Genomic DNA, 57,671 nt, shown 5'->3' on the forward strand with positions numbered 1-57,671 from the left:
TTCTGCCCTCCTGAGAGCGTAACGCCTTTTTGCCCGATCACCGTATGGTATCCGTCCGGCAATGAAACGATCGTTTCATGAATTTGCGCTTTTTGAGCGGCTTCCATTACTTCTTCATCGGTCGCATTTTTTTTGCCCCAGCGAATATTATCGATAATCGATCCGGTAAACAAATGAGATTCCTGCGGGACAAAGCCAATATGACGCCGAAGCAGGCCGACATCCATCCGGCTTATATCACGGCCGCCGATGGCGACACGCCCTTTCTCCGGCTTATACAAGCGCGGAATCAAAGAAAGCAGTGCCGACTTGCCAGAGCCGGTTTCCCCCAGAACAGCCGCCATGCTGCCGCTCTTAATATTCATGGAGAGCGAATGAAGCACGGGCGTTTTACCGCCCGGGTATGTAAAGGTAATCTCTTCTAACGAGAGATCTCCTTCTGCTGGATAAGTCTCTGTTACAGCCGGCTGCTGCTCCTCTTCCATTATCAATACTTCATTGATCCGGGCAGCAGAGGCTCTGCCGCGGGCAAACGCAAGTGTAATAAACGTAAGGATTGACAGTGAAATAATAATCCGTGCCGCATAGTTGATCACGGCTACAATTTCACCCGTGGTCGCTGTGCCGCTTTGCAGCTCGACAAAGCCGAACCATAGGATAAATAAAAGACCGCCATTCATCACAAGCATCAAAATCGGCACAATACTTTCGAATGTGCGGATGACGCCGATCGTGTTTTCCATAAGTGCTTTGCCGGCCCGTTCAAATCGCGCTGTTTCATGTCCGCTGCGGACAAATGCCCGGATCAGCCGGATGCCCGTCAAGTTTTCACGCATTACGCTGTTTACACGGTCGAGCTTGAGCTGCACACGCTGGAACATCCCCGCTCCCTTTCGCATCATAAACAACATAAAGATGGTCATGACCGGCACCGTTATAAGCAGCACCGACGCTAGCTTAAAATGAACGAACAGCGCCATCACTGTACCAAAGAGAATCATCAGTGGTGCACGCAGCATAATGCGCAGACTCATAAAAACAGCGTTTTGCAGCTGGGTCACATCGTTTGTCATCCTTGTAATTAATGTCGACGTATCAAAGTGGCCGTACTGCCCGAACGAAAAAAACTGCACTTTCTCGATCAGTTTCTTTCGAATATCGAACCCGTAGTTTTGGCCAATCCGCGCAGCAATAAATGAATTGGTAATTCCAGCAGCGAATGAAAACAGCGACAGCCCGACCATGATACTGCCCCAAAATAAAATCGCGTTCATCTCTCCAGCCGCGATGCCGTCATCGATCATCTTCGCCATTAAAACCGGCAGCACAAGTTCCACCGCGAGCTCAAGCAGCATCAGTCCCCAGGCAGCAGCCATCCGCAGACGGTACGGCTTTAATAACGCCCAAACATGATTCATCCCCATTCCTTCTTCCACTTCTTTGTTATCTTTAGTGTAGCAAACATAAAAAAAAATCGCTTCTTTCAAGAAGCGTCCGGTATGCTTGTCCGCTCAAAGAGCAGAAGGCATTCTCCAGCCTGTTTCATTTACCAGCTGCAGAATTGCCTTACCATTTTGGTTCGATAAACGTTCTTTTCACCATCAGCTCCATATCCAGGCATTGAATGGCACTGATTCCTTCTATGCAGACGGTTACGCACACATTTGTCCGCTCCAAAAATAGAAAGCTCATGAAAGCAGACTGCTGTACCGCAGCACACATCTAACGGCTGAAGCAGTGATAGAGTCACTGTTTTTTCTTTTCATTGAGATGTTCGATGCGGAAGTACCTGGGCAATGGACTTCGGATATTGGACCATAACAGGGTAAGTAAAGCGGACGGGAATGACAATATCCTGGACAGGTATTCCGCTCTTTACAAGAAAAAACGCCAGGGTGTACGGCTGATGCGCAAAATGTTTACACGTTTTTTCTTTGGTATGACCTATTTTCAATTTGAAATAGTCATTCGCCATACATTGAACAAAAAGGCACGGCTTTTCATGCAGATGATCTGGAAAATTTAAAAAAGCCTGCCGGCATCGAACGAGGCGATGCCGGCAGGCGGGCAGTTTATAGCTGAGGAAACTGTTCTGTCTCCCTTTTACTTTTTTGTACAAAATAATAAACAATCACACCAGCGAGCACGTATACCGCACACGCAGCGTAAAGCATTTTAAAGCCGAGGCCGGATGCCACAACCCCCATCACAAAAGACCCAAAGCCGATGCCGAGATCAAAAAGAGACAAAAATGTCGCTGTCGCCAGCGCTTTTTTCTCAGGCCGCGCTTTCGATATGGCAATCGTTTGAAAGCCAGGGAATAAAGTGCCCCAGCCAAGCCCGATCACCCCTGCCGCAATCAGAAAAAGACCGGCGCCGCCAGCCTGGCTCAGCAAAAGCAGCCCTGCGGCGAATACAACAATCGACGGATAGACGATAGCATTGGCACCATAACGGTCAAACCAGCGGCCGGTAAACGGACGTGACAGTACAATAACAACCGCATACACAACAAAAAAGAAGCCAGACACGGCACCAATATGCAGCTCTTCAGCGTAAACCGAAACGAAGGATAAAATAGCTGAATAAACAATGGCGAAGAAAGTACCAGTCAGCGCGATCGGCAGGGCAGACTTTTCAATTAAATTACCCGGGGACAGATCCAGCTTAAACTGTGCAGCAGGCTTGCGGCTGCCCGCTTTCTCATTTTTCAATGATAAGCCGATCACCAACGCAATCAAGGCAACTGCTGCGCACACGATAAAGCCCGCTTGAATGCTCCATTTGTTCATAATAGCAAGTCCCGCAAACGGGCCGATCGCCATAGCCAGGTTCATGGACATCACATAGTAGCCCATTCCCTCACCCCGGCGTGAATTCGGGATAATATCCGCTACGACAGCTCCGGCTGCGGTAGTCGCCATCCCAAAGCCAATGCCGTGGAAGAACCGAAGCACAAGAAGCGCTGTAAGTCCATTTGTGAACGGGTATAAAACCGATGCTGCAAAAAAGATCACAAGTGACGCAATCAATACTTTTTTCTTGCCGAAATGCTCGACCCATTGTCCAGAAACGAACCGGATCAAAATCGCTGAAATTAAAAAGACGGTTGTGGCCAAGCCTGCTTCACTTTCCGTGCTGTTCAATTCGTTTAATACATAAACGGGCAGCGTGACAAGCAGAAAATAAAACGTCATAAATAAGAAAAAGTTCGTTAATGAGATGCTGATAAAATCTTTTGTCCATAGAGCTGGTTTATTCATGCAAATCCCCTTTCATTTTTCCAAGCCAATCATGAAGTGCCAGCTGCACAAGCATACGCTGTTCCCGCGGCACCTGCTCAAGCAGACGGTCATTCATCGTTAAAATGGCCTTCTCCCATTCCGGATACGCCTCGTGCGCTTTGTCCGTTAAGTGAATCACTTTTACCCGCTTGTCTTCGCCCGGCACCTGCTGTACATATCCCTGCCTGGCAAGACGCTGAATCGTCCGGGTCATCGGTGGTGCTTCAACTGCCAGGTATTCGCATAGCGCCGACTGCGGCATGGCCCCTTTTGTTTTCAGCACAAATAAAACCGCCCATTGTGCACTGTACAGACCGAACGGATGCAGCGTTTCATTCACTTGTTTAGTCAGCGTGCGAGACAGCTGATGAATCGTATGAAATAGCTCATGTGTTTCCATTCTATCCTCCAATTGATTACTTAGGTAACTAAATTATAACATGATTATTCGTCACACGAAATACTTTCTATAAAAAAAGCTGCTTCGGTATCACCGAAGCAGCCCATATTAATAAATGCGGTCCTGTGGACGAAGCTTTTCGATTGGTGCAAAAACATCAAGATGGCGGTATAAATTTTCAAAATCAGCCGGAATCTCGCCGCCAAGCTCCCCGTCAAGATTAATCAGCAACGGTTCCGATGATTGAACATGAATCCGGCTTGCTTTTGTATAAACAACATGAGGGTCATTTAAATGATCTCCCCGCAGGGCAAGGCTCGCAATTCGGATAAATTCAGCCAGGTTGGTTTTCTTTAATATAATCAGCGTAAATAAACCATCGTTAACAGATGAATCCGGCGCCAGCTTTTCAAAACCGCCGACTGAATTCGTCAGCCCGATTAAAAAAAGAAGGGATTCTCCTTCAAACACTTCACCATCATATTCAATTCTAATATCTGTCGGCTTGATCGAAGGCAGCATCTCGATACCTTTTAAATAATAAGCAAGCTGGCCGAGCATCGTCTTCAGCTTGCTTGGCACTTCATACGTAAGCTCTGTTAAACGGCCGCCCCCTGCAATATTAATGAAATAGCGCTCATTCATGCGCCCGACGTCTACCGGAATGGTTTCACCGGCTGTGATCACATCGATGGCTCCTTGAATATCACGCGGAATATGCAATGCCCGGGCGAAGTCATTGGTCGTGCCCATTGGAATCACGCCGAATTTCGGACGATGCTCCTGGCCGGCCAGGCCATTCACTACTTCATTTAACGTTCCATCGCCGCCCGCTGCAATGACAACATCGAATTTCCGTTCCGTGGCGATTCGTGCTGCTTCGGTCGCATCTCCTTCTCCCGTTGTTGCATGCGCGGAAGTTTCATATCCGGCTCTTTCAAGCTTTTCGAGCGCTTCCGGCAAATGCTTGCGGAACAATTCGCGCCCAGAGGTTGGATTGTAAATAATTCGTGCTCGTTTCGTCATCTTTATCCCAGTCTTTCTGCTATTAATATAATCGTTCCGCAAGCGTTGTTTTTATGCTGCGGTATATTTCCTGCCAGATCGATTCGTCCGTGCGGTAGGTTTCTGTCAATGCCTGGATCATGTCACGGCTCTTTTTCTCGAAATCTTCATGGTCACGCGGCGGCAGCGATGAACGGTACTGTGTGACCATTTCCTGCACGGCTGGAGCACGCGGTCCCCATACGGCCTGCTCCGCTCCTTCTTCGTTTATAAAAATAAAAATAGGAATTGCCCGTGATGTTCCATTTGTTAAATACTGGTCCATCAGCTCCAGATTTTCATCGCGGTGCAGCATACGGACTTCCATCTTTGCTGCTTTTGCCATGGCAAGCAGAATCGGAATGTTCACCATAGCGTCCCCGCACCAGTCTTCTGTGAGGACAATGACACGCCAATTGGCTTCGCTTACTTTATCAATAAGAGAAGCTTCTTCGCTCGATAAGTGAAAATTTTTTAATACATAAAGAAGATTTTCTTTATGCTCCGACATATTGTTTATATAGTCCTCAGGTGTCAGTCCTTTTTCAAACCATTCCTGCAGATTCATTTTTCGTTCCTCCGTTACGGATTTTCAAAACATCCTATCCTCCATTATGCACAAAAACGGCCGATTTGACAAAATCGGTTGATTTCAAGGAGGCACAATTCTATAATGAAGAAGAATAAATTAATAAATATTAATAATTATAAATAAAAATACAAAGGAGTTTTTCCATGAAAGCATCAGTCATCGGCGCTTCCGGCTACGGAGGAATTGAACTTATACGCCTTTTATCCAATCATCCACATTTTGAGCTGCACGCTGTTTATTCATCCAGCAAAGACGGCGTTCCTGTTACAGAAGAGTATCCTCATCTTGCCGAGATTTGCCCGCTTCCCTTAACGAAAATTGATACAGAAGCGATCAAACAGGAGTCAGACGTTGTATTTTTAGCGGTTCCTTCCGGCGCAGCTGCTGCCCTTGCCCCCCAGCTTGCCGGCGGACGGGCCAAAGTCGTCGATTTATCCGGAGACCTTCGCTTAAAAGAAACAGAAGATTATAAAAAGTGGTATAAAAAAGACCCGGCTCCAAAAGAATTTGTCGCTGATGCCGTGTACGGGCTGACAGAATGGAACCGCGAAAACATTAAGTCGGCATCCGTTCTATCCAATCCGGGCTGTTATCCGACAGCAGCGCTTTTAGGGCTTGCTCCCGCTGTACAAAACGGTGTAATTGATATGAAAAATATTATTATTGATGCCAAATCCGGTGTATCGGGTGCTGGACGCGGCTTGTCTCCGATCGTTCATTTCGCGGAGATGAATGATAACTTCCGCATTTATAAAGTAAATGAGCATCAGCACATTCCGGAAATTGAGCAGCAGCTTTCCTGGTGGAGCGAATCAGCCGCCCCCATTACGTTTTCTACCCACCTTCTGCCGGTATCCCGTGGAATTATGACAACGATGTATGCACCGCTCACACGCGATATGACAACAGAAGAAGCACATGCTCTTTATGCTGATACCTACAAAAACGATCCATTTGTCCGTGTCCGCCCAGTGAAACAGTTCCCTGGCATTAAAGAAGTAGCCGGTTCAAACTTCTGTGATATTTCTGTTGATGTGGATACACGCACGAACCGTCTTGTAATCGTGTCCGTTATCGATAACCTTGTAAAAGGTGCAGCGGGACAAGCCGTTCAAAATGCAAATATTATGTTTGGATTCGAAGAAACATCGGGGCTTAAAGGCTTTCCGATGTACCCATAAGAGGAGGAGACCAATGAAAACAGTAGTCGTAAAATGCGGCGGCAGTGTGTTAAAAGAATTGTCACAAAGCTTTTTTGACAGCATGAACGCGCTGATCGCCGATGGATACAAAATTGTGTTTGTTCACGGCGGCGGCCCGGAAATTAACGCTATGCTCGAGAAAATGAACGTAAAAAGCGAGTTTAAAAACGGCCTGCGCGTTACGTCAGAGGAAGTGCTTCAGGCAGCGGAGCTTGTTCTTTCCGGAAGCATGAACCGGAAACTGGTCCGTATGCTTGAAGCACAAGGTATTCCGGCTATCGGTGTACAGTCAAGCGACCAGGGTATCCTTCAGGCTGACTTTATTAACCAGGAAGAACTCGGGTTTGTCGGCGACGTAACAGCTGTTAACAAAGAAGCGCTCCAGCTGTTCCTTGAAGCCGGCCTCCTTCCCGTTCTGACACCGATTGCGAAAGGTCCAGACGGAACGGTGCTGAATGTGAATGCAGACCATGCAGCAGGCGCGGCTGCTTACGCTCTTGAGGCAGACCACCTTCTTATGGTGACAGACGTGCCCGGTGTTTTAAAAAATGGTGAACTGATTCCATCTCTCACTGCTTCCCAAACAAACGAACTTATTGATTCCGGTGTAATCAGCGGCGGGATGATCCCAAAAGTTCATACTGCCCTGAAAGCACTCGAAAGCTGCGGACATGTTCATATTGTCTCTGGCAAAAAACCGTTCTACGAAAATGAAACGTGGCATGGCACTTTATTTCAAAAGGAGGAAACAGTATGAGTCATTTATTTCCTACATATGCAAGATGGGATGTTACACCCGTCAAAGCAAAAGGCTCTTATTTAACAGCAAAAGACGGCAAGGAATATTTAGACTTTACATCTGGCATCAGCGTATGCAACCTTGGCCACGCACCGGACAACGTCAAAACAGCAGTTGAAGAGCAGCTGAACCAGTTTTGGCATACGTCAAATTTGTTTCAAATTGAGCTGCAGGAAGAAGTAGCGAAGCAGCTGACAGATGCGTCAGGGCTCGATCTTGTGTTTTTCGGAAACAGCGGCGCTGAAGCAAATGAAGCAGCCATTAAGCTTGCCCGCAAATCAACTGGCCGTACAAAAGTCATTACATTCGTTGATTCATTCCATGGCCGCACTTTTGCCACGATGGCGGCGACCGGCCAGGACAAAATTAAAACAGGCTTCGGTCCCATGCTCGAATCATTTGAGTATGTCAACATGAATGATCTTGATTCCTTGACAGCTGCCCTTGATGACAATACCGCAGCCATTATGTTTGAAGTGATTCAAGGTGAAGGCGGTATTAATGAAGGAAATGCAGAATTTCTAAAGAAAGCCGAAGAACTGGCTCATCAAAATGGCTCTCTTGTTATTATTGATGAAATCCAGACAGGCATCGGCCGTACCGGAAAGCCATTTGCTTTTCAGCATATCGGCTTGAATCCGGATATTGTTTCGGTTGCAAAAGGAATTGCGAGCGGCTTCCCTCTCGGTGCGATTATCGGTAAAGCGGCCCTTGCCGAAGCGTTTTCTGCCGGTTCACACGGCTCGACATTCGGCGGCAACCCAGTGGCTCTTGCAGCGGCCAAAGCAACATTGAACACTATTTTCGACGAATCCTTTTTGGCCGATGTAACCCAAAAAGGCGAACTGATTCACTCGCTGCTCGAAGAAGCACTAAAAGAGCAGCCTATCTTTAAAAAGCTGAAAGGGCGCGGCTTAATGGTGGGCATTGAGCTGAACGAAGAAGCGGGGCCGTTTTTAGCCAAAGCGCGTGAACAAAACCTGCTTATTTTAACAGCCGGTACTCATGTAATCCGCCTTCTTCCGCCTCTTACCGCAACAGAGGATGAAATTAAAGCAGCTGTGAACGTGATCACCCATATTTTAACCAATTAAAAAAAGCGGTCTCCATTCGGAGACCGCTTTTTACAATACTTTTCGAAATGCCGACTGTTTTTGGATGGCTTCTTCAATAAATGCAGCAGCTTCTTCCACTATGCGGCCGGCATCATAATCCATGGTGGCTACATGATAAGAATTTCGCAGTGTGACGATTTTCTTTTGTTTGGATGAAATCGCCTGGTAAATAAACGATGTGTTTTCCGGCGGCACAACGTGATCTACTGCTGATTTGATGCAAAGCGCCGGCACGCGGACACGGTGCAGTACGCTCGGCACCTCCTTCATGAGCTTTTGCAGCTCGCGCACAGAAGCAACAGGCGCTTCTTCGTACGTGATTTCATGGACGCCGTCTTTTTTAATATCCGGCGCTCCTTCCGGAATAAAACGAGGAGCCGGATCATACTGCAAGTAATCGAGTGACGGCAGTGTAAGAGCTGCATTAATCGTAATAATGCCTTCAATGTCCTGATGAGCGGCTGCAAATTTAAGCGTCAGTGTGCCGCCCATGGACTGCCCCATTAAGAAAATACGCTTGCCGCGCTTTTTCAAAAAGCGATAGGCGTTTGAATAGCTGTTATACCAATCGTCATGTGTGCATGTTTCCATTTCTTCCTGGTGCGTGCCGTGGCCTTTCAGTCTTGGAGCAACAACCGAAAATCCTTTTTGGTTTAATGCTTCGGCTACCTCCCGGACACTTTGCGGCGTACCAATAAATCCATGGGAAAGAACAATACCAATTTCATTTCCTTCTAAATAAAATGACTCAGCACCTGGGATTACAGTATATTCTCTGCTCATTATCCGGCCCTCCGTTTTAATTCCGATTATTTTTATAAGATATATACACTTTAACGGATTTTATCCGACAAGTCAAGTTGGAATTAACATAAAAAGAAAACCGTTCGATTGAAAAGACGGTGCTATTACATACAAAAATGGCGCGATTGGAGTTCAATCGCGCCATCCTGTCTGATCATTTATTATCTTTTTTGAATTTCTTCTATAAGCAGCTTATTGATCGCCTGCGGATTCGCCTGCCCTTTGGACGCTTTCATAATTTGTCCAACAAGGAAGCCGATCGCTTTTTTCTTGCCTTCTTTAAAGTCGGCAATAGACTGTGGGTTCGCATCTAAAGCGTCGTTTACGAATTTTAAAAGCGCTGATTCGTCAGAAATTTGCACAAGGCCTTTTTCTTTTACGATCGCTTCGGCATCGCCGCCGTTTTCAATAATTTCTTTAAACACGGTTTTAGCGATTTTAGAAGAGATGGTTCCTTCTTCAAGCAATTTGATCATACCCGCAAGGTTCTCTGGTGTCAGCTTTGTTTGAGCCAGTTCTTTGTTCTCTGCGTTCAAGTACGCCGGCACTTCACCCATCATCCAGTTAGAAGCAAGCTTTGCTGCAGCACCGGCTGCTACCGTTGCTTCAAAGAAATCGGCAATGTCTTTTGACATCGTCAAAATTTTCGCGTCATGCGCCGGCAGTCCAAGCTCTTCCATGTAACGCTTTTTGCGTGCATCCGGAAGCTCTGGAATTGACGCGCGAACACGCTCTTTCCATTCGTCATCAATGTAAACAGGAAGCAGATCCGGTTCCGGGAAATAACGGTAATCATCTGATCCTTCTTTTACACGCATCAAAACGGTTTTGCCTGTTGATTCATCAAAACGGCGTGTTTCCTGCTCCACTTTTCCGCCTGAAGATACAACTTCCGCCTGGCGTTTTTCTTCATATTCAAGCCCTTTACGCACGAAGTTAAAGGAGTTTAAGTTTTTTAATTCTGTTCTTGTCCCGAATTCTTCCTGTCCAAATGGACGGATCGAAATGTTTGCGTCACAGCGAAGCGATCCTTCCTCCATTTTACAGTCGGATACTTCTGTATATTGAATAATCGCTTTTAATTTTTCTAAAAATGCATAGGCTTCTTCGGGCGTGCGAATATCTGGTTCGGATACAATTTCTACAAGCGGTGTTCCCTGGCGATTATAATCGCAAAGAGAATGCTTGCCGGCATGCGTCAGCTTGCCCGCATCTTCTTCTAAATGAAGACGAGTGATGCCGATGCGTTTTGTTTCACCGTTCACTTCGATTTCTACCCATCCGTGTTCGCCGATCGGTTTATCATTTTGTGATATTTGGTATGCTTTCGGGTTGTCTGGATAGAAATAATTTTTCCGGTCCCAAATGGATTCCTCGGCGATTTCGCAATTGATGGCCATGGCTGCTTTCATTGCGAATTCCACCGCTTTGTCATTCATCACCGGCAACACGCCTGGATATCCAAGGTCAATCACCGTTGTATTCGTATTTGGCTCCGCGCCGAAATGGGCCGGGGCCGACGAAAAGATTTTTGAGTTTGTTTTTAATTCAACGTGGACTTCAAGTCCAATCACCGTTTCAAATTGCACAGGTGGTCCCCTCCTTTACAGCTTCGGCTTTTCTTTATGGAAATCAGTTGCCTGCTCGTACGCATGCGCAACACGGTATACGTTCTTTTCATCGAAATGGCGTCCAATAATCTGCAGGCCAAGCGGCAGCCCGTTTTCTGCGAATCCGCATGGAACGGAAATACCCGGTACGCCAGCAAGGTTTACTGGAATCGTTAAAATGTCATTTGCGTACATTGTTAACGGATCGTCGATAATTTCGCCGATTTTAAACGCCGGTGTTGGTGTTGTAGGGCCGATGATCACGTCATAGCTTGCGAACACATCTTCAAAGTCTTTTTTAATCAGTGTGCGCACTTGCTGCGCTTTTTTATAATACGCGTCGTAGTAGCCTGAGCTTAGCGCAAACGTACCAAGCATAATCCGGCGTTTTACTTCGTCGCCGAAGCCTTCTGCACGTGTTTTTTTGTATAAATCGATTAAGTTTTCTGCGCCTTCTGCACGGTAGCCGTAGCGGATACCGTCAAAACGGGCCAGGTTGGATGACGCTTCAGATGACGCGAGCAGGTAGTACGTAGCCACGCCGTATTTTGAATGCGGAAGAGATACTTCTTCCCACGTAGCACCAAGCCCTTCCAATACTTTCAGCGCCGCAAGAACAGACTGTCTTACTTCTTCTGAAACACCTTCTCCAAGGTATTCTTTCGGTACAGCAATGCGCAAGCCTTTAATGTCGCCTGTCAATCCGGCAGCAAAGCTTTCAGCCGGCACATTCGCCGAAGTAGAATCGTACGGATCAACCCCGACAATCGCTTCTAAAAGATGCGCATTGTCTTCTACGTTGCGTGTAATAGGCCCAATCTGGTCAAGAGACGATGCAAAAGCAATCAAGCCAAAGCGGGATACGCGTCCGTATGTAGGTTTCATGCCGACTACGCCGCAGAAAGAAGCCGGCTGGCGAATCGATCCGCCTGTATCTGAGCCAAGTGAAAACGGTACTTCGCCTGCTGCAACAGCCGCAGCAGAGCCGCCTGATGAACCGCCTGGCACGTGAGCTAAATTCCATGGGTTACGTGTTTTTTGGAAGCTTGAGTTTTCCGTTGATGAGCCCATCGCAAATTCGTCCATGTTTAACTTGCCGACTGTAATTGTTCCGGCTTCACGAAGCTTATTTACCACGGTTGCATCATAAATCGGGTCAAAGTTGTGAAGGATTTGGCTGGCAGCAGTCGTGCGGAGTCCTTTTGTAACGATATTATCTTTTATGCCAATCGGAATCCCTGATAAAATACCGGTTTTCCCTGCACCTTGTGCTTCTTCCGCCTGCTTGCGGGCACGCTCTTCATCTAATGCAAGAAATGCTTTTACATCTCCGTCTACAGCGGCGATGCGTTTGAATGATTCATCCACAAGATCCGGAATCGATACTTCTTTTTTGTCGATCATCGATTGAATCTCGGTTAATTTGTGATCAAATAATGACACGGTCTCTCCTCCTTACTCGATAATGGACGGAACTCGAATTTGGCCGTCCTGCTGATCCGGTGCATTTTTCAATACTTCTTCCCGGTCTAGTCCTGGTGCCGATTCGTCTTTCCGCAATACATTCTTCATATTTAAAACGTGTGATGTCGGCTGCACGTTTGATGTATCCAGTTCATTCAGCTGCTCGGCAAATGTAATGATCGCATCGAGCTGTTCTGTAAATGTATGCACTTCTTCGTCCGTAACCGCAAGGCGCGCCAAATGGGCCACGTGCCGGACTTGTTCTTCTGAAATTCGCGTCAATGGAATCCACCTCCGTAAAAAATTTGTACGCTAATAATTGCACAAAGTCTATTTTACCATGATTTCAGCCCGCGTGAACAAAAAGAAGAACCGCCCTCCAAAATGAAGGCGGTTCTTATCTATTTTGCATCCCCCAATGCAAGACAAATCCCTTTGTTCGTGGCTGATCAGTTTGTTTGAAATTGTTCTTCTTCTGTTGACCCTTTCAATGCTGTTGTAGAAGACTGGCCTCCCGTTACCGTCATCGACACGGCATCAAAATAGCCAGTCCCTACTTCACGCTGGTGCCGGGTCGCTGTGTATCCATCTTTTTCCGCTGCAAACTCCGCCTGCTGAAGTTCCGAGTAAGCACTCATTCCTCGGTCTTTATATCCGCTTGCAAGCTGGAACATGCTGTAATTCAACGTATGGAAGCCGGCAAGTGTAACAAACTGGAATTTGTAGCCCATCTTTCCAAGTTCCACTTGGTATTTCTCAATGGTTTCATCATCGAGTTTCGCTTTCCAGTTAAAGGAAGGCGAGCAGTTGTACGCAAGCAATTTGTCCGGGAATTTTTCATGAATGGCATCCGCAAAGCGCTGTGCATCCTCCAGATTCGGTTCGGATGTTTCGCACCAGATCATATCTGCATATGGCGCATAGGCAAGACCGCGTGCAATGGCTTGATCAAGGCCCGCTTTCGTCCGGAAAAAGCCTTCAGATGTGCGTTCACCTGTAATAAACGGAGCATCAGCCGGATCGATGTCACTGGTGATCAGGTCCGCTGCATCTGCATCTGTACGTGCGATTAAAACCGTTGGCGTCCCCATTACATCTGCTGCAAGGCGTGCCGCAATTAAGTTTCGTACAGCCGTTTGTGTCGGCAGGAGTACTTTCCCCCCCAGATGCCCGCATTTTTTCTCTGAAGAAAGCTGATCCTCAAAGTGGACACCTGCTGCACCCGCTTCAATCATCCCTTTCATCAATTCAAATACATTAAGCTGTCCCCCAAAGCCAGCTTCAGCATCGGCTACAACCGGAGCGAAATAATCAGTGGAATGATCACCTTCCATATGCGCGATCTGGTCAGCACGCTGAAGCGCCTGGTTGATTCGCTTTACAACATTTGGCACGCTGTTTGCCGGATACAAGCTTTGATCGGGATACATATGGCCTGAAAGATTGGCATCGGCAGCGACTTGCCAGCCGCTTAAATAAATCGCTTTCAAACCTGCTTTTACCTGCTGTACAGCCTGGTTTCCCGTCAGGGCACCGAGTGCATTCACGAAGCCTTCTCCTGTTACCAGACTCCATAGTTTGTCAGCGCCGCGCTGAGCCAATGTATGCTCGATATCGATGGAGCCGCGAAGCTTGATCACTTCTTCTGCCGAATAAGGCCGTTTAATCCCTTTCCATCTAGCATCGTTTTCCCATGATTGTTGAAGCTGATTCACCCGTGCTTGATCCGTATTCCCCATTTTAAAACATCCCCTTTGTTATAAAACAGATTGTTTATTACAATTTGTATTATATAACAGTATATTTTGCTTGCCAACCCATTTTTTAAAAAATTCAAAAAAATAAAGCCGGAAGAATAAATTCTTCCGGCTTTTCATTTTATAAAAGAAGCAATAAACTGAGCGCCATAACAGCCATCCCGGAGACAATCCCGTAAATGGCGAGATGTGTCTGGTCGTACTTTTGGGCAGCCGGGAGCAGTTCATCAAGTGAAATAAACACCATAATGCCGGCAACACCAGCGAAAATCATGCCAAACATCGTATCTGTTAAATAAGGCATTAAAACGATCCAGGCTACAAGCGCTCCTACCGGCTCTGAAAGGCCCGACAAAAAGGACCATTTAAACGCTTTTTTACGGCTGCCTGTCGCAAAGTAAAGAGGTACAGCCACTGCAATGCCTTCTGGAATATTATGAATGGCAACTGCCACTGCAATCGCAATACCGAGAGCTGGATCCTGAATGGCCGATGCAAAAGTTGCAATGCCCTCCGGAAAATTGTGAATGGCAATAGCGATCGCAGTAAAAATCCCCATTTTTTTAAGCTTGGCGTATTCATCCCGCTCCGGCTCTTTATGAAATTCTTCTACTGTTTTCGTCTCGTGCGGATTTCCGGTTGACGGAATAAACTTGTCGATCAAAGCGATGACAGCAATGCCGGCAAAAAAGCCGATGACGGTCAGCCAATAGCCCGTTTTCTCCCCATGCTCTAAAACAAGCGCATCTTTCGCTTTTACAAAAATTTCGATCATCGAGACGTAAATCATCACACCCGCTGAAAACCCAAGCGCCCAGGCGAGAAACTTTGTGTTTGTACGCGATGTGAAAAATGCCAGCGCACTGCCAATACCTGTTGCAAGACCAGCGAATAATGTTAAACCGAGGGCCAGCATCACATTCTCATCCATCTGCGCTCTCCTCCATCTTTTTTTTTATTAGTGTATGCCATATGTTGCTCATGTGCAACTTTTTTTGTTGAGGCAAATAAAAAAACCTGATTTCACCCAGCTGGATGAAATCAGGTTCTTCCTTATTCGTAAATATGAACATATGGTTCTTTCGCATTCGCTTCCTTCACAATAAGCGCTTCCGGGCCGCCTGTTGACGTAATACTTACTTCAACCGGAATGTATGCCGGAAAATGCTCCATCACAAGGCCGGTTACATACTGCGTAAAGCCAATCGCTTCCGCTTTTCCGTAAAACTGAATTGGAATCTCAATTTTCAAGCTTGTCAGCTCTTCCCCGCTATAAAGTCCGCGTCCAATTACACCATTTGTGCCATCGAAATAAGATTCAATATCCTGCTTAAAGTTAGCGAAATACGTAGAGTCTTCCCGATGGTCTTCTTCCGCAGAGCTGGATGGGAACAATACGTATTTTTCATTGATCGCTTTCCAGTCGGATGTATCCGCATCACCTGCATCAAGGTGGGTATAAGCAATGAAATTTCCCGCTGTTACCGAGTTTTGCGGCGCCTGCTTAAATAAAGCAATCGTGATCGGAATGTTTTTTGTTTTGTCCATCGAACGAAGGCGCGAAGCTACTTCCGCAGCGATTTTCTTGCCTTCTCTTTCAACCGTTTCGTCATCCATTTTAAATTCGTACTGTGCGCCGTATTCTTCCTTTTGATAATAATGAACGGAATTAAGCGCAAGCCCGATCACCATGCCGTCGAGCTGCAAAGAGTTATCCTCTTTTTTCGTTAAATAGTCCTGCTCCATAATATGAGCCAAATAAATCGGTGCTCTTTCGTTTCTTTCGTCAACGGACCCTTCCCCTGTATCTATTGGGTTCAGCCCAAGATTCTCTTTTGCTGTCAGCTCGTTTTCTTTTAACTGTGCATCTGTATACTTTCTGCTCAGCCAGGACCGGATCACATCTCCATCCAGCACCTGTCCTTCCTGAAAGAAAAATTGCTCTGGGGAAAAATTCTCCTGTGCAATCCGCATTAAGCCCGTTTCAAATTCAGCAATATCATAGCGTGTGTTTAAATTGGAAACGACAAGGCCACGCGCTTTGCCTGGTTCAAACGGTACGATCGTGCGGTAATAACTGTCCGAGATTTGATAGGTTGGAATAACAGATGTTTTTTCCTCTCCATCTCCCTGTGTTACTTCATCATTGTTTTGCAGCGCCGGCGCGCATCCACCCATAAGCAGCATGGCGGATACTGCCGCCAGGACCCATTTCTTTTTCAAAAAAGCCACCTCTTATTTTGTAAGTTCATCCATAAACCGTTGTTCATCCCAAACTTCAATGCTAAGCTTTTCCGCTTTTTCAAGCTTCGAACCCGCTTCCTCTCCCGCAATCACAAGATCTGTTTTTTTACTGACACTGCCGGTGACGTTCCCGCCGAGCGCTTCAATTCGTTCCTTGGCTTCATTACGCGTAAGCTGGATCAGCTTTCCTGTCAGCACAACCGTCTTGCCGGCAAAAGGAGATTCTCCTTCTGCAACTGCCGGGCGAATCGGTCCTTCATAGGACATATTGACGCCTGCTGCTTTCAGCTTTTCAATCAGCTCGGCTACTTCCGGCTGCTGGAAATACGTCACAACTGCATCCGCCATCTTGCCGCCAATTTCATGAATAGCCGTCAATTCTTCTTCTGTCACTTCTCTTAAGCGGTCCATTGTGCCAAACTCCATCGCCAGTATTCTTGCTGCTTTTGCGCCGACATGACGGATGCCAAGGCCGAATAAAAGCCGTTCCAGCGAGTTGTTTTTGGACGATTCAATAGCGGATAACAAATTGTCTACCGATTTTTCTCCCATTCGTTCAAGCTTCAGCAAATCCTCCCGTTGAAGCGTATATAAATCCGCTACATCTTTAATCAGTTCTTCACGGTACAGCTGCGCAATCACTTTTTCGCCGAGCCCTTCAATATTCATCGCATTACGCGACACAAAGTGCGTCAGACCCTCGCGGATTTGAGCCGGGCACTGCGGGTTTATACAGCGAAGCGCCACTTCTTCTTCCAGGCGGACCAGTTCACTGCCGCAATCCGGACACACTTCCGGCATGCGGAATTCTTTTTCTTCACCGGTGCGGCGGTCAGCCAGTACACTGACCACTTCCGGAATAATATCACCGGCTTTTTTCACTACAACCATATCACCGATCCGAATGTCTTTTTCACGGATTAAATCTTCATTATGAAGTGAAGCACGACTGACGGTTGTGCCTGCAACACGAACCGGCTGTAAAATGGCCGTTGGCGTAACCACTCCTGTGCGTCCTACACTCAGCTCAATGTCTACAAGCTTTGTGACAACCTCTTCTGCCGGAAATTTAAAAGCAGTGGCCCAGCGCGGGCTTTTCGCCGTAAATCCAAGCTCGTCCTGCTGATCAAGCGAATTTACCTTAATGACGATTCCATCAATTTCATACGGCAGCTTCGCCCGCTTTTCGGACTGCTCCTCGACATAGGTAATTACGTTTTCAATCGTTTGGCATACGCGCCGCTCTTTGTTCGTTTTAAAACCAAGCGTATCAAGCAGATCCAGCCCTTCGCTATGCGTGCTGATTCCAAGCGGTCCCGGGTTCGCAATGCCGTACAAGAAGATATCAAGGTTCCGCGAAGCGGCAATGCGGGGGTCCAGCTGGCGAAGGGACCCTGCTGCTGCATTCCGCGGATTGGCAAACGGCTCTTCTCCTTTTTCGTCGCGAATCGCATTTAAGGCGATAAATGACTGCTTTGGCATAAAAGCTTCGCCGCGCACTTCCATTGTAAGCGGCTCGGACAGCCGAAGTGGAATGGAGTGAATCGTTTTTAAATTTGCCGTAATGTCTTCTCCCGTTGTTCCATCACCGCGTGTAGCGCCCTGCACAAACATTCCATTCTCGTATTTAAGCGCAACAGCAAGCCCGTCAATCTTCAGTTCGCATACGTAAGAGTAATTGGCGTGGCCGACAAGCTGATGGACGCGGCGGTCAAAATCCCGCAGGTCTTCTTCGTTAAAGGCATTGCCAAGACTAAGCATTGGCGTATCGTGGCGCACTTTTTGAAAAGCATCCAGAACCGCTCCGCCGACACGCTGCGTCGGTGAGTCCGGTGTTTGCAGCTGTGGAAATTGCGCTTCAATGTCATTCAGCTCTTTTAACAGCCGGTCGTATTCTGAATCTGGCACCGAAGGCTGATCCATTACATAATATTCATAGCTGTATTTATTCAGCGTGTCATGCAGTTCCTTCACACGCTGTTCGGCTGTTTTTATATCCATATACAATCTCCTTCTCCGGTGTTCACATCACGTGGGTTACAAAGGCGCTGCCGCAGGACGCGGCGTGTGCGGGCCTTCGATTCTTTAAACCGGCTTTTATATCTTTTCAATCGGTGCGAATTGTGCAAGAAGCCGCTTAATGCCGGTTGGACTCGGGAACGCAATGTCCAGCTCTGTGCTGTCGCCGCTTCCTTTTACCGCCACAACGGTTCCTGTTCCCCATTTTTTATGCGCCGCTTTATCGCCAACACGCCACTCCAGCCCTGCCGCCACACTCGTTTGCGGGCGTGTTACAGCCGGACGTGTTTTTTGGCCAAACGGCATCGCTTTTCGCGGCTGCCGTTTCGGATTCTCTGATTCAAGCAGATCCTCTGGAATTTCGCTGATAAAGCGCGACACAGGATTCATGTTTGTTTTTCCGTATAGTGTCCGCATTTCCGCATTGGTCATATATAGCTCTTCTTCCGCACGGGTAATCCCGACATACGCAAGACGGCGTTCTTCTTCCATTTCCTCATCATCCATAAGCGAGCGGCTGTGAGGAAAGACGCCTTCTTCCAGTCCAATCAGGAATACAACGGGGAATTCAAGCCCTTTAGCGGAATGAAGCGTCATAAGGACGACGGATTCTGCCGGCCCTTCTTCTTTGCCTAGCTGGTCGATATCCGCAACAAGCGCCAGATCTGTTAAAAAAGCAATAAGCGTTTTGTCTTCGTTTGATTCTTCAAAAGACTTTGTGACGGATAAAAACTCTTCGATATTTTCAATCCGCGTCTGCGCTTCAATTGTTTTTTCCGCTGCAAGCATGTCCACGTACCCGGTCCGGTCAATCACTTCTTCTACAAGCTCGGAGACAGATAAGTATTCCTGCTGCTGCGTATAAGCATGAATCAGATCACGAAAATCAGCTGCTGCATTCGCCGCTTTACCGCTTAAACCAATAAAATCGACTTCTGCAAGAGCCCTAAACATGGAAATGTCGTTCTCCTGCGCGTAGCGGGCAATTTTATCAAGTGACGTGGAACCGAGGCCCCTCTTCGGCACATTAATGACACGCGACAAGCTGATATCATCATCCGGATTTGCAATCAAGCGCAAATACGCGAGCAGGTCTTTAATTTCCTTCCGATCATAGAATTTAATACCGCCGACGATCGTATAGTCAATGTTTGACTTCATCAGTGTTTCCTCAATCAAACGCGACTGGGCATTTGTGCGGTACAAAACAGCAAAATCAGACGGCTTTCTTCCCGTGGCGGAAAGCTCTTTTATTTTACCGGCCACAAATTCAGCTTCTGTCCGTTCGCTGTCAGCCCGGAAATAAGCGATTTTTTTCCCGTCCACATTTTCAGTCCACAGCTTTTTCGGCTTCCGGTTGGAATTGTTTTCAATCACTTCATTCGCTGCCTGTAGAATCCGTCCTGTTGACCGGTAGTTTTGTTCAAGAATAATCGCTTTTGCATGCGGATAATCTTTTTCGAAAGATAAAATATTCGCAATATCCGCACCGCGCCAGCGATAAATGCTCTGATCACTGTCGCCGACTACGCACAAATTTTGAAACCGGCTCGCCAGCTGCTTTACAAGGGTGTACTGCGACTTATTCGTATCCTGATACTCATCCACGTGAATATACTGAAATTTGCGCTGATAAAACTCCAATACTTCCGGCACCCGCTCAAACAGGCGGATCGTCAGCATAATCAAATCGTCAAAATCAAGCGCATTGTTTTTCTTTAAGCGCTTTTCATATTCCGTGTACACATCAGACGTAACTTTATCCATATAGCCGCCCTGCTGGCGCGCAAACGCTGCCGCATCCACCAAAATGTTTTTAGACGAGCTGATCGCGCCAAGCAGCGCCCGCGGATCAAACTTTTTCGGATCAATATTTAAATCTTTTAAAATGCTTTTAATGACCGAAAGCTGATCTGCTGTATCTAAAATCGTAAAGTTCCGGCTGTAGCCAATCCGGTCAATATCCCGGCGCAAAATGCGCACACACATGGAGTGGAATGTCGACATCCAGATTTCTTCAGCTGCACCGCCGAGCAGCGCACCAATTCGGTCTTTCATTTCACGCGCCGCTTTATTGGTAAACGTAAGCGCCAAAATGTTATAGGGATTGATTTCTTTTTCAACAATTAAATAGGCAATCCGGTGTGTCAGCACCCGGGTTTTGCCTGAGCCCGCTCCAGCCATAATTAGGAGCGGCCCTTCTGTTGTTTTAACGGCCTCCTGCTGCTGCGGGTTCAAGCCGTTTAATAATCGATCTGTTAAAAATTGCATCCTGCCACCACCATTTAGAACGTTTGTTCTTTATTATACACTATTTTTGAACCGCCGCGACGGTTTTTAATGCTTCTTCCGGCTTTTCATAAACCGCATTTCCGACAACGACTACATCTGCATACTGCCCAATTTCTTTTGCCTGCTGGGCTGTTTGAATACCGCCTCCGTAGAAAAACACGGTTTCGGTTTCTTTTAACACTTCGCCCGCTTGCTGCGCGGCTTCAAGGTCACCATACGTGCCGCTGTATTCCAAATAAAAAACAGGCAGCTTCCATAAGTGGCCGGCCAGACGTGCATACGCAATGACATCCTCCGTATCCGGCTTTTCGGAAACACCAGTCAGTTTCGCTGCCTTGCAATCAGGGTTCGCAATACAATAGCCCTCTACAATCAATTCACCCGGGTCCATTAAATCGCCGTATTCTTTCATCGCTTCCACGTGCAGGCCGGTAATCCATTCGGCCCGGTTCGTATTTAAAACGGTTGGAATCAAATACAAATCAAAGCCCGGCGTTACGATTTCAAGTGACGATACTTCCAGCACGCATGGAAGCGGGAAGCGGCGCACCCGTACCATTAAGTCCAGTACATTATCCAGCGTAACGCCATCTGAACCGCCTACTACAATAGCATTCGTTCCAGATTCGCATACACGTTCGAGCAATTCATCATCTATCGGTTTATTCGGATCTAATTTAAACACATGCCGCCATTCGCGAACATCATACATGTGCACTGCCTCCATTCATTCAACTACAACTTCGTATTATATCATGAAACAGCGCCCGCTTCATTCGTTCAACGAAACGGTTTCGTTCCACTTCCTTATTTATACTCTTTTAAGAACGCCTTCTCTGTATACAGAAAAAAGCAGCTCTTAAAAGAGCTGCTTTTTTGTTTTATTCTTTATCGTATACGCGCTTCAACACGAATTCATAGCCGTCATTTCCATAGTTTAAGCATCGTTTCACACGGGAAATAGTAGCGGTTGATGCACCGGTTTCCGTTTCAATTTTATGATAGGTTTTGCCTTCTTGAAGCATCCTTGCTACTTCAAGACGCTGGGCCAGTGACTGAATTTCATTTACTGTGCACAGATCATCGAAAAATCGATAGCATTCTTCCAGATCCTTCAGCGAGAGGACAGCTTGAAACAGCTGGTCCAGCTCCCTCCCCCGCAACTTATCTATCTGCATAATCAACTTCCATTCCCTTCACCATCTATTTCTACCTTTACTGCTTTATTTAATCCTCTTGAGGCCGGCACTACATGAATCCACGTTTTTCCTGTTACAAAAGCAGGACCGCTTTCTGTATTAGGCACGATCCGTCCATCCTGATTGCGCCATTTCACCAGGTTCATGACACCTTCTTGAAAAAGAAACGCATCTCCACCAGAGGTTAAATCAATATCCAGACGCCCTTTTGCATCGACAACACGATGGTCCGCTTCGATGACGAAAACATTATCTGCTTCGATCTCTGCCCTGTCTATCGTCCGGCGGTATTGATCGCCATCATACTCATATCTTGATTCGAACGAATCATTTGATGACGGCCGAATAGAAAATGCTTCTGCTGGGTCACCGGTCAACGACGCTGCTTCCTTCTTCGATAAAAAAGCCAGCCGCGACGGCGCGTCATTTAAGCTGTAGCCTTTTTCTTCCGCAACATGGAACGCTTCCTTCATATCTACGTATGAATTATGCGGTGCTTTCCGGGACGGGTCCCGCTTAAACACATCGCCATCATGCTGGATACCATTAACCTGATCTACTTCACCGGACAGCAGCATCTCCTGCGCTTCTGGACTATAGCCGTGGGCTAAAAACAGTGCATCGTACCCTTTAGAAAGCTCGACAAGATAATCGCGTGCGCTCCGTACAGGTCCCGCTTTATCTGGATATTCGCTTTGATAGATGGCTAAAAAACGAGTGATGCCGCCTTCTGTCAAAATTTCATATACAATATCCGCTTTCTCAAGAGCCGTCTGTGGACGGGCTGACGGATGATTGCTAATCACGACCGCTACAGCCCGGTGTGCATTATCTGATGATTGAATGCCTGTTAAAGGATTGAGCTCACTTTTTTCATTTTTGCTGGCAGGCTCGGCACTTGAACATCCGCTGATTAAAACGGCTGCTGCAGCCATTGCCATCCATTTTTTTCTCATATCGACACTCCGAAAATAGTTTTACTTTACTATTTTAACGCATTATCGTTGGAAAGAGTATCGTTTTCTTCATAACGTCATATATCCCCTGCGAGGTAAGACGGATATAAGGCAGGTGAGTGGACGTTAAAAACAACAGTGAATAGATGGGATCTTCATATGGATAGCCACGTGCTGACAGCAGTTCCCGCAGCTTGGCTTCTTGTTCCATTACCGTTTCAAACGGCTGATCTGACATGATGCCGGACAGTGTAAGCGGGATTTCATGAATGATTTTTCCGTTCTCTGCGAGCACAATGCCTCCGCCCAGTTCTTTCACCCGGTTAAATGCCCGCTTCATTTCCTCTTTGGATGAACCAATCAAAACAATATCCTCCGTGCTGGAAAACGAGGAGGCAAATCCCTGCACGTTTGTAGCAAATCCTTTGATAGTTGTGTTTACCCGCCACTTTCCTTCGTAATCGAGGAGAACGAGGTAATTTTGGTCATGCTCCATATAAAAATGCTCTCCAGCCACATCTTTCACGACACTGCATGGCTTGGTGATGACATTGTTGACCATTTCTATACCAAACGGCATCGAAAATTGCAAATCATCCTCCCGTAGTTCCCAGTCGAGCCGCATTTTCGTATGCCCGAACCGCTGCCAGGCAACAGGCGGGAATGGACTCGCTTCCTGGCCGCTTTTTTTCACCCACATGCCTCTTGACAGCACTGCTTCCGGTGTTGGGTCAAATTCACTTGTTAAAATGTTTACACTTGCCAGGCGTCCAGGTGCAATCATGCCATGTATATGTTCCATGCGATAATAACGAGCAGCGTTATATGACGCCATATGATATGCATCGATAGGCGGCACCCCATTTTCGATGGCGATGCGGATTAATTTATCGGTCAGCCCGTCCTTACAAAAAACAGGCGATGGACCGTCTGTTGTCAGCATCATCATGTCGTACTGATCGAGGTCAAGCTCTTTCATCTCTGTCAGCAGGTTTTCAAGATCCGGACGGATGGATGAATGACGGAGTGTGACCATCATGCCATTCATCAGGCGTTTTCTTACGTCTTCTCCGGTCATCGATTCATGATCGCCGTCCGCTCCAAACAAGGTCATCTTCGTCAATGTTTTTTCCGAGGCACCAGGGAAATGCCCTTCGATCCGCTTATTAGCTGCTTTTGTTTCCTGCATCCAATACAGCATCATATCGTCTCCATCTAAAAGCTTGGGCCAGCCGGTCAATTCACCGCCTTGAATGACACATTCATTTTTCAGCCAGGCACTTACCGTGCCGTTTGCAAAAACATCATCTTCATTTTCAATTTCGGTTTGGGCATCATACCGGCACCACCAGTACATCGAAACCGGCTGCTTATTCAGCTCTTCAATTAAAGAAAACGCTTTCTTTTTTGTAAGGGCCAGCATCATCATCAAGTTGTCATTGATAAGAGTGGTCGTTCCGCGCTTTGCCGCATATTCGGAAAAGGTTTTTGGATTGTAAATTAAAAAGGGGTGAACGTGCGGTTCAATATAGCCGGGCACGATCGTTTTTCCGGTGCAGTCAACGATCTCATCCGCATGGTCTGGAAGGTCGTCTCCGATGTAGACAATACGGTTTTCATAGATCCAGATGTTTCCCTGCAGCCAGCGCTTCATAGCTGAATGAAGATAACGCGCATTCTTCAAAACAAGCGTCGGCGCTTTTTTACGGTCTACTACGGCAACCTGTTCACGTATTTTTTTGTTTCTCCATCTATGTGTTAAATCAGACATACCAATCGTTCCTTTCAAAATGAGATCGCTTTCAACTGTGCGATTGACCTCCATCGTAACATAGATCACACAGTAAAGCATTAAAGAATCATCGATTTTGTGAAAAAAGTTCGAACTTTTGGCAAGAAACTTGCATTAGTCTGATTTTCGGGACAAATCGGGTAAATCCCCTTCTTTTTTTGTCCCGATTTAACGCGAAAAAGCAGGGGGAAACTCCCCCTGCTTTTAGTGTGTAGACAAAATCTTTCGCTTTTAAAAAAGAGCCGGTAAGTGAAGCCGGCCGGACTTCACTAAGTGGTGTCAAAGATCCATAAGCAAGGACTGACTAGACATTTTCTCTTTTTTAAACAGAAAGATATGACCTTATTAGCTCCATACAATCTTGTCGCAAGCCACTTGGCGGCGGGAGGGCAGCGCAGACTCCTATGGGACGAGCGGGCAGCTGAGACCAGTGAAGCCGTCAGGCGAAGCCGGGCTCAGCGCCTGCCCCATGGAAAGCGGAGCTGCCTGGACGCCGCCGATCCATCCCCTTCATTGTGCACGGTCATCCATATCATTTGTCTATAGGCTAAAAAGCAGGGGGAAACTCCCCCTGCTTTCTTTTTATAAACGGGCTTTCGCAATAGCGCGGCTGCCGATATCCTTACGGAAAAAGAAATGTTCCGTATCGATATGCTGCATTTTTTCATACGCGTTTTGCTGAGCTTCAACCGGGTTTGCTCCACTTCCTGCAACAAGAAGCACACGGCCGCCATTCGCGCGGATAACATCTCCATCTGCATACGTGCCAGCGTGGATAACAGATCCTGCATCAATAGCCTGGAGCCCTTTGAGCTCATTGCCTTTCTCGTATGCTTCCGGGTAGCCTTTCGCTGCCAGAACAATACCGAGAACGGATTCTTCTTTCCAAGCGAGTTCAGGGTCTCTGCCATCAAGCACATCAAGCATCACCTGAACAAGATCATTTTCAAGACGCGGCAGTACAACCTGCGTTTCCGGATCACCAAAACGGGCATTAAATTCAATCGTTTTCGGTCCTTCTTCTGTAAGCATTAAACCTGCAAAAATAATGCCCGTAAACGAACGGCCTTCCGCAACCATGCCTTTTGCGATCGGACGGAGAATCTCTTCTACCGACTGGTCGTGAATGGCCTGTGAAATGTGCGGAACCGGTGAATAAGCACCCATGCCGCCTGTGTTTGGACCTTCGTCGTTATCAAATGCACGCTTATGATCCTGTGCTGCTTCCATCGGATATACATTTTCGCCATGTACAAATGCCATAAGAGAATATTCTTCTCCCTGCAAAAATTGCTCTACGACAACGCGTGCAGAAGCATCACCGAATTTTTTATCGAGCATCATATCATCCAGCGCCTCAAGCGCTTCATTCATCGTCATCGCAACGGTAACGCCTTTTCCGGCAGCCAGGCCGTCCGCTTTCAGCACGATCGGTGCACCCTCTTGCTGGATATATGCTTTTGCTGCTTCGTAATCCTCAAATGACTGATAGCGTGCGGTTGGAATATTGTACTTTTCCATCATCATTTTCGAGAAGGATTTACTGCCTTCTAAAATAGCTGCATTTTGTTGTGGACCGAATACTTTCAGTCCCTCGCCTTCTAAATAATCCGTAATTCCGGCAGAAAGCGGGTTTTCTGGACCCACAATTACAAGGTCAACGCCCTGCTCTTTTGCAAAAGCAGCCAGGTCGGCAAAGTTCATTTCATCGATATCAACAATGCTTGCATCCTGCGCGATTCCGGCATTCCCCGGTGCGCAAAAAACGGTTTGAACAAGCGGGCTTTCCGCCACTTTTTTACAAATGGCGTGCTCGCGTCCGCCGCGTCCTACAACGAGTACGTTCATGAGAAAAGCCCCCTCTTAATGTTTGAAATGGCGAATACCTGTCATTACCATTGTAATGCCGTATTCATCCGCTTTTTTAATGGAATCTTCATCCCGGATTGATCCACCCGGCTGAATAATAGCTGTAATACCCGCTTTGGCAGCCGCTTCAACAGTGTCATCCATTGGGAAGAATGCATCTGAGGCAAGAGCGGCTCCTTTTGCTTTTTCACCAGCCTGCTCAAGCGCAATTTTCGCTGCACCAACACGGTTCATTTGTCCCGCACCAACACCAAGTGTCATTTTGTCGTCGGACACAACAATTGCGTTTGACTTAACATGCTTCACAACTTTCCAGCCCAGTTTCATGGCTTTCCATTCTTCTTCTGTCGGCTGGCGTTTCGTCGCAACTTTCACGTCTGCATCCGCAAGAGACAGTTCATCCAAATCTTGCGAAAGCAAGCCGCCTTCAACAGATGTGAGTACTTTTTCGCCTTTTTTGCCGTTTGCGAAATCAAGCGTTAGGAGGCGGATGTTTTTCTTTTGAGACAGTACGTCAATCGCTTCTGCATCAAAAGACGGCGCCACAATGATCTCAAGGAAAATCTCATGCAGCTTTTGGGCAAGCTCTTTTGATACAGGGCGGTTCAATGCCACAATACCGCCGAAAATAGAAGTTGGATCTGCTTCATATGCACGGGCATATGCTTCTTCAATCGTTTCTCCTGCTCCAACACCGCAAGGATTCATGTGCTTCACGGCTACCGCAGCCGGCTCGTCGAATTCTTTTACGATTTGAAGGGCGGCGTCTGTATCACGGATGTTGTTATATGAAAGCTCTTTTCCATGCAGCTGATCAGCTTGTGCCACAGAGAAAGAAGAGCCAAGCGGCTGTGAATAAAACGCCGCTTTTTGATGCGGGTTCTCGCCGTAGCGGAGCGATTGCTTTAATTCATACGTAACAGTCAGCTTTTCAGGGTTTTCTTCCCCGGCAAGATCCGTCATAAAGCCGGCAATCATCGCATCATACGCAGCTGTATGGCGGAACACTTTTGCAGCAAGCTTGCGGCGCGTTTCAAGCGTTGTTTTACCTTCGCCTTTCAGTTCAGACAGCACTTGATCGTAATCACTTGAATCCACAATTACAGTCACATATTCGTGGTTTTTCGCAGACGCACGAAGCATGGCCGGGCCGCCGATGTCGATGTTTTCAATCGCATCTTCTGTTGTGACATCCGGCTTTGCGATCGTTTGCTGGAATGGGTACAAGTTCACGCAGACGATATCGATTGGCTGAATATTGTGCTCTTCAAGCTGCTTTTGATGATCCGGCTCGCCGTGTTTCGCAAGCAGGCCGCCGTGAATGAACGGGTTCAGCGTTTTAACGCGGCCTTCTAGAATTTCCGGAAACCCGGTTACATCTGTTACGCCTTTTACCGGTACACCTGCTTCTGCAAGCATTTTTTTCGTGCCGCCTGTTGAAACAATTTCATAGCCAAGCGCCGCAATTTCTCTCGCAAATTCAGTTACGCCGCTTTTATCTGATACGCTGATTAATGCGCGTTTCGTCATTGTGTTTGTTCCTCCCTATGTTGGTTCAAAAGTTTGGTGATTACATTCGGATAAAGGCTGTGTTCAATCCGTTGAATGGCAGCCTGTACATCGCTGCGCGTCATGCCGGAATCAATTCGTACACATTCCTGATCAATGATCGGGCCGGTGTCCATCCCTTCATCAACAAAGTGAACGGTAACGCCGGATATTTTTACCCCTGCGTCAAACGCCTGGCCGATCGCATCTTTTCCTGGAAAAGCCGGCAGAAGAGACGGGTGAATGTTTACGATCCGGTTCCGGTATGCATTCAGTAAAACAGGGCCGATCAAACGCATATAGCCGGCTAGAAAAATAAATTCAACCCCTGCCTCCTGCAAGCGGTCCACAATTTCACTCTCAAACGCTGCTTTTGATTCGTATTGTTTCGGCTGAAATGAAAACGCCGGGATGTCGAGTGCTTTTGCGCGTTCAAGTACATACGCATCCGGTTTATCGCAGACGAGCAAGGCGATTTCAGCAGGAACCTTTCCTGCTGCCACCGCCTCGGCAATTGCCTGCACGTTGCTTCCGCTGCCGGATGCAAACAAGGCAATTTTCGTCATTGAACGGTAACTCCTTCGCCGCTCACAACACGTCCGATTGTATAAGCTGTTTCACCAGCTGCTTCGAGTGCTGCTTTTACGTTTGCTTCTTCTTCTTTCGATACAATCAATACAAAGCCAATACCCATATTGAAAATATTGTACATTTCCTGGCGGTCAAGCTCTCCATACGTCTCAAGTACATTAAAAATGTCCGGTACCGGCCACGAACCAGCTTCAATTGAAGCGCCAAGGCCTTTTGGCAGAGCACGCGGAATGTTTTCCACAAATCCGCCTCCTGTAATGTGCGCCATCCCGTTTACAGCCACTTGCTTTAGTACGGATAGAACCGGCTTCACATAAATACGTGTTGGTTCAAGAAGCGCTTCTCCAAGCGGAACTGAAAGACCTTCTACCTGCGCGTTTACATCAAGGTTATGTGTTTCAAAGAAAATTTTGCGAACGAGTGAATAACCGTTGCTGTGAATCCCGCTCGATGCGAGACCGATCAGCACGTCGCCTTCTTTTACGTTTTCACCTGTTACAACGCTGCTCTTTTCAACAGCGCCAACCGTAAATCCGGCCATATCGTATTCTTCCTCATCGTAAAGTCCCGGCATTTCTGCTGTTTCTCCGCCAATAAGGGCACAGCCCGCCTGCTCGCAGCCGTCCGCTACTCCTTTAACGATTTGTTCGATTTTTTCCGGCACTGCTTTGCCGCATGCAATATAATCAAGGAAAAACAGGGGCTCTGCTCCCTGTACGACAACATCGTTGACACACATGGCTACACAGTCGATGCCAATCGTATCATGCTTGTCCATCATAAACGCAAGCTTTAGTTTTGTGCCGACGCCATCTGTTCCGGAAACAAGAACCGGCTCCTTTAACTGCAGTGATGACAGATCAAACATGCCCCCGAAACTGCCGAGCGCTCCCATTACACCGGCGCGCTTCGTCCGCTCTACATGTTTTTTCATCCGTTCTACCGCTTCGTACCCTGCCTCGATGTTTACACCGGCTGCTTCATACGATTTTGCCATTTTTGTTCCTCCTGTTAGCACATGACTTCTTTATCATGCGGATGCTGTGTATCTGGGAAAATCTCCGTCGGGTATTCCCCTGTAAAGCAGGCCATGCACTGGCCGCATTCGCCAAGCTCGCTTTTGCGATGGCCGATTGCTTCAATCGTGCCCTCTACGCTTAAATACGTAAGAGAATCTGCTCCGATCAATTCACGTAATTCTTCATTTGTATAGTGTGCAGCGATCAATTCGCCTTTTTCAGATGTATCAATTCCATAAAAGCATGGATGCTTAATGGCTGGCGAGCTGATCACCACGTGTACTTCTTTTGCGCCGGCTTCTTTGAGCATTGTAACGATCCGTCTGCTCGTTGTGCCGCGGACAATCGAGTCATCCACCATAACCACTTTTTTGCCTTCTACAACCCCGCGTACAGGAGAAAGCTTCATTTTAACCCCCTGCTCACGAAGAGACTGGGACGGCTGAATAAATGTCCGGCCAACGTAACGATTTTTAATTAAACCAAGCTCATATGGAATACCTGTTGCTTCTGCAAAACCGATAGCAGCAGAAATACTCGAATCCGGTACACCCGTGACAACATCGGCTTCCAGTACCGCTGGATCTACTTCTTGTGCCAGCATCTTACCGAGGCGTTTACGGGCACTGTGAACATTCACGCCATGAATATTACTGTCCGGACGGGAGAAATAAACATATTCCATCGTGCACATTGCGTCACTGATCGCTGCGGCAAACTGTTCAGAATGAAGACCGTCTTCATTAATGGTAATCAATTCACCCGGCTCCACATCACGTAAAAACTCAGCACCAATAATATCAAAGGCGCACGTTTCAGAGGCAACCACATAAGCATCGCCAAGTTTGCCGATTGAAAGCGGGCGCAGCCCTTGTGGATCAAGTGCTACATGCATTTCATTTTCCGTCATGATAAGAAACGCATAAGCTCCTTTTACCATGGAAAGAGCCGTTTTCAAACGGTCTTTGATCGTGCCATATGTGCTGCGGCGGATTAAGTGTGCCAGTACTTCAGTGTCAGACGTTGTCTGGAAAATGCTTCCCTGAGCTTCCAGTTCACGCTTCAGCGATGTAGCATTGACAAGGTTTCCGTTATGCGCAAGCGCCAGGCTGCCTGTTTGAAAGTGGAACAGGAGCGGCTGTACATTTTGGTAGCCGCCGCCTCCTGCTGTTTGGTAACGAACATGCCCAATGGCTGCTGTTCCTGTTAAACCGTTGATAATATCCTGGTTGAAAATTTCTGTAACAAGCCCTTCACCTTTATGGCCGCGAAGGCGTTCTCCGTCGCTCATCACGACGCCGGCGCCTTCTTGTCCGCGGTGCTGTAAGCTTTGCAGGCCATAATATGTGATTTGTGATGCATTTTCGTGTCCAAAAACCCCGAAGACGCCACACTCTTCATTTAAGCCTCTGAGTTCAGCAAGCATGGAATAGCTCCTTTCCAGGCATCCTCCAGTTCACTAACCGGTGCCTGTACCACTTCTTCTCCGTTAATTGAAATTGATGCCACTGGCTGAGCTGTTACTTCACCAATTTGTTTTGCATCCTGTACGGCTGCTTCAAACGCTTCTTTGTTTTCTGGCTTCACTGTAATGACAAAGCGTGACTGTGTTTCTGCAAATAGGGCAGCCGTTGCTTCACCTTGAAGAGAAACGCGGGCGCCAAGACCTGTGCCGAATAATTTTTCAACAAGTGCTACGGCAAATCCACCTTCTGAAATATCATGAGCTGATTGAACAAGACCCGACTGAATAGCCGCAAGAAGTGCATCCTGGCGTGCTTTTTCCACTGTCAAATCAATAGCTGGTGATTGGCCGAAAATATCGCCATCATTCATCAATTTTTGCAGTTCGCTGCCGCCAAAGTCGTTTGCAGCGTCTCCAATTACGTATACGAGGTCACCAGCCTGCTTCGCTGCTTGTGTCGTAATATGGTTCACGTCTTCAATCAATCCGACCATGCCGATAATTGGTGTCGGGTAAATAGCTGTACCGTTTGTTTCATTATAAAGAGATACGTTTCCGCCGATAACCGGTGATTGAAGCGCAAGGCATGCTTCACTAATTCCGTCTGCTGACTGCTCAAGCTGCCAGAATACGCCTGGATTCTCAGGGCTTCCGTAGTTTAAGCCGTCTGTAATCGCGAGTGGACGGGCACCAGAAGCTACGATATTACGGGCCGCTTCTGCCACGGCAATTTTACCGCCTGTTTTCGGATCAAGGTAAATGTAACGTGCGTTACAGTCTGTTGTCATCGCAAGTGCTTTGTTTGTGCCGCGCAGACGGATTACCGCTGCGTCTGATCCTGGCGCTACCACTGTATTTGTACGAACTTGGTAATCGTATTGGTCATACACCCACTCTTTGCTTGCAATCGTCGGCTGCTGAAGCAATTTCACAAGTGTTTCTTTGTGATCTGTAACGTCCGGTGTTACGTTTTCCATTGCCTGGAACGTACGGAAGTATTCCGGCTCTGCAGATGGCTTGTGGTACACTGGTGCATCTTCTGCCAGCGCATCAACCGGTACTTCTGCTGCTACTTCGCCTTTATGAATCAAACGAAGCATTTTGTCGTCTGTTACGACACCAACTGATGCCGCTTCAAGACCGTATTTCGCAAAAAGATCTTCGATTTCTTTTTCGTGTCCTTTTTTCACAACGATCAGCATGCGCTCCTGTGATTCAGACAGCATCATTTCATATGGTGTCATGCCTGTTTCGCGCTGCGGAATCAAATCAAGGTTCATTTCAATTCCTGATCCGGATTTTGACGCCATTTCTGCTGACGAGCTTGTTAAGCCGGCAGCACCCATATCTTGAATGCCGACAAGAACGTCCTGATGGTTGTAAATAAGCTCAAGGCATGCTTCTAAAAGCAATTTTTCCATGAATGGGTCGCCAACCTGTACCGCTGGGCGTTTTTCATCTGAGCTTTCGCTTAATTCTTCTGAAGCGAATGTTGCACCGTGAATACCATCGCGGCCTGTTTTCGCTCCTACATACATTACGGTGTTGCCAACGCCTTTTGCCTGGCCTTTTTGAATATCTTTATGATCAATCAGTCCCACACACATTGCATTCACAAGCGGATTGCCGTCATAAGACGGATCAAAGCCGATTTCACCGCCGACTGTTGGGATCCCGATGCAGTTTCCGTAACCAGCAATACCGGCAACAACTTCTTCAAACAAATACTTTACACGTGCTGTTTCAAGTTCACCGAAACGAAGTGAGTTTAAAATCGCAACCGGACGGGCACCCATTGAGAATACATCACGGATGATACCGCCGACACCTGTTGCTGCGCCCTGGTATGGCTCAATAGCAGATGGGTGGTTATGACTTTCAATTTTAAACGCAACGGCCTGACCGTCACCGATATCAACGATACCAGCGCCTTCACCCGGTCCCTGCAAAACGTGCTCGCCTTTTGTTGGGAAACGGCTTAAAACAGGTTTGGAATTTTTATAGCTGCAATGCTCTGACCACATAACCGAGAAAAGACCTGTTTCTGCGTAGTTTGGCAGACGGCCAAGAATTTTTTCTACTTTCGCAAATTCTTCATCCGTTAAGCCCATTGTGCTGTATAGTTTTTCGTCTTTAATTTGCTGTGGATTTGGTTCAAGCATTAACGACATGAGAATTCCTCCAGTGCTTTACAATTGATTGGAAAAGTTTAAGGCCATCCGCGCTGCCAAGAAGCTCATCAACAGCCCGCTCCGGATGCGGCATCATGCCAAGTACGTTGCCTTTTTCGTTTGTAATACCTGCAATATCAGAAAGGCTTCCGTTTACATCGCTCGCATATGTGAAGGCAATTTGATTGTTTTCCTTCAGTTTTGCAAGTGTTGCTTCGTCACAGTAGTAGTTTCCTTCACCGTGTGCAACTGGAATGCTGATTTTTTCGCCTTTTTCGTATAAAGAAGTAAACATCGTTTCATTATTTTCAACAGACAGCTCTACCGTCCGGCAAATAAACTTTAAATTTTTGTTACGAAGCATAGCTCCTGGAAGAAGGCCTGATTCAAGCAAAATTTGAAACCCGTTGCAGACACCAAGAACCGGCTTGCCCGCTTCCGCAGCACGTTTAACTGCGGCCATTACGTTTGACATGTGAGCGATCGCGCCCGAACGCAGGTAGTCTCCGTATGAAAAGCCTCCTGGAAGCAAAATACCGTCATATTCATCAAGGTTGTCCGCATCATGCCAGACAAGATCAACCTGCTCGCCTAATTCGTCTTTTACTGCATGGTACATGTCCACGTCACAGTTAGATCCTGGAAATACGATGACTGCAAATTTCACTGTTTCGCACTCTCCTCGATTTCATATCGGTAATCTTCAATAACCGGGTTTGACAAAAGTTTTTCACATACTTCTTTGACTGTGCCCTCTACGTCACGAACAGAATCATCGAATTGAAGCTCCATGTATTTGCCGATGCGCACTTCTTCTACTCCCTGGTAGCCAAGGTTTGACAGAGATTGCTGTACTGCTTTTCCTTGCGGGTCTAATACACTTTCACGAAGTGTTACGTAAACTTTCACTTTATACATTATAGAGTTCCTCCAAGTCGATTGTAGATTTCGGTATATGCTTCTGTCAGTCCGCCAAGATCCCGGCGGAACAAGTCTTTATCGAGTTTGCGATTTGTGCCTTTTTCCCATAGACGGCATGTATCCGGCGAAATTTCATCGGCCAGCAGAATGCTTCCATCCTTTTGACGGCCAAATTCGATTTTAAAGTCAATGAGGTCAACACCCATTTCGCTAAACAATGGAATGAGTACGTCGTTTACACGAAGAGCTTCTTTTTTCAAAATTTGCACTTCTTCAGGTGCTGCCACGTCAAGCAGACGGATATGATCTTCTGTTAAGAGCGGATCACCGAGGTCATCGTTTTTGTAATAAAACTCAACGATTGGCTCCTTAAACCGCACGCCTTCTTCAAAGCCGAGGCGCTTGGCAATGCTGCCAGCGGCAACATTGCGCACCACAACTTCAAGCGGAATAATGTCAACATGCTTCACAAGCTGCTCGTTTTCAGACAGCTGCTCAACAAAGTGAGACTGAATACCCTGCTCGGCGAGCTTCTCAAACAACAGCCCTGTGATTAAATTATTTAAGCGGCCTTTACCTTCGATTTCTGCTTTTTTCTCACCGTTAAAAGCAGTCGCTGAGTTTTTATATTCGATCCAGACGATATCTTCCTGGTCTGTTGCATAAATGCGTTTTGCTTTTCCTTCGTAGAGCTGCTTGCCTTTTTGCATGATGTGATCCTCCCAGGTTCCGGTTTAATTAAAGACCAATGCGGTCAAAAATCGTATCGACATGTTTGATATGGTAGTTATAGTCAAAGCAGTCAGCAATTTCTTCCGGTGTTAATTTCGATGTGATCGTTTCATCCGCTTCTACAAGTGAACGGAACTGAACTTGCTTGTCCCATGCTTCCATCGCCCGCGGCTGTACAGTGTCATAAGCTGCTTCCCGCGCCATGCCTTTGTCGATCAAAGCAAGAAGAATACGCTGTGAGTAAATAAGGCCAAGCGTACGGTCCATATTGCGCTTCATGTTTTCCGGGAATACCGTCAAGTTCTTCACAATGTTGCCGAAACGGTTCAGCATGTAATTCAAGGCAATCGTTGCATCCGGCAGAATCACGCGCTCTGCAGATGAATGGGAGATATCACGCTCATGCCAAAGGGATACATTCTCGTATGCTGTAACCATATGGCCGCGAATCACACGCGCAAGGCCAACCATGTTTTCAGATCCGATTGGATTACGTTTATGCGGCATCGCTGATGAGCCTTTTTGTCCTTTTGCAAATGCTTCTTCTACTTCGCGTGTTTCTGACTTTTGCAGGCCGCGAATCTCTGTTGCGAATTTTTCGATAGATGCAGCAACGAGTGCAAGAGTAGCCATATAATGTGCATGGCGGTCACGCTGAAGAGTCTGCGTTGAAACCGGTGCTGGTTTCGTACCCAGCTTTTCGCAAACATACTGCTCAACGAACGGATCGATGTTTGCGTATGTGCCGACTGCACCGGAAATTTTTCCGTATTGAACGCCGTCAGCTGCGTCGTTAAAGCGCTCAAGGTTCCGTTTCATTTCTTCATACCAAAGGGCCATCTTCAAGCCAAATGTTGTCGGTTCTGCATGAACACCGTGTGTGCGGCCCATCATTACCGTGTGTTTATGTTCAATCGCCTTGTCGCGAAGGATGTCAATAAAGTTCTCAATGTCTTTACGTAAAATGTCGTTCGCCTGCTTTAATAGATAAGAAAGGGCCGTGTCTACTACATCTGTTGACGTTAATCCGTAATGCACCCATTTGCGTTCTTCTCCAAGTGTTTCGGATACAGCGCGGGTAAATGCCACTACGTCATGGCGTGTTTCTAGTTCAATTTCGTTAATGCGGTCAATGTCAAAGCTTGCATTTTTACGAAGTTTTTGAACATCTTCTTTCGGGATTTCACCAAGCTCAGACCATGCCTCGCAAGCTAAGATTTCTACTTCAAGCCATGCTTTGAATTTGTTTTCTTCTGTCCAGATGCTGCCCATTTCAGGTCGTGTATAGCGTTCGATCATTAGTTGTCATCCTCCGATTAATCGTCGTTTATTTTGTCCAAATCCGGCTTTCCTGGATTTCGGTTAAGGTTTCGTTGATATTGTCCGTCAAAATGGTTACATGCCCCATTTTCCGTTTTTCTTTTGCTTCGTCTTTTCCGTATAAGTGAATGGACCATTCAGGCTTGTCTACAATGGCGCTCACAACACCTTCTACATGTTCACCGAGCACATTGACCATGACAGCTGGCTTTAAAAGCGCTGTGCTTTTAAGCGGCCAGTTGCAAACAGCGCGGATATGCTGGCCAAACTGGGAGATTCCGCACGCTTCGATCGTATAATGCCCGGAGTTGTGCGGCCGCGGTGCCAATTCATTAATGTAAATGCCGCCCTCTTCTGTTACGAACATCTCAACAGCCAGGGTGCCGACAAGGGACAGCGCCGATGCAATGCTCTCTGCTGCCTCATGTGCAGCTCGCTCGGTTTCTTTCGAAATACGGGCCGGTACAATTGATTCGTGCAGAATGTTATTTACGTGAATGTTTTCCGCTACCGGGAAAAATGTCGTTTCCCCTTCTGGATTTCGTGTCACAATGACGGATATTTCTTTTTGGAATGGAATCCATTGTTCAAGTACACAGTCACCGTGCGTAAGCAGCTTGGCTGCTTCTGCTGCCTGGTTCACTTCTCTTAACACAAACTGCCCTTTGCCGTCATATCCGCCGGTTGCCGTTTTCAGTACAGCCGGCAGGCCGAGTGCCTCGATTCCTTCCAGCAGATCAGACTCGGTCCGAATCACCCGATAAGGGGCAACCGGCACGCCTGCATTCGAGATCGCTTCTTTTTCGTAAACGCGGTTTTGCGTAGTGCGAATCAGCTCTGCCCCCTGAGGAATATGGGCCGTGTTCATCAGCTCTTTTAAGCCTTCATAATCGATATTTTCAAATTCGTAGGTGATCACGTCACTTACTTGTGCCAGGCGCTGAAGTGCGTCCTGGTCATTGTAAGGCGCTTGGATGACGATATCCGCTGTCTGCGTGCATGGGGCGCCTTCTGCCGGTTCAAGAACGGCGATGCGAAAGCCCGCTTCTTTAGCGGCCAGTGCCATCATACGTCCTAATTGTCCGCCGCCGATGATGCCGATTGTTTTTCCCGGTTCAATGATTTTTCTAGCCAAGCTGATCACTGCTTTCGAGGACCATTTTTTCCGTTTCCTTCCGGCGCTTGTCCAACCGCGCCGCTACACCTGTGTCTGCGATCGACAAAATTTGCGCTGCCAGCAGACCGGCATTGGTTGCACCGGCTTTGCCAATCGCTGTTGTAGCAACAGGTACACCGCCCGGCATTTGAACGATAGAAAGAAGAGAATCAAGTCCATTTAACGCTTTTGACTGAACAGGGACGCCGATAACCGGCAGAGTCGTTTTTGCTGCCGTCATGCCTGGCAGATGAGCAGCCCCTCCTGCTCCCGCAATGATTAGTTTAATTCCTCGCTCCCGTGCCGTTTCGGCATATTCAAACATCAAATCAGGGGTGCGGTGTGCGGACACCACTTTCTTTTCATAGGGAATGTCAAGTTCATCGAGTACGTCACATGCGTGCTTCATTGTTTCCCAATCTGATGTGCTTCCCATAATAACGCCAACTTCAATCGTCATCTTGATCCTCCATTGTGAGATTTTTTTACATAAAAAAACGGGCAGACCGCTTCTCCGGTAAAAAGGAGAAAGCGATTCGCCCGTAGTCGATCGAGAGTACGAATGCTTTCCCCATAGTCGGCTCGTTTACGGCGGCCGGTAGAAACTCGCGGGCCATATTCCCGCTATTATATGAGGTGCTTTATTTGTCCTCTACATATTAACAACCGATCGAAGGGGTTGTCAACAAAAAATCGAACGATATTTATCACTTATATTTTAATGTTCGTATTTAAGTCATTATTTTTCCTTCAAAGACGATTTCACGACCAATCGGCACATGAATTGTTTCCCCGTTTTCCTTCCGTTCTTCAAAAAGAGGCTTTTCCATCCGCCGCACCGGCATATAGCCTTCACGCTTCATTCGTTCAAGGCACTCATCAATCGTTTCGTTTTCCTGCACGTAAAAATTCTTTTTTTTGCTCATTGCATCAATTTTCCCTTTCTCACTTGTTTTACCCAGAAGCCACCATGAATAGTTTTCGGTTCAAAAGCAATAATAAATGCTTTTGGGTCAAGGTCTTTAATTTTCTCATACAGCTTCAGCTCATATTTACGCGGCGTCAAAATCTGCATCGCCATCCGTTCGCCTTCAAGCCCGTTCGCTGCCCAGTTGGTCACTCCGTAGCCTTCCTGGCGCAATTGCTTCGGCAGGTCTTTATCATATTCCTTTGTGATCACATTCACCGTAATATATCCAAGCGCCAGCTTTTCCTCGATCTTCATGCCAACGATCACTCCCACACCGTAGCCGACCGCATAAGCAATCAAGTTTTGAATTTCGTTTAAGTTATCGAGCACCAGTCCAAGACCTACAACATAAATGACAACCTCAATCGTACTGACAAAAGCTGCTGTGTACCGATAGCCCTTCAGAGTCAAAATCATGCGGATCGTAAAAAATGAAACGTATACAATATTGATCAGCAAAATAATAACAACCATTAATAACGCATTATCCATCATGGTGATTCACTCCTCTTTTCCGGCAGTTTACCATATTGGCGCTCATTAAAAAAGCCTCAGCCGAATGATCGGCTGAGGCAGATTGCTTCTTATTTAATAGTGATGATGTTCTCGTCGCCATTTTTCACCGTTCCCGGCTTTTCAACCGTTACGGATTGACCTTCTGCAAGGTTTGTGAAAATAATCGGCGTGATCGTCGATGTGGCATTTTTTGCAATGTAGTCCAGATCCACTTTAAGAAGCGGCTGGCCTGCTTTGACTTCATCACCTTCTGATACAAGGGCTTCAAAACCTTCCCCGTTCAGCTTTACTGTATCGATACCGAAGTGAATCAAGATTTCGCGTCCACTGTCCGCATTAATACCGATCGCATGCTTTGTCGGGAAGACGTTGATAATTTTACCGTTTACCGGAGATACGACTGTACCATCGTTTGGCTTGATTGCAAAGCCGTCACCCATCATTTTTCCAGCGAAAACAGGGTCCGGTACTTCTGTAATTGGCAGAAGCTCACCTGAAATAGGTGCTACAAACTTATCTTCTACATCATTACGGATTGCAGCTGGTGCCGCGTTTTCCACTTCTTTTTGCGTTTCCTGGTCCGGTTTTACGGTTGCTGTTGGACGAGGCTTGTTGCCTTTCATAATGTCCGCCATTTGGTGGCGCAGGCCGTCTGATTTCGGTCCAAAGATAGCCTGGATGTTGTTGCCCACTTCAAGGACGCCTGCTGCTCCAAGCTGTTTCAAACGTTTTTTATCAACGTTGCCAATATCATTTACAGATACGCGAAGACGTGTAATACATGCGTCAAGGTTCGCAATGTTTTCTTTTCCGCCCATCGCATCCAGAATCTCGTATGGAAGATCACCGGCTACAACTGCTGGTCCCTCTTCACTATCTGCATCTTCTGTCTCACGTCCTGGTGTTGCAAGGTTAAACTTGCGGATCGCAAAACGGAAACCGAAGTAGTAAATAACCGCAAATACAAGACCTACTGGAATAACAATCCACGCATTTGTTTGCGGGTTTAAAAGACCGAATAGTGTATAGTCAATCAAACCGCCTGAGAATGTCATACCAATTTTTACATCCAGCAAGTTCATTGTCATAAATGACAGACCCGCAAAAATCGCGTGAACTCCGAACAGAACAGGTGCTACGAACAAGAATGAGAACTCAAGCGGCTCTGTAATCCCTGTTAAGAAAGATGTTAATGCAGCAGAACCCATAAGGCCGGCTACTACTTTTTTACGCTCCGGACGCGCTTCATGATAAATTGCAAGCGCTGCTGCCGGAAGACCGAACATCATGAATGGATATTTACCAGTCATAAATGTACCAGCTGTTAAGTTTTCAACACCGTCCCGAATCTGCGCCATAAACATTGGCTGGTCACCACGAACGATTTCACCCGTCGCCGTTGTGTACTGGCCAAATTCATACCAGAATGGTGAATAGAAAATGTGATGCAGACCGAATGGAATTAAGCTTCGTTCAATTACACCGAAAATAAAAGCAGATAGGGCAAGATTACCTTCTAACAGTACGTGTGAAAAGGCATTTAAGCCACTTTGAATTGGCGGCCAGATCGCAATCATAAGAAGACCGAGAATTACTGCTGAAGCCGCTGTTGCAATCGGAACGAACCGTTTGCCTGCAAAGAATCCTAAGTATGATGGTAATTCAATGTTAAAGAATTTATTGTACATGAAAGCGGCAATCGCTCCCACGATAATCCCGCCGAATACACCGGTTTGCAGGGATGGAATTCCAAGAATAAGCGCATAAGCAGGGTCGCCGCCTTCTAGAACAGCAATTCTCTCCAAGCCTAGTGCTGTCCCCATTGTGGCGTTCATAATTAAATATCCGACGATCGCCGCAAGACCGGCAACACCGTCACCGCCTGCAAGACCAATTGCTACACCGACCGCAAAGAGTATCGGCAAGTTTCCGAAAACAATGTCACCTGAGTTTTCCATAACAGACGCGACTGTAACAATCCAGTCAGCTGTTAAAAACGGTGCTAAATCAGTTAAAGCTGGGTTTTGCAGCGCATTACCAAACGCAAGCAAAAGTCCGGCAGCCGGCAAAATCGCAACAGGCAGCATAAGTGCTTTGCCGATTTTCTGAAGCACACCGAAAAGCTTTTTAAACATGTGTGTTTCCTCCTCTATATTGAATAGTATGTGCATTTCAAAGATGAATCAGACAGACAAGCACGAAAAAAGGCATGAGAAAAGAAGACATCAGAAAATAGAAGTCCGAATAAACCCCTATTTTCCCTGTATCTCCTTTACTCATGCCTGATCGTATCAGTAACACGTAAAGAACAATGTAATTATTTCATTTTTGTCTGTATCCGCTGCAGATGCATCGTTAAATAAACCGCTTCCGCATCATACACGGGATGTTTTAATGTCTGCTGCATCACTTTGATCAGCTTCCACGACAAATTATAACACACAGGATATTCCGCTTTCAATAGGTTTGCAATTTTTTCTGGTTCTTCGACTTTTTCCCCGCGGACCACCCGTTCAATCGTATATCGTATATGGCGTACAAGGCGCATATAATCAATGCTTTCCTTATCCAGCTCCACCTCAAGCTGAGATTCAATCATTCCAACTAATGTCGCAATGAGCTCAGAGTGACGGCTTAAATCTTTCACATCTTTATTGGCGATCGCACTATGAATATGAAGAGCAATAAAACCGGTTTCTCCTTCTGGCAGTTTAATCGTCAGCTTGCTGTTAATCAGCTTTGTAACCTCTTCTGCTATTTCATATTCAAACGGATAGAGCGCTTTCGTTTCCAATAAAAACGGGTTGCTAATGCCCATGCCGCGCATCATACGATTTACCGCAAACAACAGGTGATCTGTCAAACCGACGTGAATGTGCTCGTTCAGCGTTTCCCCTACCCGCTCACGAATGAGTTCCACTGCCGCGATAATGACCTTCAACGTTTCATCATCCAAGTGAGGCAGCAGCTTTTTATACTGCTCCTGCTCGCTCCGGTCCTTTAACACAAACAGCTTTTCCACCGAACTCCGCACGATGCTGTCTCCCTGCTGCCGGCCAAAGCCGATCCCTCTGCCGATCAGTACAACTTCTGTTTTATCATCTGACGCTGCAATGAGCACATTGTTGTTTAATACTTTTTTCACAAAAAATTTCTCCATGGCACATCCCCGTTGTTTTGTTTTTTACAGTATAGCATGAGGGCGACGCAAAAAAACACCTCTCTGTTTGGCAGAGAGGTGTTTTGGAACTATTTTAAAAATACAAAATAAAGCACAAATACAACAAATAAGAAATACATAATTGGATGGATTTCTTTTCCGCGTCCTTTAATAAGCATCGTGATCGGATAGAACACAAAGCCCATTGCAATCCCGGTTGCAATACTGTAAGAAAGCGGCATTGCAATAATCGTGAAGAAAGCAGGAACGGCAATCTCAAATTTTGTCCAATCAATTTTACCGAGTACGGATACCATCAGCACCCCAACAATAATAATAGCCGGAGCTGTTACATGGGTTGTAATGACGGACAAAAGCGGGAAGAAAAACAACGAAAGCAAGAAAAGAATTCCTGTTACCACTGCTGCAAGTCCGCTTCGTGCGCCTACCGCTACACCGGCAGAAGATTCAATATACGCTGTTGTCGTGGACGTACCGAGCAGTGAACCCACTGTTGTGGCAGAGGCATCTGCCATTAACGCCCTGCCTGCACGGGGCAGTTTATTGTCTTTCATTAATCCTGCCTGGTTTGCAACGGCTACAAGAGTGCCGGCCGTGTCAAAGAAGTCTACAAATAAAAACGTTAAGACAATAACAAGCATTTGCAGTGTGAAAATGTCACCCGGTGTTTGAAAAATGTTTTCAAGCGCCACACCAAATGTCGGTGCAATGCTTGGAGCGGCAGAAACAATTTTGGTCGGCAGTTCTACCAGGCCGAAAATCATGCCAACTACTGCTGTAATGAGCATCCCGTAAAAGATGCTTCCGTTAATACCCTTTGTCATCATGATAATGGTAATGATTAAACCAAAAATCGTTAACAAAGTCGGCGCAGAATGGATATCTCCTAGACCAACTAAAACAGCATCATCATTCACAATAATACCGGCATTTTGAAAACCAACAAATGTGATAAATAAGCCAATCCCTGCCCCAACAGCATATTTCAATTCAATTGGAATGGCATTAATGATGGTTTCCCTGAGCCCGGTCAGTGTAAGGGCAATGAAAATAAGTCCCGAAAATAAAACACCTGTCAGTGCTGTCTGCCATGGAATTTCATATGTCAGCATAACGGTATAAGCAAAAAATGCGTTAAGTCCCATTCCCGGCGCTAGACCAATTGGATACTTCGCTAAAAGTCCCATAATCAGTGATCCAACTGCAGCCGCAATAGCTGTAGCTGCAAAAACGGATCCGTGGTCCATGCGCATCGCATCCGGTAAATCCGGTATGGATTGCAGCGATAGCGTCATCGGATTGACGACCAAAATATACGCCATAGACAAAAATGTTGTCAATCCGCCAATAATTTCACGGCGGTACGTAGTGCCAAGTTCATCCAATTGGAAAAACTTTCTCATTCTTTTTTCTCCCTTCGATCTTATATACGAACGAAAAATACCCGGAACAGTGGATGCTCCGGGTACGACTAACAAAGGAATATAGAAAGAGACATTCTCTTTCCATTCACTCGTAGTCGGACTATTTACGGCAGTCCGGTAGAAACTGTCAAGCCTTATTCTCGACGATATACGATGCATGTAAAAGTAATAATGTACTCTTTCATTTTACTGATATACCATTCGTTCGTCAATACAAAACACGAACGAAAAGTATTTTTTTATGTTTTTTGTTCGTTTATTCCCACTCAATTGTTGCAGGCGGCTTGCTCGTAATGTCGTACACAACGCGGTTTACGTGTGCGACCTCGTTGACAATACGCGTAGAAATCACTTCAAGCACATCCCATGGAATACGTGCCCAATCTGATGTCATACCGTCAATGGATGTTACGGCACGGATACCGACTGTGTAATCATATGTGCGTGCATCTCCCATAACCCCTACGCTGCGGATGTCCGGAAGTACAGTGAAGTACTGCCAAATTTCACGCTCAAGACCATGATTGGCGATTTCTTCGCGCAAAATTATATCAGATTCACGAACAATTTCCAATTTTTCTTCTGAAATCGCTCCAAGCACACGGATGCCCAGTCCAGGACCTGGGAACGGCTGGCGCCAAACGATGTGTTCTGGAATACCAAGCTCTGTTCCAAGCGCGCGAACTTCATCTTTAAACAGCGTGCTAAGCGGCTCAATCAGCTTAAACTGCATATCTTCCGGCAGTCCGCCTACGTTGTGGTGCGACTTAATCGTCTGCGCCGTAGCTGTACCGCTTTCGATGATATCTGTGTAAAGTGTTCCCTGCGCCAGGAATTCAATACCTTCAAGTTTTGATGCTTCATCATCAAAAACGTAAATAAACTCGTTACCGATAATTTTCCGTTTTTGTTCTGGATCTGATACGCCTGCCAGCTTGTTCATAAAGCGCTCTTTCGCATCAACTTTAATAATATTAATGTTAAAGCCGTTAGCAAATGTATCCATAACCTGCTCAGCTTCCCCTTTACGAAGAAGGCCGTGGTCAACAAAAATACATGTTAACTGATCGCCGATTGCTTTATGGATCAAAACCGCTACAACAGATGAATCTACACCGCCGGACATCGCGCAAAGCACTTTTTTATCGCCGACGATTTGGCGGATTTTTTCCACTTCGATTTCAACGTAGTTTTCCATAGACCAGTCGCCTGTGCAGCTACATACACCAAATACAAAGTTCTTTAAAAGATCGTTTCCGTATACGGAATGCTTTACTTCCGGATGGAATTGAACTGCATACAGGTTTTCAGCTTTATTGCTCATTGCAGCAATTGGGCATGACGGACTTACCGCATCAACTGTAAAACCAGCCGGTGCTTCTGTTACAAGGTCACTATGGCTCATCCAGACAACCTGTTCGTTCGGAAGGTCTGTAAATAGAGCAGACTCATTTTGAACGGTAATAGCGGCTTTTCCGTATTCACGGTGCGATGCTTTTGAAACTGTACCGCCAAAGTGTTTTGTCATCAGCTGCATGCCGTAGCAAATACCGAAAATCGGCACATTCAAGTCAAAAATGCGCTCATCGCAGTGAAAGGCGTCATCTGCGTATACACTGTTTGGGCCGCCCGAGAAAATAATCCCTTTCGGATTGATCTCTTTGATTTCTTCAACTGTAATAGTGTGCGGATGAAGCTCGCTGTATACGCCAAATTCACGAATACGACGTGTGATCAGCTGGTTGTACTGGCTTCCAAAGTCAAGTACAAGAATCATTTCCTGGTGCTGCAATTCTGATTTTCCTGTCATGATTTTACTCTCTTCCCTTCAATTCCGTATTATCGGAAACATTTATCTATTTTTTGTTCGTGTTCACACATTTTGACCTCATTTTATATGGTTCAATGGAGCCGGTCAAGGCATTGTTCTGTTTATTGAAAATTCAAAAAGTAAAAACATGCCCTGTTCTGCGGCGGATACCGTTTACATCATTTTTTGTTCACATAAAAAAACTTTCCGGCGTCAGCCGGAAAGTTTTAGTTTTTCCAGAAATCATCAAATACTGTAATCGGAAGATGGCGTTTATGGCGCGTTTTTGTAAAATGCGCCTCGATCTTTTCAGCTGCCTCAGCTGGAATTTCTTTTCCTTCAAGATAGTCATCAATTTGTTCATACGTTACACCGAGCGCCACTTCATCTGGGATCAGCGGTTTGTTGTCTTCAAGGTCAGCAGTCGGCACTTTCATATACAAATGTTCCGGTGCACCGAGCTCCTTCAGCATAGAACGGCCCTGGCGCTTATTTAAACGGAACAACGGAACAACGTCGGCTGCCCCGTCACCAAACTTTGTATAAAAGCCGGTAACAGCTTCCGCAGAATGGTCCGTTCCGATCACTACCGCTCCTTTTGCTGCAGCGATCGCATACTGCACTTTCATTCGCTCACGCGCTTTATCATTTCCTTTTATGAAATCGGAAATCTCAATGCCGGCGGCTTCAACGGCCGCTTCGCTGGCGTCCACCGCTCCTTTAATATTAACCGTCAGACGCTCATCCGCTCCAATAAAGTCCATAGCAGCCTGTGCATCCGGCTCGTCTTTTTGGACTCCATATGGAAGGCGGACGGCATAAAAGGTATAATCCTTGCCAGTTTCTTCACGAAGCTCTTCCACTGCGAGCTGCGCAAGGCGCCCGGCAAGCGTGGAATCTTGCCCCCCAGAAATTCCGAGCACGTATCCTTTCAGGAAAGGATACTGGCGGAGATAGTCTTTAAGAAAATCAATGCTTCGGCGAATCTCTTTTTGTGGATCGATTTGCGGCTGTACTTGCAGCTCTTCAATGATTTCTTTTTGTAATTCACGCATGATACAAGAAGTCCCCTTTCATTTCTGGTTCTTTCTAGTATCATACCACTTCCGCATGTGAATCAACCAACAAAAGCAAAAGTTTATCCCTCTCCTCCAAATCGGCATGTAAAAAAATAATGTGCATCTATGTATGAAAAGAAAGCAATTATCAATACTAAAAAAGAGGACAGCCAGATGGCTGCCCCTCCATTTTTACACTTCTGGTACGAATGTTTTACAGTCAGTTTCTTCCTGGTTGGAGGCCTGCTTGCCTTTATGACTCACCACGTAAATGGCCTCTGCTCTACATTTGTTTCCAGAACCCCAGTATTTGCAGTTGTTTACTTCACAAAGAACGTCTTTCGCCATTTGCTTACACCTCCTGGTCCTTAGTATGACCAAAGCGGATGGTATCATACTTCGTTTTAACGTTTGATCCTGCGCTATTCAGGGAACAGGCGAAACGATAATACAACACTAAACGGAGGCCAAAATCATGGACAATGAACACGTAGACGTTGTCATTGCAGGCGGCGGACCGGGCGGTTTAAATGCGGCACTCGTTTTGGGCAGGTCTTTGAAAAAAGTGCTTGTGATTGATGAAGACAGGCCCAGAAACAGTGCCACACTAAGATCGCACGGTTTTTTAACAAGGGACGGAGCCAGCCCGGATGAGATTCGCGAAATTGCCAGAGAACAACTAAAAACGTATCCAAATGTTACTTTTATAAAGGATGTCGTGGAAGATGTTGAACGAAAAAATGGCCTCTTTATGGTAAAAACCAGAAATGGAAAAATGGCTTCCGGCAGGAAGATGATTTTCGCAACCGGGATGAAGGACCACCTGCCCGATATTCCGGGGCTTGATAAAGTATATGGAAAAACGGTTTTTCATTGTCCATACTGTGATGGCTGGGAACGGCAGCACGATCCCATTGCTCTTTTTGCAGACGGAAAAGCTCTTTTACCGTTCGTTAAACTCATTTTCAACTGGAGTAAAGACTTAATCGTTTTTTCCAACGGGCCGGCTGGAATCACAGCAGAAGAAAAGAAACAGCTCATGCATTACAATATTCCGCTGATTGAAACACCTATTGCTAACCTGCAGTCGACGGATGGACAATTGGAAAATGTGGTGTTGCAAAATGGGGACAGCATCCGCCGCACCGGCGGCTTTATGGCTTCTACCGGAGAACGACAAGGCTCTTCTCTTCCCGCCCGGCTCGGCATTCGGCTCAATGATCAACATGAATATGTGACCGGACAGCACGGACAAACAGAGATCAAGGATTTGTTTATTATTGGCGATGCTAAAAACACTTTTACAAGCCTGGTCGGTGCAGCAAGCCAGGGCTATGAGGCAGCTGTAAAAATAAATGGGGACTTTGCGGCAGAAAACTGGGCCGCCGGCTTAAAAACAACTTCTCATTAAGCTCATTCGATAAGCGTGGCCGGCGGATTTTGCGTTTAAATTTTCCGAACTGCGGCAAGCTATACAGGCATGCCATACAACAGGAGGATCGATACATGGATTTAAAAGATAAAATGACTTTTCATGTAACCGGTACGACGGAAAAATTAAAAACGACAATTCAATCAAAGCAGCATACGATCATACTGGATGAGCCGCCGGCAGTCGGCGGGGCCGACGAAGGCCCCGATCCCCTTTCTTATCTTCTCGCTTCTTTAGCTGGATGCGAAAACATTATCGCGTATATGGTAGCACAGGAAATGAATTTTGACCTTCAATCCATGGAAATGGATGTAAAAGGCGTACTTGATCCGCTCGGTATGCGGGGAGAGCCAGGAGTTCAAGTGTTTTTTGAAAAAGTTTCCTTTAAAGCAAAGGTTTCCACAAGCGAATCGGAAGAACGCCTTGCAGAACTACAAGAAAAAACCGATGCCCGGTGCCCGTTGATGACAATGATGAGAGCAGCAGGCATCGAATTAGAAACAGAATGGGTAAAAGCGTAAATGATATCCCAGTCAGCCCAAATAATTTATTTGGGCTGACTTTTTTATTCGATTAACTGTATAAGATGGGCGGCTGCTTTCTCAATATCCACTCTTTTGTTGCCCGATGCCATATCATGAATGGCTCTTATCCGGCCGTCCGCGTCTACCATATACATGGAAGTTGAATGCGTAATGACGCCCTCCTCGCTTTTTTCATATACCATGTTAAATTGCTCAGCGTATTCTCTCGTTTGCTGTTCAGTGCCGCGCAGAAACAGCCAGTTTGATGATTGAATATCAAAGGCTTCCTTATATTGCAAAATGACTGGGACGGTATCAAACGCCGGATCAAGCGTAACAGATAAGATACTATACTGCTCCTCTTCTATTCCCTTTTCCTCCAATGCCCGCTGAAGCTTTTTTAAATCCTGTATCGTAAAGGGACAGACATCCGGGCACTTGGTGTAAAAAAACGACACAAGCGCCGGCTTCCCATTCGTCGAAAAAGTATTCCCGCTTACCTCTTGGAGAGAAGATTCTTTCACTTGGCCTAGGTTAGGCAGATCTGACAGAGAAACCCAAATATAATAAGAGAAAACACACCCTATAACAGCCACAGCGGCGAGCAAAACTTTCTTCATCGCACCTCACCTACTCTCCTTTCTACATGCGAAGTGAATAGCGAATAGATAACAGAATACAGGCATAAAAGCAGGCAGCAGCAAATGGAATAGTGTACAGATCCATAGCGGCAGCTGATTCGACCGGTATTCTACATAAAGCCGGGTTCTGCAGAACAGCACCAAGCATCGTACCCATTGCGCCTCCGATTGCTCCATTATATAACCCATTCAATTGAGCTGGATTTCGCAGCAATTTGCCAAAATTCCAGCCAACCCCTGCCCCGAAAAGCAAAGAAGCGCCATAAAAGCCTGGAAAAAGCAAAATCAAGTACATACTAAAAAGGAAGGAAGTCAGCATCGTGATAGTCATACAAATGACAAGTGTAAAATGATCGTCAAAAAGCAGCCGCTTTTTCTTCAATAAATGATAAATGCGATATAATTCAACTCCATTCCAGCTGCTTAATAATAAAATGAATAGCAATTTCCTCACGACCTTTGAATAGAGATAATAATAAAAAGGAAGCAGAACAAAAAGAGACCGTGAACGAACAAAATGATTTGGCCTGGCATATCTAGTACTGATCCCAGCATAGGAGCCATAATGCCAATCATGAAGCCGTTTGTTACTCCAGCTAAACAGGTTTGATAATCAAAAAGCAGCCCAAACGCTGCGCCTGCTGCAGCACCGATTGCAGCGGAAGCGATTGTAATCAGCGAAAAATGAAAAGGAAAGGCCAAAATCAAAACAATCCCAGCCAGCAGAGCCGCGACTCCGCCCATCACCTGGCTGATATTCATTCCAAGTTGAATGCCTACCCATTTTTTCCGGCGAAATACATACACGAATAGAATACTGCATAATAGTATGTCTATAGTTAGAAGATACAGCAGAGTAACTTCCTTCATTCTTGCACCTCACTTTCACAGGCTGAATAATTTAATAAAAACAACTTTCTTTGCAATTTTCACTTTTTATAGCTATGCGTATTCTTAAACAGATATCTCTTGCTCACACAAATAAGACCCCTTCTAGCTCAGGGGTCTTACAAAATATTCATAATGCTGTTTTACTTCTTTTCCAGCAAAACAAAATCTTTGAATGAGAATACAGCGGCTGTTACGGCTGCGCCTGCTGCCGGCTCTTCTTCTTCTTCTTCCAGTCCTAGCACGTCGATTTCTTCTACCGGCTCTGCTGCTTCTGCTTCTGCGCTGTAAGAAACAGCATTGAAAACAACTTTTGCATCAGGATCCTTACTGATGACTGTGATGCGAATTTCAAATGAAAGAACCGGCGTTGCCATAGGACCGCCATTTAGTAAGTCTGCAAAAAAGTGCTGCGTCTGATGGCATGGAATTTTCGTTTTTTCTGCCGGCATGACCGGTACAGCCATCGCTTTCATTGGAACAGCCATACCAACAGGTGTAGTCATAAGTCCAGCAGAAATAGCCGGGTCGCCCCAGTTCAATACTTCTACTTTCACCTGTACAGAATCTTTGTCAAAGTTTGTGGCAGATACCCATAGTTCTTGGGCGACCTGAGCCCCTGCTGCCGCATTCGAAATAGGCCCCGACGTATATACTTTTTTGTGTTTTTGCTTTTTACACTCCATATCCTTTTCCTCCTTTTTATAATAATAAGCATTGCAACGTTTGCAATTTTTTACCTTATCGTCATTCTTAGACTTGCAATGATAACATTTCCAACTACCCATGTATTCGTTAACCCCCCTCCCTATTTATTCCAAGTTTTTTCTTGGTTCTATATCGTATGAACGTACTTACAGCCCCGTATAATGCATCTAACCATTTTTACTGATTTTTTAAAGTTAATCACTCAGCAGAGTACAAAAAACACCCTGCTGTCCTCGATGTTTTTTATAAGAATAATCATTCTGCGTGTACATATACATTTTCTGTAGTTTGGCATAAGGGGGAACATAATGAAAACCCATATGAGATTTGATCAATACCTTTCCGCGTTGCTCGAAAAAAGAAAACAGGAACCGCGAACTGAAAGCAAAACAGACGAAACAAAAGAAAGATTCAGCTCTCCTGCTGGAGCAGCGCCTACAGAAGAAATACGCTTGTTTACTGAATACAAAGAACAGGCGAATCTGCTGCAGATCGCAAAATCTGCTCCTCAAAAAAGAAAGTTTTTAATACTGAAAAAATTCTTTAAGATGAGACGAAATCAGCAGGTAATCGTTTTTCTGAAAAACAGTGGGCAAGTTGTTGAAACAACGGGCAAAGTGAATGCGGTTGGCCGTGATTTTGTGATGCTCACAAATGCAAAAGAGCGGATTTGGATTCCTTTTCAAGCAATTGAATCCGCTAATATTCCAACAGGTATTCCTCTTTATTCCACTACCCACCAAAACCTTATTTATGATAATCAGCTAAAACAGCGTTTACTTTCCAATTTTGGTGAGACCGTTGCCGCGAGAGATATACTCATTCAGCAGTTTTACGAGGAAACACTTTTAACAAATTTGAATTCCTGGAAGTACTTATGGGTGAAGGTCGAGACTGAAAAAAAAACTTTATTCGGAAAAATGAAGGATATAGACAGCCAAACTCTCCGTCTATCTTTTTGGAAGGAAAAGCACGAAATTGATATTGCGCATATTGTTACAATTCAAAGCATACGTTACATAAGCCTCTTTCCATTAATTGTAACAAGGCTTTCCCGAATATTTTAGGTGAATGTGTTTCCCATTTCCCACTGCCTCAGCCTTCACATGTCTTGCCTGCGGATTCTTTTAGTAAAGGAGAGATAGAATGAGCAACAAACGGGATGAGAAAGAAAAAAAAGATGAAAACCTAATTGCCGTGGAAAATGAAAATACGAATAAAGAACTGGAGATATCAGAGGACAATACCGAAGAAAAGGAACATGCAGCAGAACAAGGAAACGATAAAAAAGAGGAGGAGGAAAAAGACCGAGAGGGGAATGAGGAGGAAGAAGAAGAGGAAGAAGAAGAAGAAGAAGAGGAAGAAGAAGAAGAAGAAGATGAAGAGGATGAGGAAGAAGATGAAGAAGATGAAGAAGAGGATGATGAATTTTTTGAAGAATTGACTAGTTTGATAGGCCAAAGTGTATTAATTATTACCGAAGCGTCTCAACTAAATTTGCTCGGCCAAACATTCAGGCCTATTTTTTGCGGACCGATTGTTGAAGTAGAGAGAAGCCACCTGACAATTGATCCGGTCACCATTAAAATTTTAAATGCGCCATTTTTCCAGTTTCCGTTGCCGCTGTCCATTCCTCTTGAAAAAATTGCCCAGCTGACACCTTGTTTTGATTGCAATGAACGGTTCCCGCTTATTTAAAGCCAGGAAGAAAGGAAGTGCAGAAGAATGACGTCTAGATCTTCCAGTTTAAATTCCCATAATGTTATGCATGATACGGCTCTTGTGGAATACTTCAGGGCATCCATTGGCCAAAGGGCTTTTATATTGACCCCTTCCTATCCCTTTATGTTTATCGGTGAAATTGTTTCCTTGATAGGAGACCAGGTGGAGCTTGCAGTCGAAACGACCCATTTTGCCCAGCTTGAAAATCGGAACTGGCTCATTCATATTGACAATATCGAAGTGTTTTATATTGAGTTTCCCGGTGATCCGCGCATCCCAGAGTTAAATGACATGCTGTAACGAGGAGGAAAACAATGATACGCCGTTATCATGTAGTCGCGATTCCCATCCGGATGGTGGTAAACAATTTTGGCGACCATAACCCTGATGGACAAATGTATGTGTTGAAGGAAAACGAAGAAAAGGTAAAAGAGCTGATCCGCAAAAAACCTTTTACCCCGGTAGACCTGGTGCAGCCGCTGACAATCAGGGCGAACGAAGGGGATACTGTTGAAATTCTCTTTGAAAATCAGCTTCCTTTTGCAGCGGGCATGCATTTTCAGGATATCGATTACAATGTACTAACATCAGACGGAGCCAACGTTGGCTTTAATCCAAGCTCACTGGCTGAATGCGGAGAACAGCTTCTGTACAGGCTGGAGGCTACGTTTGAAGGAATTTGCTTTTTCACCGATGTCGGCAATGTATCCAGTACCGAAGAAGGCTCCAGTATCCAGGGCCTTTTCGGTACGCTGCTCGTTGAAAAAAGAGGCTCCTGGTGGACCGATCCTGTAACAGGCGGGCCGATCAACAGCGGCGTGTTTGCCGATATCCACAACCCTTTTCTTCCCTCCTTCCGTGAATATGCATGGTTTTTCCATGATGAAATGGAAGTGGATGATTTAACCGGCAACCGGCCGCTTAACCCCATGACCAATCAAGAAGCTCAATCGTTTCACGGTGTGAATTACCGGTATGAACCGCTTCATAACCGCCTGAAGCTAGTGGAAGAAGGCGTTGTGTCCCCCGAGGTTGAAGGCGAGGAGGTTCATCACGATTCCTGGATGTTTGGTGATCCTGCAACGCCTATTTTGCGCGGTTACCGGGATGACCCGGCTATCATCCGCTTGATTCATGCGGCTTCAAAAGAAACACACGTTTTCCACTACCATGCGCACCAGTGGCTGAGAGACCCGAGTAATGTTCAGTCTGAATTTGTGGATGCACAGGCGATCAGCCCTCAGTCTCACTACAGTGTGCAGCCTTTATACGGACTCGGGAGTCTGCCTGGCACAATCGGGGATGTGATCATTCACTGTCATTTGTATCCACATTTTGAAGCCGGGATGTGGGGGCTGAACCGGATTTTTGATACATTGCAGGACGGGAGCCAATGCTATCCAAACGGCACACCGATCGCCCCGCTTCAGCCGCTGCCGGACCGTCCCTGCCCGCCGCGCCCAACAAAAGAAAGGCCGGGATTCCCGAACTTTATTCCTGGAAAAGTTGGCTGCAAGGCACCCCGCCCTCCTCTCGGCATTGTCGGCGGACGGGACATGACCGAGCTTGAGAGAAATGCCGCTATCCCAAATGCAAGGCCTGGAGCTGTTTTTACAGATCCGTGCATGAATAATTCGGTCGTCGAGGAGTTCAATATATCAGTGATCGAGCTGCCGATTGTTTATAATAAACAAGGCTGGTACGACCCAAAAGGAAGAATATATGTGCGGGATGAAGACCTGGATGATGTGCTGTCCGGAAAAAAAGAGCCGGAGCCGCTCGTCCTGCATGTAGCAGCTAATACGTGTATTCGAGTCAACTTTACCAATCGCCTCCCTCATATTTTGGATGGAGACGCTTTTCAGCTGGTGACCCGGACGTACGAGACCGGATTCCATATTCATTTCGTAAAATTTGATGTTCTCGTAGCAGACGGCGCCAACGTAGGCTGGAATTATGACAGCTCTGTTTTGCCAAACGAAACGATTCGGTATGAGTACTTTGCCGAAACGGAATTAAAAGCCTTTTTTGTCCATGATCATTTGTATCCTGTTTCCCACCAGCAGCATGGTATTTTTGGAACTATTGTCGTGCAGCCTCGCTTCTCTCAATTTTTAGATTCTAAAACAGGTGAAGAAACAGATGAGGGAGCCGAAATAACCGTCAGGCATCCGCTTATCCCTGATTATCGTGACTTTGCACTGTTTGTACAGGATTTTGCTTTTTTATTTGATAAAGACGGCTGCCCGATTCAGCCGCCTCAGTTTCCCGGCTCACCCGATGATCCCGGTATTTTTGCGGTCAATTATAAAAATGAACCGCTGCAGTTCCGGCTTGGGAAAGACTGTGACCCTGCTTACTCTTTCAGCTCTTATGTAAATGGAGATCCTCTCACTCCTGTTTTCCGGGCTTATGAGGGAGATTCTATCCGCATTCGGCTGCTGCAGGGTGCCCATGAGGAATCGCACAGCTTTAACTTACATGGATTAAGGTGGCGATCAGAGCGGCCCAGCAATGATTCCCAGATCCGGTCACAGCAGCATATTGGCATTTCAGAGTCTTTTACGTTTGAAATAGACATTCCAAGAGCCGGCGATTATTTGTGGGCTTTTGAAACAGAAGAAGATATATGGAACGGCACGTGGGGACTGATTCGTGCGTATGATCAGGAAGTAGACCATCTCATTCCGCTGTCCGATCAGCCTTTGCCGGAACCAAGAACACGGCCGCTGCCTGAAGTAACCGGAAAGCCGCCGGCTCCTGCTGATCCGCAGTCTACCCTGCCGCCTGAAGCAGCACAAAATGCGCCGGTTCGCCGGTACAGTGTCGTCGCTTTTCAAACATCGATTTTATACAACTCATTCGGAGACCATGATCCATTCGGAATTGTGTTTGCTTTAGAAGAAGACGTAGAAGATATCGTGTGCGGCAGAAAAAATCCGGAGCCGCTTGTGCTTAGAGGTAATTCTGGTGATTTAGTCGAAGTTACCTTAACCAGCAGGCTCAAGTTTGACTTATTCCCGTTCCCGGATGGCATTCATCCTTATCCGCCAGTAAAAGAACAGGCTTTTTACCCGCCGTCCCTGCGGATTTCCCTGCATGTCAATATGCTTGATTATGATGTGACCACTTCAAGCGGCGGCACCGTCGGTTTTAATCCCGATCAAACGGTGGGACCTGGCGAAACGATCACATATCGCTGGCATGTACAGGATGCCATGGGTACCTGCGCGATGTGGGATATGGCCGATTTACGGAATCACCGCTCCTTTGGGACATTTGGCGCTTTTATCGCGGAACCGCGGTTCACAACATATCATGATCCTTATACGCTGGAACCTGTCCAGACGGGCACAAACGTCGTTCTCAAGAATCCGTTTAACGAGGGTGGATTTAGAGAATTTGTTTTGATCATGCATGACGGTGTTCGTTTAGAAGATAAACACGGCAAAGTCATTATCGATCCGCTTGACGGCGTCATTCCAGAACCTGATCCTGAAGACGATGAAGTAGACACCTATGATTTCGGGTCACGCGGATTCAATTACAGGACAGAACGATTAATTAACCGCTTTAGAAAACATCCTGTTTTAGGTGATTTATTTAGCTCAGAGGTACACGGTGATCCGGCTACACCTGTTTTTGAAGCGTATCCTGGCGATCCGATCGTAATCCGGCTCACTAATCCGTCCGAACGCAGAAGGGCCCATACATTCCATCTGCACGGTCACAATTGGAAATTTGACCCGAGAGATATTGAATCCCGTATTGATTCATACACCGGCCACATGGTGCCAGGTGTTACTGAAGATTTGCTTTTAATTGGCGGTGCTGGAGGAACGTATAACTATCCGGGAGATTATATGTACCGGTCCGGCAATATTCGCTGGGATATCGAGCAGGGAATGTGGGGAATCATCCGGGTTCACAGCAAAGTACAGCCCCATTTGCCGCCTTTATCTCATTGACATTGATAACATTAAACGGCTTGTTTCCTTTTCACATGGAAAAGCGGTGTTCCAGAAGGAATACCGCTTTTTTCATAGAGCTTGTCAGCAAAATTTATCGAGCCGTTCTACCCATTTGATTTGATCAAATTGGATAAGGAACACTTTTTTCTTGAACCCATGATTATGATTCTCTTTTTTCACTTTCACAACAATCTCAATAAAATCATTGCCTACAAAAGTAATTCTCCCTTGAACAATCTTTTCCTCTTCAAGGACAACCTTAACCCGCTCACCGATCAGCTGACGGAAACGAAACGCCATGCTGCTTCTTAACCCGCTCAAGCGGATGCGGAAACGATCGTCACACAAACATCTGTCCATAAAATGATGGTTCACATGCCCATGTCCGCAGCGGCTGCATAAACCGTGATGCTGGAAATCATGATGCGGGAAATCGTGATGCTGGTGGTGGTTGTGCGAATGAAACTGGCTGAAAGAATGGCCTTTGCCGCAGCCGCAGGAATGATGATGGTCTTTTCCAAAATTGTTACAATGACAGTTTAGTATACTCATATTTCTCCTCCTTTCCTATTACAGTGAAGTATTTGGACTGAGAAAAGCGCAGGCTGTAAACCGTTTTGCTGCTTTCATCTGCTTCTCACAGTCTACTATCATCCTATGCTTAACTAGTAAATCCGAATAAACTATCGTCCCCTTTTTTAGAAAAAAATAGAATTGTTTTTCCAAGTCACCAGTGAAAAATGATCACATACGATATGAAGAAAGAGTAACGTTGTTTCTTTACGCGCGACAAAAAGGAAAGCTTGAGCAAAAAGGAAGTGACTCCATGCAGGAACATTCACATTTCGATGATTCTTTTAGCCATAAAGAGGACTGTTCAAAGAGCGAAAACAGGCCGGCTTTTCCATCGCCTCCTTCCTGTCTCCCCGAGAGAGAGCAGGAGGAGCTCGAAGCCAAAATTGATGAAACGAACGCATTACTGCTTAACCTTGCTTTGTCGAACGAACAGTCGGAGGAAGGACGAAGAGTATCATTTGAAGGATTAGTCGGCCAGTGGGCAGAAGTTGTGCTTACGCGTGAAGGAGAAGCAGGCCAGCGGGCTGTTAAAAAAGTTAATCGAACAAAAATAAAAAACAGTAGAGAAAGTTTATTTAAGAAAAAGCTGGAAGCGAGAAAGCGCAGAAAAAGACGGGCTGTCCGGCCGAAAGCGCATGCCGGCAAAAACAAGCTGCCGCAGACAACATCACCTAAAAGCCGTGTGCTTGTTTACAAGCAATCCGGGCGTGTTCAGCTGGCTGGACGTAATTTTGTGCTCTTAAAGAAAAAAGAGCATGAAATAATCATTCCTTTTTCAAAAATACAATCGATCAAGTCCTTTACACGTCATCCCGGACTTGAAAAAGAGCCGGCTTTGCTTGACATTGATCCCGCACTTCGACGTGCACTTACGTTTAAATTCGG

The 57,671-nt window shown here is 46.2% G+C and carries 55 protein-coding genes and 2 riboswitches (2 of these 57 cut by a window edge); of the genes, 11 read left to right on the forward strand and 44 right to left on the reverse strand.

Going from position 1 to position 57,671, the window contains the following annotated elements; all coding sequences use genetic code 11:
* A protein-coding gene (locus RG959_RS08875; RefSeq protein ID WP_342796787.1) for an ABC transporter ATP-binding protein crosses the window boundary here: on the reverse strand, positions 1 to 1,418 show its 5' portion. The gene continues 313 nt to the left of window position 1, outside the view; the window shows 1,418 of its 1,731 coding nt (coding positions 1–1,418); it begins with the start codon at positions 1,416 to 1,418; its stop codon lies beyond the left edge, outside the window.
* 148 nt (positions 1,419 to 1,566) lie between these two features.
* Positions 1,567 to 1,692, reverse strand: a complete 126-nt coding sequence (locus tag RG959_RS08880; protein WP_342796788.1) for a hypothetical protein — start codon at positions 1,690 to 1,692, stop codon at positions 1,567 to 1,569.
* An 85-nt stretch (positions 1,693 to 1,777) separates the two neighbouring features.
* On the opposite strand from RG959_RS08880, the gene RG959_RS08885 reads away from it, so the two are divergent.
* Positions 1,778 to 2,026 carry a hypothetical protein gene (locus RG959_RS08885; RefSeq protein WP_342796789.1) on the forward strand — a complete coding sequence of 83 codons (249 nt, stop codon included), beginning with the start codon at positions 1,778 to 1,780 and terminating at the stop codon, positions 2,024 to 2,026.
* A 46-nt stretch (positions 2,027 to 2,072) separates the two neighbouring features.
* Here RG959_RS08885 and RG959_RS08890 read toward each other — a convergent pair whose 3' ends face one another.
* From RG959_RS08890 to RG959_RS08905, 4 genes are all read right to left on the reverse strand, one after another.
* A complete protein-coding gene (locus RG959_RS08890) occupies positions 2,073 to 3,263 on the reverse strand; it encodes an MFS transporter (protein ID WP_342796790.1) in 1,191 nt (396 codons plus the stop codon).
* The gene (locus RG959_RS08895; RefSeq protein WP_309090122.1) at positions 3,256 to 3,684 is read right to left on the reverse strand and encodes a MarR family winged helix-turn-helix transcriptional regulator; all 429 of its coding nucleotides are present in this window, start codon (positions 3,682 to 3,684) and stop codon (positions 3,256 to 3,258) included. The genes RG959_RS08890 and RG959_RS08895 overlap by 8 nt, the downstream gene beginning before the upstream one ends.
* Positions 3,685 to 3,792: 108 nt before the next feature.
* Positions 3,793 to 4,710 (reverse strand): diacylglycerol kinase, encoded by a 918-nt coding sequence (locus RG959_RS08900; RefSeq protein ID WP_342796791.1) that lies wholly within the window; start codon positions 4,708 to 4,710, stop codon positions 3,793 to 3,795.
* A gap of 22 nt (positions 4,711 to 4,732) precedes the next feature.
* On the reverse strand, positions 4,733 to 5,296 hold the full coding sequence (locus RG959_RS08905; protein WP_315693141.1) for a thioredoxin family protein: 564 nt from the start codon (positions 5,294 to 5,296) through the stop codon (positions 4,733 to 4,735).
* A gap of 167 nt (positions 5,297 to 5,463) precedes the next feature.
* On the opposite strand from RG959_RS08905, the gene argC reads away from it, so the two are divergent.
* Genes argC through RG959_RS08920 form a run of 3 tightly spaced genes read left to right on the forward strand, consistent with a single transcriptional unit; the run spans position 5,464 to position 8,415 of the window.
* Complete coding sequence (gene argC / locus RG959_RS08910) at positions 5,464 to 6,501, forward strand: N-acetyl-gamma-glutamyl-phosphate reductase (protein WP_342796792.1); 1,038 nt, start codon at positions 5,464 to 5,466, stop codon at positions 6,499 to 6,501.
* A 13-nt stretch (positions 6,502 to 6,514) separates the two neighbouring features.
* Entirely contained in the window at positions 6,515 to 7,279 is a 765-nt protein-coding gene (gene argB / locus RG959_RS08915) for an acetylglutamate kinase (protein WP_342796793.1), read from the forward strand.
* Complete coding sequence (locus tag RG959_RS08920) at positions 7,276 to 8,415, forward strand: acetylornithine transaminase (protein WP_342796794.1); 1,140 nt, start codon at positions 7,276 to 7,278, stop codon at positions 8,413 to 8,415. Before argB ends, RG959_RS08920 begins: the two co-directional genes overlap by 4 nt.
* A gap of 30 nt (positions 8,416 to 8,445) precedes the next feature.
* Here RG959_RS08920 and RG959_RS08925 read toward each other — a convergent pair whose 3' ends face one another.
* The 33 genes from RG959_RS08925 to RG959_RS09085 form a co-directional block, all read right to left on the reverse strand.
* On the reverse strand, positions 8,446 to 9,219 hold the full coding sequence (locus RG959_RS08925; protein WP_342796795.1) for an alpha/beta hydrolase: 774 nt from the start codon (positions 9,217 to 9,219) through the stop codon (positions 8,446 to 8,448).
* Between the two features lie 182 nt (positions 9,220 to 9,401).
* Positions 9,402 to 10,829 (reverse strand): Asp-tRNA(Asn)/Glu-tRNA(Gln) amidotransferase subunit GatB, encoded by a 1,428-nt coding sequence (gene gatB, locus RG959_RS08930; RefSeq protein WP_342796796.1) that lies wholly within the window; start codon positions 10,827 to 10,829, stop codon positions 9,402 to 9,404.
* Between the two features lie 15 nt (positions 10,830 to 10,844).
* The gene (gene gatA, locus RG959_RS08935) at positions 10,845 to 12,293 is read right to left on the reverse strand and encodes an Asp-tRNA(Asn)/Glu-tRNA(Gln) amidotransferase subunit GatA (protein ID WP_315693147.1); all 1,449 of its coding nucleotides are present in this window, start codon (positions 12,291 to 12,293) and stop codon (positions 10,845 to 10,847) included.
* A gap of 12 nt (positions 12,294 to 12,305) precedes the next feature.
* Positions 12,306 to 12,596: an Asp-tRNA(Asn)/Glu-tRNA(Gln) amidotransferase subunit GatC gene (gene gatC, locus RG959_RS08940; protein ID WP_050181916.1), complete on the reverse strand. Its 291-nt coding sequence runs from the start codon at positions 12,594 to 12,596 to the stop codon at positions 12,306 to 12,308.
* A 167-nt stretch (positions 12,597 to 12,763) separates the two neighbouring features.
* Positions 12,764 to 14,053, reverse strand: coding sequence for an isocitrate lyase (gene aceA, locus RG959_RS08945; protein ID WP_342796797.1), 1,290 nt, complete (start codon positions 14,051 to 14,053; stop codon positions 12,764 to 12,766).
* Positions 14,054 to 14,192: 139 nt separating this feature from the next.
* Positions 14,193 to 15,002, reverse strand: coding sequence for a zinc transporter ZupT (zupT, locus tag RG959_RS08950; RefSeq protein WP_342796798.1), 810 nt, complete (start codon positions 15,000 to 15,002; stop codon positions 14,193 to 14,195).
* Positions 15,003 to 15,124: 122 nt separating this feature from the next.
* On the reverse strand, positions 15,125 to 16,294 hold the full coding sequence (locus tag RG959_RS08955; RefSeq protein WP_342796799.1) for a CamS family sex pheromone protein: 1,170 nt from the start codon (positions 16,292 to 16,294) through the stop codon (positions 15,125 to 15,127).
* 12 nt (positions 16,295 to 16,306) lie between these two features.
* On the reverse strand, positions 16,307 to 18,316 hold the full coding sequence (gene ligA / locus RG959_RS08960) for an NAD-dependent DNA ligase LigA (protein ID WP_342796800.1): 2,010 nt from the start codon (positions 18,314 to 18,316) through the stop codon (positions 16,307 to 16,309).
* 96 nt (positions 18,317 to 18,412) lie between these two features.
* On the reverse strand, positions 18,413 to 20,605 hold the full coding sequence (gene pcrA / locus RG959_RS08965; RefSeq protein WP_342796801.1) for a DNA helicase PcrA: 2,193 nt from the start codon (positions 20,603 to 20,605) through the stop codon (positions 18,413 to 18,415).
* Positions 20,606 to 20,645: 40 nt separating this feature from the next.
* Complete coding sequence (gene pcrB, locus RG959_RS08970; RefSeq protein ID WP_342796802.1) at positions 20,646 to 21,338, reverse strand: heptaprenylglyceryl phosphate synthase; 693 nt, start codon at positions 21,336 to 21,338, stop codon at positions 20,646 to 20,648.
* 169 nt (positions 21,339 to 21,507) lie between these two features.
* Entirely contained in the window at positions 21,508 to 21,804 is a 297-nt protein-coding gene (locus RG959_RS08975; protein WP_242233935.1) for a YerC/YecD family TrpR-related protein, read from the reverse strand.
* Between the two features lie 2 nt (positions 21,805 to 21,806).
* Positions 21,807 to 22,781: a DUF3048 domain-containing protein gene (locus tag RG959_RS08980; protein WP_342796803.1), complete on the reverse strand. Its 975-nt coding sequence runs from the start codon at positions 22,779 to 22,781 to the stop codon at positions 21,807 to 21,809.
* A 34-nt stretch (positions 22,782 to 22,815) separates the two neighbouring features.
* On the reverse strand, positions 22,816 to 24,552 hold the full coding sequence (locus RG959_RS08985) for an adenine deaminase C-terminal domain-containing protein (protein ID WP_342796804.1): 1,737 nt from the start codon (positions 24,550 to 24,552) through the stop codon (positions 22,816 to 22,818).
* 603 nt (positions 24,553 to 25,155) lie between these two features.
* Positions 25,156 to 26,421 (reverse strand): phosphoribosylamine--glycine ligase, encoded by a 1,266-nt coding sequence (purD, locus tag RG959_RS08990; RefSeq protein WP_342796805.1) that lies wholly within the window; start codon positions 26,419 to 26,421, stop codon positions 25,156 to 25,158.
* A gap of 15 nt (positions 26,422 to 26,436) precedes the next feature.
* Positions 26,437 to 27,972: a bifunctional phosphoribosylaminoimidazolecarboxamide formyltransferase/IMP cyclohydrolase gene (gene purH / locus RG959_RS08995; protein ID WP_342796806.1), complete on the reverse strand. Its 1,536-nt coding sequence runs from the start codon at positions 27,970 to 27,972 to the stop codon at positions 26,437 to 26,439.
* Positions 27,969 to 28,556 (reverse strand): phosphoribosylglycinamide formyltransferase, encoded by a 588-nt coding sequence (purN, locus tag RG959_RS09000; protein ID WP_251272656.1) that lies wholly within the window; start codon positions 28,554 to 28,556, stop codon positions 27,969 to 27,971. The genes purH and purN overlap by 4 nt, the downstream gene beginning before the upstream one ends.
* Positions 28,553 to 29,578, reverse strand: coding sequence for a phosphoribosylformylglycinamidine cyclo-ligase (gene purM / locus RG959_RS09005; RefSeq protein ID WP_342796807.1), 1,026 nt, complete (start codon positions 29,576 to 29,578; stop codon positions 28,553 to 28,555). Before purM ends, purN begins: the two co-directional genes overlap by 4 nt.
* A 14-nt stretch (positions 29,579 to 29,592) precedes the next feature.
* Complete coding sequence (purF, locus tag RG959_RS09010) at positions 29,593 to 31,026, reverse strand: amidophosphoribosyltransferase (protein WP_342796808.1); 1,434 nt, start codon at positions 31,024 to 31,026, stop codon at positions 29,593 to 29,595.
* Positions 31,002 to 33,236: a phosphoribosylformylglycinamidine synthase subunit PurL gene (gene purL / locus RG959_RS09015; RefSeq protein WP_342796809.1), complete on the reverse strand. Its 2,235-nt coding sequence runs from the start codon at positions 33,234 to 33,236 to the stop codon at positions 31,002 to 31,004. Before purL ends, purF begins: the two co-directional genes overlap by 25 nt.
* Positions 33,220 to 33,903: a phosphoribosylformylglycinamidine synthase subunit PurQ gene (gene purQ / locus RG959_RS09020; protein WP_309090170.1), complete on the reverse strand. Its 684-nt coding sequence runs from the start codon at positions 33,901 to 33,903 to the stop codon at positions 33,220 to 33,222. The genes purL and purQ overlap by 17 nt, the downstream gene beginning before the upstream one ends.
* Positions 33,900 to 34,154 (reverse strand): phosphoribosylformylglycinamidine synthase subunit PurS, encoded by a 255-nt coding sequence (gene purS / locus RG959_RS09025; RefSeq protein ID WP_050181945.1) that lies wholly within the window; start codon positions 34,152 to 34,154, stop codon positions 33,900 to 33,902. The genes purQ and purS overlap by 4 nt, the downstream gene beginning before the upstream one ends.
* Positions 34,154 to 34,867: a phosphoribosylaminoimidazolesuccinocarboxamide synthase gene (gene purC / locus RG959_RS09030; RefSeq protein WP_342796810.1), complete on the reverse strand. Its 714-nt coding sequence runs from the start codon at positions 34,865 to 34,867 to the stop codon at positions 34,154 to 34,156. The genes purS and purC overlap by 1 nt, the downstream gene beginning before the upstream one ends.
* Before the next feature lie 28 nt (positions 34,868 to 34,895).
* The gene (purB, locus tag RG959_RS09035; protein ID WP_342796811.1) at positions 34,896 to 36,188 is read right to left on the reverse strand and encodes an adenylosuccinate lyase; all 1,293 of its coding nucleotides are present in this window, start codon (positions 36,186 to 36,188) and stop codon (positions 34,896 to 34,898) included.
* 28 nt (positions 36,189 to 36,216) lie between these two features.
* Positions 36,217 to 37,344 carry a 5-(carboxyamino)imidazole ribonucleotide synthase gene (purK, locus tag RG959_RS09040; RefSeq protein WP_342796812.1) on the reverse strand — a complete coding sequence of 376 codons (1,128 nt, stop codon included), beginning with the start codon at positions 37,342 to 37,344 and terminating at the stop codon, positions 36,217 to 36,219.
* Positions 37,337 to 37,825, reverse strand: a complete 489-nt coding sequence (purE, locus tag RG959_RS09045) for a 5-(carboxyamino)imidazole ribonucleotide mutase (protein WP_342796813.1) — start codon at positions 37,823 to 37,825, stop codon at positions 37,337 to 37,339. Before purE ends, purK begins: the two co-directional genes overlap by 8 nt.
* A gap of 94 nt (positions 37,826 to 37,919) precedes the next feature.
* Positions 37,920 to 38,020: riboswitch (purine riboswitch) on the reverse strand.
* A 76-nt stretch (positions 38,021 to 38,096) separates the two neighbouring features.
* Positions 38,097 to 38,291 carry an NETI motif-containing protein gene (locus RG959_RS09050; RefSeq protein ID WP_315693165.1) on the reverse strand — a complete coding sequence of 65 codons (195 nt, stop codon included), beginning with the start codon at positions 38,289 to 38,291 and terminating at the stop codon, positions 38,097 to 38,099.
* A complete protein-coding gene (locus RG959_RS09055; RefSeq protein ID WP_242233950.1) occupies positions 38,288 to 38,830 on the reverse strand; it encodes a DUF2179 domain-containing protein in 543 nt (180 codons plus the stop codon). The genes RG959_RS09050 and RG959_RS09055 overlap by 4 nt, the downstream gene beginning before the upstream one ends.
* Positions 38,831 to 38,919: 89 nt before the next feature.
* Entirely contained in the window at positions 38,920 to 40,986 is a 2,067-nt protein-coding gene (gene ptsG, locus RG959_RS09060) for a glucose-specific PTS transporter subunit IIBC (RefSeq protein ID WP_342796814.1), read from the reverse strand.
* 182 nt (positions 40,987 to 41,168) lie between these two features.
* Positions 41,169 to 42,011, reverse strand: a complete 843-nt coding sequence (glcT, locus tag RG959_RS09065; RefSeq protein ID WP_342796815.1) for a glucose PTS transporter transcription antiterminator GlcT — start codon at positions 42,009 to 42,011, stop codon at positions 41,169 to 41,171.
* Positions 42,012 to 42,100: 89 nt separating this feature from the next.
* Positions 42,101 to 43,435, reverse strand: a complete 1,335-nt coding sequence (locus tag RG959_RS09070; RefSeq protein WP_342796816.1) for an NCS2 family permease — start codon at positions 43,433 to 43,435, stop codon at positions 42,101 to 42,103.
* 93 nt (positions 43,436 to 43,528) lie between these two features.
* Positions 43,529 to 43,630: riboswitch (purine riboswitch) on the reverse strand.
* Between the two features lie 82 nt (positions 43,631 to 43,712).
* The gene (guaA, locus tag RG959_RS09075; RefSeq protein ID WP_342796817.1) at positions 43,713 to 45,266 is read right to left on the reverse strand and encodes a glutamine-hydrolyzing GMP synthase; all 1,554 of its coding nucleotides are present in this window, start codon (positions 45,264 to 45,266) and stop codon (positions 43,713 to 43,715) included.
* Between the two features lie 227 nt (positions 45,267 to 45,493).
* On the reverse strand, positions 45,494 to 46,321 hold the full coding sequence (gene nadE, locus RG959_RS09080; protein ID WP_251272669.1) for an ammonia-dependent NAD(+) synthetase: 828 nt from the start codon (positions 46,319 to 46,321) through the stop codon (positions 45,494 to 45,496).
* Positions 46,322 to 46,516: 195 nt separating this feature from the next.
* Positions 46,517 to 46,672, reverse strand: a complete 156-nt coding sequence (locus tag RG959_RS09085) for a DUF1540 domain-containing protein (RefSeq protein ID WP_315693171.1) — start codon at positions 46,670 to 46,672, stop codon at positions 46,517 to 46,519.
* A gap of 127 nt (positions 46,673 to 46,799) precedes the next feature.
* Here RG959_RS09085 and RG959_RS09090 point away from each other — a divergent pair, with 127 nt between their 5' ends.
* Both RG959_RS09090 and RG959_RS09095 read left to right on the forward strand, forming a co-directional pair.
* Positions 46,800 to 47,735: an NAD(P)/FAD-dependent oxidoreductase gene (locus tag RG959_RS09090; RefSeq protein WP_342796818.1), complete on the forward strand. Its 936-nt coding sequence runs from the start codon at positions 46,800 to 46,802 to the stop codon at positions 47,733 to 47,735.
* 95 nt (positions 47,736 to 47,830) lie between these two features.
* A complete protein-coding gene (locus tag RG959_RS09095) occupies positions 47,831 to 48,277 on the forward strand; it encodes an OsmC family protein (RefSeq protein ID WP_342796819.1) in 447 nt (148 codons plus the stop codon).
* 44 nt (positions 48,278 to 48,321) lie between these two features.
* On the opposite strand, the gene RG959_RS09100 is transcribed toward RG959_RS09095, so the two are convergent.
* The 4 genes from RG959_RS09100 to RG959_RS09115 form a co-directional block, all read right to left on the reverse strand.
* Positions 48,322 to 48,900, reverse strand: coding sequence for an SCO family protein (locus RG959_RS09100; RefSeq protein WP_342796820.1), 579 nt, complete (start codon positions 48,898 to 48,900; stop codon positions 48,322 to 48,324).
* A 22-nt stretch (positions 48,901 to 48,922) separates the two neighbouring features.
* Complete coding sequence (locus tag RG959_RS09105) at positions 48,923 to 49,366, reverse strand: hypothetical protein (protein WP_342796821.1); 444 nt, start codon at positions 49,364 to 49,366, stop codon at positions 48,923 to 48,925.
* Between the two features lie 5 nt (positions 49,367 to 49,371).
* The gene (locus RG959_RS09110) at positions 49,372 to 49,791 is read right to left on the reverse strand and encodes a hypothetical protein (RefSeq protein WP_342796822.1); all 420 of its coding nucleotides are present in this window, start codon (positions 49,789 to 49,791) and stop codon (positions 49,372 to 49,374) included.
* Positions 49,792 to 49,952: 161 nt separating this feature from the next.
* Positions 49,953 to 50,495 carry a hypothetical protein gene (locus tag RG959_RS09115; protein ID WP_342796823.1) on the reverse strand — a complete coding sequence of 181 codons (543 nt, stop codon included), beginning with the start codon at positions 50,493 to 50,495 and terminating at the stop codon, positions 49,953 to 49,955.
* Between the two features lie 330 nt (positions 50,496 to 50,825).
* Here RG959_RS09115 and RG959_RS09120 point away from each other — a divergent pair, with 330 nt between their 5' ends.
* The 4 genes from RG959_RS09120 to RG959_RS09135 all read left to right on the forward strand — a co-directional run bounded on the left by RG959_RS09120 (position 50,826) and on the right by RG959_RS09135 (position 56,207).
* Positions 50,826 to 51,584, forward strand: a complete 759-nt coding sequence (locus RG959_RS09120) for a hypothetical protein (RefSeq protein WP_342796824.1) — start codon at positions 50,826 to 50,828, stop codon at positions 51,582 to 51,584.
* Positions 51,585 to 51,663: 79 nt separating this feature from the next.
* Positions 51,664 to 52,215, forward strand: coding sequence for a hypothetical protein (locus tag RG959_RS09125; RefSeq protein ID WP_342796825.1), 552 nt, complete (start codon positions 51,664 to 51,666; stop codon positions 52,213 to 52,215).
* 27 nt (positions 52,216 to 52,242) lie between these two features.
* Positions 52,243 to 52,539 carry a hypothetical protein gene (locus RG959_RS09130; protein ID WP_342796826.1) on the forward strand — a complete coding sequence of 99 codons (297 nt, stop codon included), beginning with the start codon at positions 52,243 to 52,245 and terminating at the stop codon, positions 52,537 to 52,539.
* A gap of 14 nt (positions 52,540 to 52,553) precedes the next feature.
* Positions 52,554 to 56,207 (forward strand): multicopper oxidase domain-containing protein, encoded by a 3,654-nt coding sequence (locus RG959_RS09135; protein WP_483298868.1) that lies wholly within the window; start codon positions 52,554 to 52,556, stop codon positions 56,205 to 56,207.
* 84 nt (positions 56,208 to 56,291) lie between these two features.
* Here RG959_RS09135 and RG959_RS09140 read toward each other — a convergent pair whose 3' ends face one another.
* A complete protein-coding gene (locus tag RG959_RS09140; RefSeq protein WP_342796827.1) occupies positions 56,292 to 56,762 on the reverse strand; it encodes a hypothetical protein in 471 nt (156 codons plus the stop codon).
* A gap of 274 nt (positions 56,763 to 57,036) precedes the next feature.
* Between RG959_RS09140 and RG959_RS09145 the strand changes: the two genes are divergently transcribed.
* On the forward strand, positions 57,037 to 57,671 hold the 5' portion of the coding sequence (locus tag RG959_RS09145) for an LSm family protein (RefSeq protein ID WP_342796828.1). The gene runs 232 nt beyond the window's last position; 635 of the gene's 867 nt are visible here — the first part of the coding sequence; its start codon is at positions 57,037 to 57,039; the stop codon falls past the right edge of the window.

The sequence above is a fragment of the Domibacillus sp. 8LH genome (assembly GCF_038806185.1).
Classification (GTDB): Bacteria; Bacillota; Bacilli; order Bacillales; family Domibacillaceae; genus Domibacillus; species Domibacillus indicus_A.

Coding starts and splice junctions, on each gene's coding strand:
- RG959_RS08880 (WP_342796788.1), bottom strand. CDS start 1,692: ATGAGCTTTCTATTTTTGGAGCGGACAAATGTGTGCGTAACCGTCTGC.
- RG959_RS08885 (WP_342796789.1), top strand. CDS start 1,778: ATGCGGAAGTACCTGGGCAATGGACTTCGGATATTGGACCATAACAGG.
- RG959_RS08890 (WP_342796790.1), bottom strand. CDS start 3,263: ATGAATAAACCAGCTCTATGGACAAAAGATTTTATCAGCATCTCATTA.
- RG959_RS08895 (WP_309090122.1), bottom strand. CDS start 3,684: ATGGAAACACATGAGCTATTTCATACGATTCATCAGCTGTCTCGCACG.
- RG959_RS08900 (WP_342796791.1), bottom strand. CDS start 4,710: ATGACGAAACGAGCACGAATTATTTACAATCCAACCTCTGGGCGCGAA.
- RG959_RS08905 (WP_315693141.1), bottom strand. CDS start 5,296: ATGAATCTGCAGGAATGGTTTGAAAAAGGACTGACACCTGAGGACTAT.
- argC (WP_342796792.1), top strand. CDS start 5,464: ATGAAAGCATCAGTCATCGGCGCTTCCGGCTACGGAGGAATTGAACTT.
- argB (WP_342796793.1), top strand. CDS start 6,515: ATGAAAACAGTAGTCGTAAAATGCGGCGGCAGTGTGTTAAAAGAATTG.
- RG959_RS08920 (WP_342796794.1), top strand. CDS start 7,276: ATGAGTCATTTATTTCCTACATATGCAAGATGGGATGTTACACCCGTC.
- RG959_RS08925 (WP_342796795.1), bottom strand. CDS start 9,219: ATGAGCAGAGAATATACTGTAATCCCAGGTGCTGAGTCATTTTATTTA.
- aceA (WP_342796797.1), bottom strand. CDS start 14,053: ATGGGGAATACGGATCAAGCACGGGTGAATCAGCTTCAACAATCATGG.
- zupT (WP_342796798.1), bottom strand. CDS start 15,002: ATGGATGAGAATGTGATGCTGGCCCTCGGTTTAACATTATTCGCTGGT.
- ligA (WP_342796800.1), bottom strand. CDS start 18,316: ATGGATATAAAAACAGCCGAACAGCGTGTGAAGGAACTGCATGACACG.
- pcrA (WP_342796801.1), bottom strand. CDS start 20,605: ATGCAATTTTTAACAGATCGATTATTAAACGGCTTGAACCCGCAGCAG.
- pcrB (WP_342796802.1), bottom strand. CDS start 21,338: ATGTATGATGTTCGCGAATGGCGGCATGTGTTTAAATTAGATCCGAAT.
- RG959_RS08975 (WP_242233935.1), bottom strand. CDS start 21,804: ATGCAGATAGATAAGTTGCGGGGGAGGGAGCTGGACCAGCTGTTTCAA.
- RG959_RS08980 (WP_342796803.1), bottom strand. CDS start 22,781: ATGAGAAAAAAATGGATGGCAATGGCTGCAGCAGCCGTTTTAATCAGC.
- RG959_RS08985 (WP_342796804.1), bottom strand. CDS start 24,552: ATGTCTGATTTAACACATAGATGGAGAAACAAAAAAATACGTGAACAG.
- purD (WP_342796805.1), bottom strand. CDS start 26,421: ATGAACGTACTCGTTGTAGGACGCGGCGGACGCGAGCACGCCATTTGT.
- purH (WP_342796806.1), bottom strand. CDS start 27,972: ATGACGAAACGCGCATTAATCAGCGTATCAGATAAAAGCGGCGTAACT.
- purN (WP_251272656.1), bottom strand. CDS start 28,556: ATGACGAAAATTGCCTTGTTTGCATCCGGCAGCGGAAGCAACGTGCAG.
- purM (WP_342796807.1), bottom strand. CDS start 29,578: ATGGCAAAATCGTATGAAGCAGCCGGTGTAAACATCGAGGCAGGGTAC.
- purF (WP_342796808.1), bottom strand. CDS start 31,026: ATGCTTGCTGAACTCAGAGGCTTAAATGAAGAGTGTGGCGTCTTCGGG.
- purL (WP_342796809.1), bottom strand. CDS start 33,236: ATGTCGTTAATGCTTGAACCAAATCCACAGCAAATTAAAGACGAAAAA.
- purS (WP_050181945.1), bottom strand. CDS start 34,154: ATGTATAAAGTGAAAGTTTACGTAACACTTCGTGAAAGTGTATTAGAC.
- purC (WP_342796810.1), bottom strand. CDS start 34,867: ATGCAAAAAGGCAAGCAGCTCTACGAAGGAAAAGCAAAACGCATTTAT.
- purB (WP_342796811.1), bottom strand. CDS start 36,188: ATGATCGAACGCTATACACGACCTGAAATGGGCAGCATCTGGACAGAA.
- purE (WP_342796813.1), bottom strand. CDS start 37,825: ATGACGATTGAAGTTGGCGTTATTATGGGAAGCACATCAGATTGGGAA.
- RG959_RS09050 (WP_315693165.1), bottom strand. CDS start 38,291: ATGAGCAAAAAAAAGAATTTTTACGTGCAGGAAAACGAAACGATTGAT.
- RG959_RS09055 (WP_242233950.1), bottom strand. CDS start 38,830: ATGATGGATAATGCGTTATTAATGGTTGTTATTATTTTGCTGATCAAT.
- ptsG (WP_342796814.1), bottom strand. CDS start 40,986: ATGTTTAAAAAGCTTTTCGGTGTGCTTCAGAAAATCGGCAAAGCACTT.
- glcT (WP_342796815.1), bottom strand. CDS start 42,011: ATGGAGAAATTTTTTGTGAAAAAAGTATTAAACAACAATGTGCTCATT.
- RG959_RS09070 (WP_342796816.1), bottom strand. CDS start 43,435: ATGAGAAAGTTTTTCCAATTGGATGAACTTGGCACTACGTACCGCCGT.
- guaA (WP_342796817.1), bottom strand. CDS start 45,266: ATGACAGGAAAATCAGAATTGCAGCACCAGGAAATGATTCTTGTACTT.
- nadE (WP_251272669.1), bottom strand. CDS start 46,321: ATGCGTGAATTACAAAAAGAAATCATTGAAGAGCTGCAAGTACAGCCG.
- RG959_RS09085 (WP_315693171.1), bottom strand. CDS start 46,672: ATGGCGAAAGACGTTCTTTGTGAAGTAAACAACTGCAAATACTGGGGT.
- RG959_RS09090 (WP_342796818.1), top strand. CDS start 46,800: ATGGACAATGAACACGTAGACGTTGTCATTGCAGGCGGCGGACCGGGC.
- RG959_RS09095 (WP_342796819.1), top strand. CDS start 47,831: ATGGATTTAAAAGATAAAATGACTTTTCATGTAACCGGTACGACGGAA.
- RG959_RS09100 (WP_342796820.1), bottom strand. CDS start 48,900: ATGAAGAAAGTTTTGCTCGCCGCTGTGGCTGTTATAGGGTGTGTTTTC.
- RG959_RS09110 (WP_342796822.1), bottom strand. CDS start 49,791: ATGAAGGAAGTTACTCTGCTGTATCTTCTAACTATAGACATACTATTA.
- RG959_RS09115 (WP_342796823.1), bottom strand. CDS start 50,495: ATGGAGTGTAAAAAGCAAAAACACAAAAAAGTATATACGTCGGGGCCT.
- RG959_RS09120 (WP_342796824.1), top strand. CDS start 50,826: ATGAAAACCCATATGAGATTTGATCAATACCTTTCCGCGTTGCTCGAA.
- RG959_RS09125 (WP_342796825.1), top strand. CDS start 51,664: ATGAGCAACAAACGGGATGAGAAAGAAAAAAAAGATGAAAACCTAATT.
- RG959_RS09130 (WP_342796826.1), top strand. CDS start 52,243: ATGACGTCTAGATCTTCCAGTTTAAATTCCCATAATGTTATGCATGAT.
- RG959_RS09135 (WP_483298868.1), top strand. CDS start 52,554: ATGATACGCCGTTATCATGTAGTCGCGATTCCCATCCGGATGGTGGTA.
- RG959_RS09140 (WP_342796827.1), bottom strand. CDS start 56,762: ATGAGTATACTAAACTGTCATTGTAACAATTTTGGAAAAGACCATCAT.